This window comes from Pseudomonas sp. S2_A10 (assembly GCF_054668465.1).
Window position 1 is genome coordinate 5,362,855 of sequence record NZ_CP162773.1, and the last position, 56,857, is coordinate 5,419,711.

Below are 56,857 nucleotides of genomic sequence, written 5' to 3' on the forward strand. Positions count from 1 at the left end.
ATCCACGGGACGTGTCAGAGGTTTCCGCGGCAATCACAACGAAGCCTGCGCCCTTGCCCGCTCGCTTGAATCAAAAATCGAACTCCGCGCCAGCGCCTGCCTCTGATAAGGGAGTGAACGAACAAGCCGTACCGACACCAATTCAGGAGTAGATGATGGAACTGCCAACCGAGCATAACCTGACCACCCTTTTCGAACAGCTGGGCCTACCGGCCGATGAAGCGTCGATCAATAATTTTGTCGAAGCCCACCCTTTGAAATCTGATATCAAATTGATCGATGCCGATTTCTGGACGCCCCAACAGGCGCAACTACTAAAAGAGTGGCTGCGTGAGGACGGCGAAGAAGCGATAACTGTCGATGAGCTGAACGTCCGCCTGCATCGCGGTAAATAAGGGCGATCAGTGCAGGCTGTCGCCGGGCTCGATGTTCAGTTGTTCGAGCCAGGCAGCCTTGCACTCCTCCGCTTCATCGCGACTGGCGAAGGCTGTGCCGCGTCGCTCCCCGTTGAGCAAAACCACCCAGCACACACTGCGCCCCATCGCGCGTAAGCCGGCCGGAACACCGCTGCCGATCATCACTGCCACGTCTACCCTGCACTGCATGTGCCCTCCGAAATAATTAGCTACCTAACTAAGTCGTCAGATTAATGCTTTCCGTCGAGACGAAACAGCAACCGCCGTGCACAGATTCATTGCGTCAACGGTAATAATCTCAGCGTGGATTCTCAGGTCTATAGCCCAGACGCAACCCGCCCCAGTGTCGGTCCTTTATCATGATCGGCACCGACAAATCATGCATCAGCTCACCCGTATCGCGCGTGTAAGTCTGCAACAGCACTGGTTGCTGATGGCTGCCGCAGCGGATACCGGTGCGATCAGTGAATTTGCGTTTGGTGCGGTTGTTCACCGTGTCGACCTGCACATCACCGGTCAACGGCTGGCTGAATGCCTGGTTGTGCGTCGGTACATAACCCTGCTGCGTGCAGGCAATCGCAAAAACCAGCCCTTCATGACGCGCCAATAAAGGTTCTTGAATCGCCGGCAAGACCTGATCGGTGTATCGATCAAAGCGGGTTTGAAATTTGGCTGGTTCGGTGTCAGGAATCAGCTGGTAGCTGCGATCGAACAGGTCATCCAGGCTGATCCGCCCCTGTTCAACATCCGCTTCGAAACGCGCGGCAATCTGGCTCGCACCTTCACGGGCCAAGTCATAAATGCGCTGGTGATAGTCATCCAGGCCGACCTCGGCCAAGCGCTCGCTGATAGTTTCCGCCTGCCCTTCCATCTGCACAGCGGCCTCGGCGAGGCGGCGGGTCTGCTGATCGCTGATCGCCAGATCACTACGCATTTGCTCAATCGCGCTGAACAATGCATCAAGCTGCTCGCGATTGGTTTGCGCGCCACGGGCGATTTCGCTGACCTGGGTTTCCACTCCGGCGGCAAGTCGCGCGATGTTTTCCAGATGCTGACCGGTGTGCTCGACCTGTTCGACGCCGGTGTGCAGATCGCTCGACAACTCGCGAATCTGCGCCACCACTTGTGCGGTGCGTTGCTGAATGTCAGCGACCATCTCACCGACCTCACCCGTGGCCGCCGCCGTACGCGCGGCCAGTCCGCGCACCTCGTCGGCGACCACAGCGAAACCGCGACCATGCTCACCGGCCCGGGCTGCTTCAATCGCAGCGTTCAACGCCAACAGGTTGGTCTGGCTGGCAATCGACTGGATCACCAGCGTCACCCGCTGAATGTCGTCGCTGCGCACACTCAGGGCCTCGATCAATTCGCGGCTGGCGTTGGCGCGCTGACTGAGTTGCTGCATGCGCGAAATCGAGTCGAGCAGTTCGCTGCGCCCCGCCGCGCTGCTGTGATGCGCTTGGCTGGCGGCGTCCAGCGCGTCGCGACTGAGCTGTGAAGTCGCCTGTTCGGTGGCGATCATCACTTCGGCATTGCTGACGATCTGCGCCGCCGCGTCGAGTTGCGATTCGAGTTTGTTCGCCAGCGCCTTGACCGAGAACGCCACGCCGGCGGCTGACAGTGCGTTGTGACTGGTGGTGTAGGAGAGATCGCGAGTCAGTGCGGACAATGCGCTCGCACTATCGACCGGGACAGCAGCTGGAACGTTGCGCGAACGCAGGCGCGGCAGCCAGACAATCAGTATCGCCAGCGGCATGCCGAGGTAGAGCGACCACTCGGCCATAGCCATGCCGGCCAGCAACAGCATCAGGGCGATGCTTTGCAGGGTCGGCGCGATCCAGCGGTTTTTCGGCAAAAGCACTGGTGCAGGCAGCGCCGCAACCAGAGATCCATCTCTCGTCATCTTGATCACCCCACGTTTGTTCTCATTGTTGTGACTGCATTAAACGCCACTACAACGCCATTATCCATGGTCCGTTAGTCGTGGGGTCTGTGGCAGGTCAATGGAACGACGGGGGAAATAGCGCAGACGAGCAAAAACAAAGATCGCAGCCTCGCGCAACTCCGTGTAGAAGCTGCCGAAGGCTGCGATCTTTTCAAGGCGCCCCTGTTGAAAGGGTCACCCCACAGAATCAGGCCTGACGCTGGTGCTTGTCGATCTGCTCGTGACGCTCTTGAGCTTCGATGCAGTACTTGGTGGTCGGGCTGATCAGCAGACGCTTCAGGCCAATGGCCTCGCCGCTGTCGTCGCACCAGCCAAAGCTGTCGTCCTTGATGCGCTCAAGAGCTTGTTCCAACTGCGGCAGCATGCGCTGGTCGCGATCGATCGCGTTGACCAGCCAGGTGCGCTCTTCTTCAACCGAAGCCGCGTCCGCCGGGTCAGCCGGGGTGTCCAGGCTTTCGATGGCGATACGGTTTTGCTCAATGCGCTCGTGGGTTTCGACTTTCATGTTCTGCAACAGCTCAGTGAAGAAAGCGTGTTGCTCTGCATTCATGTAGTCATCTGCCGGCATAGCCAGCAACTTGTCCTTTGTCATTGATATCTCTATAAAAAAACGTGCATTAAGGCGAATAAGGGAGCGTTTCGGCGAACCGTGTCGGCCGTCGAAAAGGCATCGTTTTATTGCAAACGCCACCCGGCACTCAATTTACGAGGGGCGGCAGTCTAAGGCCCGATCAAGGCCTCAGCAACTGTAAATACAGGGAATTTGTCCGACAGGACCAGGAAACTGCTCTGACACAGGCTTCACACGGCCATCGGAGTGCGTTTATAGCAAGAAATTCACTCCAGCGGCTGTATATAGAAGACAAACGGCTAACCATGCCGCCATCGACAGCCGAGATTATTCTCGCAAGGTGCATCGTTTCAGCCCGGCAGAGCCCGCGCAGCCCTTCTATGATCAGGCTTACCGCGTGATCAACCCGCCCGAAGGATGTCCTATGCCCTGCCCCGATCTGCCGGCCGCCGACGAACTTTCGCTCGCCAGCCCCCCGATCACTGCCGAGCGTCTGCTGCAAACGATTAGCGACGAATATGACGCCCTTCCGCGTCAGCTTAAACGTATCGCCAGTTACATTAGCCAGCAGAGCGAGCGAATCATGGTCGACCGCATCAGCGACATCGCTCGTGAATGCGAGGTGCATCCGTCCGCCATCGTGCGTTTTTCGCAGCGCTTCGGTTTCAGCGGCTTCAGCGAAATGCAGGCGCTGTTCCGCCAGGCCTGGACGCACAAGGCCACGCCGGCGCAGAACTATCAACAACGCATCCGCAGCCTGATCGCCAACAAATCGCAGACCGCCAACAGCGGCGAGCTTGTCCGCGAGTGCATCGACGCAACGCTATCGGGCATCGAACGTTTGGGCCGCGAATTGGATGGGGCTGCGTTCGCCAAAGCTGTCGATCTCATCGTCAATGCCGACGACATCTATGTGGTCGGGGTCCGCCGTTCGTTCGCCGTCGCCGATTATCTGGTTTACAACCTGCAGCACACGCAGAAACGCATTCATCTCGTCTCCGGCATCGGCGGCAGCTATCGCGAGCAAATGCGTAGCGTGCGCGCCAACGACCTGGTCATCGCCATCAGTTTTGTGCCCTACGCCAAGGAAACCCAGCACTGCCTGCGATTCGCACAACAGCAAGACGCCAATACCCTGATCATCACCGACAGCCCTCTGTCGCCACTGGCAAAACTTGCCAATAGCGTGTTGCTGGTCAATGAAGGCAGTGCGCTGGCCTTTCGTTCGCTAAGCGCGACACTGTGTTTGTGCCAGGCGCTGTTTGTGGCGGTGGCCTATCGGCTGGAACTGAATGTCGATGAGATTCACGAACAACCCGGATTCGACGACTGACAATTGTCTCAGGCTCGGCTAGGTTATGCGTTCCCACCGGTTCGACTTGAAGGAACGCGTCATGAAACTGATCGGCATGCTCGACTCCCCCTACGTGCGCCGCGTAGCAATCTCCGCCAAATGCCTGGGGATTGACCTCGAACACGAGTCGGTCTCGGTGTTCCGCCACTTCGAGCAATTCCAGCAGATCAACCCGGTGGTTAAAGCGCCCACGCTGATCCTCGACGACGGCGTGGTCCTGATGGACTCGACCCTCATCCTCGACTACCTCGAAGCCAGTTCCGGCAAGAGCCTGCTGCCCAGCGATCTCACACAACGCGCCCACGCCCTGCGTCTGATCGGCCTCAGCCTCGCCGCTTGCGAAAAAGCCGTGCAGCTTTATTACGAACGCAACTTGCGCCCGGCCGACATTCAATATCAACCTTGGGTTGAACGCGTTGAAGGCCAACTCGCTGCCGCATTTACCGCGCTGGAAAAAGAACTTGAACACAGTGACTTGCCGGTCGACGGCTCCCTCGCCCAGACCGGCATAAGCCTGGCGGTTGCCTGGAGCTTCACCAACCTCGTCGTGCCCGATCAGGTCGACTCCGCGCGCTATGCGCGCATCGCCGAATACACCGCCTACGCAGAAGGCACCGATGCGTTCATCAGCACACCGATGACCTGACCATGAGCACCACCGACACCGCCGCCCCGGCGTTAAAGGAAATCTTCAACGCCGAGCGCTTGCAGCACATCGCTGACGAAATGAGCGCGGTGTACCCGGCATTCAAGGCCAAGGCGTTTCTCAAACACGCCCAGGACGGACTCGCTGAATTATCAGTGATGCAACGCATGGCCCGCGTCGCCGAAAGCCTGCACGCCGTGTTGCCGCTGGACTACGAAGACTCCCTCGAAGTGCTGTTCGAACTCGCGCCACGGCTGAACAGCGGCTTCGTCAGCATGTGCCTGCCGCATTACGTCGCGAGCTATGGCGGGCACGCCTTCGATACCTCCATGGACGCCCTGAAGTACTTCACCACCTTCGGCTCCTCCGAATTCGCCATCCGTTACTTTCTGCGCAGCGACCTCGAGCGCTCGCTGGAACGAATGCATGACTGGACCCGCGAAGAAAACCATCACGTCCGCCGACTAGCCAGCGAAGGCAGCCGCCCTCGCCTGCCGTGGTCCTTTCGGTTGGAAGCGGTACAAGCGGATCCGCTGCTGGCCGCCGGGATACTGAATCGGTTGAAGGCGGATGAGAGCTTGTACGTGCGCAAGTCCGTGGCGAATCATTTGAATGATGTGACGAAAGTGCATCCGGAGTGGGCGTTGGACACGATTGAAGGTTGGTCGCTGGATAACAAGCACACCGCCTGGATTGCCAAGCATGCGCTGCGCAGCTTGATCAAACAGGGCAACGTGCGCGCGCTGACGGTGATTGGCGCGGGGGCGAAGGCTGAGGTTGAGTTGTCGGATGCCCGGGTTGAGCCGGCGATGGTGAGTTTGGGGGACGCGATTACGTTGTCGTTTGTGGTGAAGTCGACGGTGGCGCATGAACAGCGGCTGGTGATCGACTATGCGATTGAGTATGTGAAGGCGAATGGCGGGGTTTCGAGGAAGGTATTCAAGTTGAAGACGGTGGAATTGCCGGGGTTTGGGGTGGCGCTTGTGCAGCGCAGACAGGTCATCAAGGATTTCACGACACGCAAGCATTTTGCCGGCCGGCATGGAGTGCAGGTGATGATTAACGGAAAGGTGGTGGGTAGTGCAGGGTTTGAGGTTTTGATTTGAGAAATGAGTCATTGATTGGTCTTGAACCGGTCGCGAATCAGTGCACTGGCAGCCGTGCATCGATAATGAGCGCGGCAGCACAATGGACGAACTCCCGCCTCAGTAGTTACCAACTTCCGTATGGGACGCCGAATTAAGCCCTGAGGGAGCACCTGTTGTCACAAGCACTTTCAACAGCGTATGGCGACTCCACGGGCCGCAGTACTCAGGCACGTGCGCGATCAATCGGTATCCGCAGCGGGTGTACCAACGGGCGACGTCGTCATCCAGTGTTTCGATCAACGCATCTACGCATGCTCTTTCAACCGCTAATGCCTCAAGCTTGTGCAACACCTGAGTACCCAGCCTGGTTCCACGCCATTGCGCGTTGATCCACAGGTAATTGACAAACAGACGCCTGAATTCGGTTCTACCGGAAGCGCCGCCGATTAGTGCCCCGTTCTCCATCAGCGAACAGGCGATGGCCTCAGCTTGTCCGCCGCGAGCCTCGGACAAGGCTCGGCCATGCTGTAAGACGCCGTCACTGATGGCCTTCATGGTGTCCGGATTGATGTCGCGAACGGTAAGCCATTCCCTCATTGCTGCTCTCCATTGCTAAAAGTCCTTGGCGCTTTCAAGCAAAAGAGGAGCCAACCTGAGATCTTCCCAGCAACAACTCCTGCTCTGCCTCACACAACCCCACCACATAATCCCAGACCACCCGCAGCCGCACCGATTTGTGCAACTCCCGCCGCGTGCTGATCCAGTAGCTGCGTTCGATGCTTTCATCCGGCAGCAGCGCCACCAGATCCGGGTCGGACGCGGCCATGTAACACGGCAGCACGGCGATGCCCAACCCCGAGCGCGCCGCTTCCTGCTGGGCGATGACGCTGGTGCTGTGAAAGACCACGCGCGGGCTGCGGCAGAAGCTGTTGAGGAACATCAGTTCCTGACTGAACAGCAGGTCGTCAACGTAACCGATCCACGCATGTCGGCCCAGGTCTTCGCGGCTATGCAGCGGTGGCGCTTTGTCGAGGTAGGTCTGGCTGGCGTAAAGCGCGAGCCGATAGTCAGTGAGCTTGCGCGTGACCAGCATGTCGGCGGATGGCCGTTCGAGGTGGATGCTGATCTCCGCTTCGCGGTTGAGGATGCTGACGAAGCGCGGCACGGCGACCAGTTCCACCTCCAATCCCGGATAACGCTCGAACAAGCCAATCATGCGACTGGCGAGAAATTTGATGCCAAGGCCTTCGGTGACGCCGACGCGGATCTTGCCCAGCGGCGCGGTGGACTGGGTGATTTCTTCCTGCGCCAGCAGCGCGACGTTTTCCATCGCTTCGGCGTGCTTGAGCAGCGCCTCCCCCGCCGGGGTCATCTCATAGCCCTGGGCGTGCTGGACGAACAGCGCAGTGCCGAGGCTTTTCTCGATCGATTCAATATGCCGCGCCACTGTCGCGTGGGTGGTGTTGAGCCGGCGCGCGGCAGTGAGCAGGCGGCCGCTGCGTTGCAGCTCGAGAAAAAAGCGCAGGTCGTTCCAGTCGAACATGGCGGGTCCTTGTCGGCTATCGTCGTTGCACGCTGTTTGAAAACGCACAGCGGCTGCGCAAAAACTAACATTCTTTTAACGAAAGCTAACAACTAGAGTGTCCGACAATAAAAACAAAAAGCGAGGTCAGGGCATGCAGACGTCCCTGGATGAATTCGACTACATCGTGGTCGGCGCCGGCCCCGCCGGTTGCTTGCTGGCCAACCGGCTCTCTGCGGATCCACAGCAGCGGGTGTTGCTGCTCGAAGCCGGCGGACGCGACAACTACGCCTGGATTCACATTCCTGTGGGTTACCTGTTCTGCATCGGTAACCCGCGCACCGACTGGTGCTTCAAAACAGAACAACAACCGGGCCTCAATGGCCGCGCGCTGAGTTATCCGCGCGGCAAGGTGCTGGGCGGCTGTTCGTCGATCAACGGCATGATCTACATGCGCGGCCAGGCCGGCGACTATGACGGCTGGGCGGCCGCAGGCAATCCGGGCTGGGCCTGGAAGGATGTGCTGCCGCTGTTCAAACAGAGCGAAAACCACTTTGCCGGCGGCGCTGAATTTCATGGCGATCAGGGTGAATGGCGGGTCGAACAGCAGCGCCTGTCGTGGCCGATTCTGGATGCCTTTCGCAGCGCCGCCGAGCAAAGCGGCATCGCCAGCATCAATGACTTCAACCAGGGCGACAACGAGGGCTGCGGTTACTTTCAGGTCAACCAGAAAGCCGGGGTGCGCTGGAACGCGGCCAAGGCCTTTTTGAAACCGCTGCGCAGCCGGGCGAACCTGACCGTGCTGACCGGCGTCGAGGTTGATCGTGTGTTGCTGGAGAACGGCCGCGCGGCGAAAGTCAGCGCGCAGCATGAAGGTCAGATCAAACAGTTCAAGGCGCGCAAGGAGATTGTTTTGTGCGCCGGTTCAGTCGGCTCGCCGAGCATTCTGCAGCGCTCCGGCATCGGTCCGCGGCCGCTGCTCGAACGCGTAGGGATAGGCGTGATTCATGAGCTGCCCGGCGTCGGCGGTAACCTGCAGGATCACCTGCAACTGCGGCTGATCTACAAGCTGGAAAACGCCCGCACTCTGAACCAGATCGCCGGCAGCGTGTGGGGCAAGATGGGCATGGGCCTGCGTTATCTGTATGACCGTAGCGGGCCGTTGTCGATGGCGCCGAGTCAGTTGGGCGCATTCGCCCGCTCCGGTCCCGAGCAAACCTCGGCGAACCTGCAATATCACGTGCAACCGCTGTCGCTGGAGCGCTTTGGTGAGCCGCTGCACAGCTTCCCGGCGTTCACCGCCTCGGTGTGCGACCTGCGCCCACAGAGCCGTGGACGCATCGAGATTCGCTCGGCCGATCCGCAAGCAGCGCCGCTGATCCAGCCCGATTACCTCAGCCATCCAGAAGATCTGCGCGTCGCCGCCGATGCCATTCGCCTGACCCGGCGCATCGTCAGCGCCCCTGCCCTGCAAGCGTTCAAACCGGTCGAATACCTGCCCGGCGACAGCTTGCAAAGCGAAGAACAATTGCATGAAGCGGCGGCGAAGATCGGCACGACGATTTTCCATCCGGTCGGCACCTGCCGCATGGGCAATGACGGTGACGCGGTGGTCGATGCGCAATTGCGCGTGCATGGTGTGCCGGGTCTGCGCGTTGCCGATGCGTCGATCATGCCGCGCATCACCTCGGGCAACACCTGTTCGCCTACGCTGATGATTGCCGAGAAGGCGGCACAACTGATTTTGTCCAGACCTGTAGATATTTCCCCTGTGGGAGCGAGCCTGCTCGCGAATGCGGTAGCTCACTCAGCCTAGGAGTTGACTGGCAAAAAGCTTTCGCGAGCAGGCTCGCTCCCACAGCAATCATCACCAGACTCAGGCATCGCGCATTACCGGACACGCAACACCAGTGGAACAACAAAAACAATCACTGTGAGGGATACCGATATGTCAGAACACGTTCAGCCGCTGGACGCTGCGGGCAGCGCCGAGACCAGCAACGCCACGCAGAAAGTCATCTTCGCTTCATCACTCGGGACGGTGTTCGAGTGGTATGACTTCTTCCTCTACGGCGCCCTCGCGGCAGTGATCAGCAAGCAGTTTTTTGCCGGGGTCAATGACACCACGGCGTTCATCTTCGCGCTCATGGCGTTCGCCGCCGGCTTCATCGTACGGCCGTTCGGTGCGTTGGTATTCGGCCGTCTGGGTGACATGATCGGGCGCAAATACACCTTTCTGGCGACGATCATTCTGATGGGCGTGGCGACGTTCTGCGTCGGCCTGCTGCCGACCTACACCAGCATCGGCATTGCCGCGCCGATCATTCTGGTGGTGCTGCGCATGCTTCAGGGCCTGGCGCTCGGTGGCGAATACGGCGGTGCGGCGACCTACGTGGCCGAACATGCGCCTATCGGCAAACGTGGCTTCCACACCAGCTGGATTCAATCCACCGCGACCCTCGGCCTGTTGCTCTCGCTGCTGGTAGTGCTCGGTTGCCGCTACTTCACCGGCGACCAGTTTGAAGTCTGGGGCTGGCGCATTCCGTTCCTGCTGTCGATCGTCCTGTTGGGCATTTCCACCTGGATTCGCCTGAGCCTGCACGAGTCGCCGGCCTACCTGAAAATGAAGGAAGAAGGCAAAGCCTCGAAGGCGCCGATCCGCGAATCCTTCGGCAAATGGGAAAACCTCAAAGTCGTGCTGATCGCCCTGTTCAGCATCAATGCCGGGCAAGCAGTGACCTTCTACGCCGCGCAGTTCTATGTGCTGTTCTTCCTCACCCAGTTCCTGAAAATGGACCCGGCGGTGGCCAACAGCCTGTTGATCATCAGCGTGGTGATCGGCGCGCCATTCTTCATCTTTTTCGGCTGGCTCTCGGACAAGGTCGGGCGCAAACCGGTGCTGATGCTCGGCCTGCTGCTGGCCACCGCGCTGTACCTTCCGATCTTCAAATCCCTGGCCCACTACGCCAACCCGGCGATCGATCAGGCCAGCCGTCAGGCACCGATCACCGTCCTCGCCGATCCCGCCACTTGCACGTTCCAGTTCGATCCGGTGGGTAAGGCCAAATTCGACAGCCCGTGCGACAAGGTCAAGACCTTCCTGGTCAAGCAAGGCCTGCCCTACTCCAGCGTCGCTGCACCTGCGGGCAGCGCTGTGCAAGTGAGTGTCGGCGACGTGAAGCTGGATGGTTTCGATGAGGCGGCACTGCGCGGCGCGATCACCCTCGCCGGCTACCCGCAACAAGCCGATATGCAGCAGATCAACAAACCGATGATCGTCGCCCTGATCGTCGCGCTGATCATCATCTCGGCCATGTGCTACGGCCCGCTGGCGGCACTGATGGTCGAACTGTTCCCGACGCGCATTCGCTACACCTCGATGTCGCTGCCCTATCACATTGGCAACGGCTGGTTTGGCGGCTTCCTGCCCACCGTGTCGTTTGCGCTGGTGGTGTACACCGGAGACATTTTCTACGGGCTGTGGTATCCGGTGCTGATCACCGGGGTGAGCCTGGTGGTGGGGATGATCTGTCTGCGCGAGACGAAGAATATCGATCTCGACAAAAACTGAAAAACCCGCTGACACAATGGCGAGGGAAGCGATTCTCTCGCCATTTTTTTGCTCAGGCGTCCGCCTTGATCACTTCGAATGTCACCTGGTCCGGATAAAAGGCCACGTAGTCGCGGATCGGTGCGACGGAGACCTTCGGGTTTTCGTACGTCCACACCGCGTTGGCACCCTCATGTCCGGGCACTTGCAGGCTGAAATAGTTGGCGTCGCCCTTGTACGGGCAATAGCTGGTGTGGTCGGTGCGGGCGAAGTATTTTTCGTCGATGTCTTCGCGCGGGATGTAGTACACCGGCGGATAGTTGGCTTCGTTGAGGATCAGCGCGTGGGAGGACGCGGCGACCTGGATGCCGTGGAATTTCACCAGCAGGCAGCCGCTGAGTTGTTCAACGCTGATCACGGGGCTGGGGCTTTTCATGGGGTTCTCCTGAAGACGGCGAAGAGACCGGTTCAGGTATAGCTGATGGGCTCGGGTCTGGTTGAGATTGCAGCCGAACGGCGAAAATGTTTGGCAATCGTTTTATCTGTATATCCATACAGATAAAAGTTGCTCGCGTCGCAGACTCCAGCCATCCTGTGCGCTCCCACAAACCAACCAGCGATGGTAGCTATGCGGCTGTACCTCTGTGAAAAACCTTCCCAGGCCAAAGACATTGCGGCCGTGCTCGGCGCCAAACGGCGCGGCGACGGCTGCTGGTTGGGAACGGACGTCACAGTGACCTGGTGCATCGGCCATTTGCTCGAAACAGCGCCGCCGGATGCCTACGATGCGCGCTACAAGCGCTGGGTGCTGGCCGATCTGCCGATCATTCCCGACAAATGGAAAATGACCGTCAAGCCGCGCACCGCCAGCCAGTACAAAGCGGTGAAGCGTCTGCTTGGCGACGCCAGCGAACTGATCATCGCCACCGACGCCGACCGTGAGGGCGAGATGATCGCCCGGGAACTGGTCGAGCACTGCCGCTATCGCGGGCCGATCCGCCGTTTGTGGCTGTCGGCACTGGACGAGGCATCGATTCGCAAGGCGCTGGCAGCGCTGAAACCGGGCGCAGAGACGTTCAGTCTGTATCACTCGGCGCTGGGCCGTTCGCGGGCGGACTGGTTGATCGGCATGAACATGAGCCGACTGTTCACCTTGCTGGGCCGTCAGTCGGGTTATCAGGGCGTGTTGCCGGTAGGACGGGTACAGACGCCGACCCTGCGATTGGTGGTCGACCGCGACCGCAGCATCGCCGATTTCGTCCCCGTACCGTTCTGGGCAATCGACGTGGATTTGCTGCACGACGGAACGGCGTTTACCGCGCAATGGCGCGCGCCGTCGGACATTTGTGATGATCAGGATCGCTGCCTTAATCAGGCGTTGGCGCAACAGGCAGCGGCGGCGATCAGCAGTGCTGACAGCGCACGGGTGATCAAGCTGAAGACCGAGCGCATGCGCGAAGTGGCGCCGCTGCCCTTCGATCTTGGCACCTTGCAGGAAGTCTGCTCGAAAAAGCTTGGCCTTGGCGCGCAGGAAACCCTCGACATCGCCCAGGCCCTTTACGAAACCTACAAAGTCATCACCTATCCGCGCAGTGATTGCGGCTTTCTGCCCTTGAGCCAACACAGTGAGGCGCCATCGATCCTCACAGCGTTGCGCCAGGCCGATCCGAGCCTTGAAGCCTTGCAGGGTTATCTCGAACCGCAAAGGCGCTCGCGGGCGTGGAATGACGCCAAGGTCAGCGCTCACCACGGCATCATTCCCACCATCGCCGCGAAGAATCTTGAACGCCTGAGCGGCAAGCATCGTGCGGTGTACACACTGATTCGCGCGCGCTACCTGGCGCAGTTCCTGCCCAATCACGAATACGATCGCACCCAGGCCGATTTCGATTGCAACGGGCAGGCCCTGCGCGCGGTGGGCAAGCAGATCATCGAAGCGGGCTGGAAGCGCGCATTGCCCGAAGCACTGGCACCGGCCAGGGGCCGCGAAGCACCAGCACCGCAAACCTTGCCGACCCTCAGCCAGGGCGTCGAATGCGCTGTGTCGAAAGTGAATCTCAAGCATCTGTGGACGCAGCCACCAAAACCCTACACCGAAGGCGATCTGATCAAGGCGATGAAAAACGTCGCCAAACTGGTCGAGGATCCGCTGCTCAAACAGAAACTCAAGGACACCACCGGCATCGGCACCGAAGCTACCCGTGCATCGATCATCCAAGGGCTGCTGGATCGCGGTTATCTGGTCAAGAACGGCAAGGCGCTGGCGGCGACACCTGCCGCGTTCAGCCTGATCGACGCAGTGCCTCGCGCGATCGCCGACCCTGGCACCACGGCGATCTGGGAACAGGCCCTGGACATGGTGCAGAGCGGCGAGATGAGTCTGGAAGAATTCGTGACCAAACAGGCCGCGTGGATGAGCAAGCAGGTCACCCGCTGCTCCGCCCTCAGCCTGACCATCAGCGGCCCGCCGCCTGCCGGCAAAGCCGCAGCGCCGTGGAAAAAAAAGCGCAAGTCGACTGCCAGCAAAACCGCCGGTACGCGCAAACGCACGGCGCGTCCGACGACTCGCTGAATCCCTCGCGGTTCCCTTCTCGACGTTGTCGAAACGGATCTTTTCTCATTCCAAAACAGCTTTGTCCGACAATATGTAGTGCTTGAAAATAATCACTACAAAACCGTTGACGGCGTCGTTTTGCTTTTGCATGATGAAGACGTTCCCCGATCGGGAGCACTGGTAACACGCTTGAGCAAACTCGTCTGACCGCCGAGTTGTTTTTTCCGGATACACGCTGCCCACAAGGCAGATTGAAGAAGCTGACCTGGCCTGAACGTCCAGTACAAGGACGAGAAGCGCTGGCGAAAATTCTCAAGACGCTTGTGGCCGACACTGGATTGTCGTCAAGGAGCCTCCCGGTTTTCGCTGCTTCTCCTCGTTGTGACGCTATTGCGTAGCAGTTATTCAACACGACTACATGCAACAGATGCACGACCCCGTACTTCACACGGGCGAACGCTGACGTCCTGGTTTCGGTGCCAGGGATCAACTAACCGATGGGCTACCTGTATTAGCGAATCAACTTTGAAAGATCACCAGACTGGTCAAGGGGCATAACAATGAATCTGAACAATCAACCCACCATCGAAGAACTGGCGCGTATGTTCGCGGCGCAGAAAGACAGCCACGACAGCCATATTCTCTGGATCAGCAAGTCGGGGCAGGTACACATTGACTGCCTGTCGCCTCACGCTGGCGAAGAAGAATTCGACCGCAACCACCAGAACCTGCTGGCCCGCCTGAAGATGTACCGCCGCGGCCACGGTTATGTCGGCAAGAAGGCTGCGGCCGACAAGGACTTCATTGGCAAAGTGCTGCAAACGCTGAAACAGGCGTGGGATTCGATGCAGAACAAAAATGAAGTTCGGGTGATTGATCGGTTTTATTGAGTTGTAGATTATTTGACTAAGGGCCTGCTTCCGATTGGGAGCAGGCCCTTTGTTGTTCTTTTGAGTTATGCGGCGTGAGTGCCCCCGTCGCCCCTCACCCCAGCCCTCTCCCGAGGGAGAGGGAGCCGACCGAGTTGCCTCAGCTCAACCGTAGACCTGAATGACCGTGGCGATTATGAGTCAACGAAGCTCGTTCAGGTCGGCGTAACTTGACCAAACACCTCGGTCAGTCCCCTCTCCCGCTGGGAGAGGGTTAGGGTGAGGGGCTTTTCATGCCGAGCACCAGTTCCACAAACGCCAACGCCGCCGCGCTGTGATAATTATTCCTGCGCCGCAACAACGCCGCTCCCCGCTGCGGCGCCTCCCCTTCAACACGCAAGCGGCGCAACGCGCGGTCTTCGCTGGCTATCGCCTCGGGCAGCATGGTCGCCAGCGGCGCATGCCGCACCACTTCCAGCAGCGTACTCACCGAATTCACCTCGATGCGCACCTGAGGCGTAATCCCCTGCTCACGGAAATACTCATCCACCGACAACCGCGTAATGAAGCCCGGCGCCAGCAAGGCGAAATCCAGTGATGCCAATTCCGCCGGCGTCAACACCGAAGGGCTGCCATAGAGCGGATGCCCAGGCCCGACCATGATCCCCAGCGTCTCGGTAAACGCCGGTAAGCATTCGATATCGGCATTGCGCACCGGGGTAAACGCGATCGCGACATCCAGCGAATCATCCGCCAGCCCGGCCTCGATGTCGTCCATCGACAATTCGAAGATTTCCAGATGAATCCCGGGAAACCGTGCCCTGTAATCACGCACCAACGGCCCGACCAGATACGCCATGAACGTCGGCGTCATCGCCAGGCGCAGGGTGCCGCGTGACAAATCCTTCACATCGTGCAAGGCGCGCTGCCCGGCTTCCAGCTCCACCAGCACGCGCCGCGCGCATTCGATATAAGCCGCGCCGGCATCGGTCGGTTTCACCGTGCGCGAGGTGCGATCGAACAGGCTGACGCCGAGGGTTTCTTCCAACTGCCGGATCTGCTGCGACAACGTCGGCTGCGATACATGCAGCGCTTCGGCGGCGCGGGTGAAGCCGCCGTGATCGGCAACGGCGAGCAGATAACGCAAGTGTCGCAACAGCATGAACACACCATCTATAGGCAGGGCTTATGCGCAGCATTGTATATCGGTCTTGGACGCTATGAATCGACCGGCGCAACATTGCTTCCACACACAGCAAGCCAACCCCTGAAAGGAGTGACATCATGCAACAGTCCCACGCCTACAACGACAACAGCCTGGCCCTGACTACCCGCGTTCTCGACGCCAAGGCGAAAAAAGATCTGTCGTGGCAGGATCTCGCTGACGGCACCGGCCTCAGCCTGGCTTATGTCACCGCCGCCCTGCTCGGCCAGCATCCGTTGCCGGAAAACGCTGCTCAAGTGGTCGGTGACAAGCTTGACCTCAGCGCAGATGACGTCACCGCTCTGCAGATCATTCCTTTGCGCGGCAGCCTCAGCGGCGTGCCGACCGATCCGACCATCTACCGTTTTTACGAAATGATCCAGATCTACGGCACCACGCTGAAAGCGCTGGTTCATGAACAGTTCGGTGACGGCATCATCAGTGCGATCAACTTCAAACTGGACATCAAGAAAGTCGAAGACCCGGAAGGCGGCTCCCGCGCCGTGGTGACCCTCGACGGCAAGTTCCTGCCGCTGCGTCCGTTCTGATACGCCCGGCCCGCACCCTGCGTGCGGGCCATCTCATTTCTGCCACGAGGACATGCCATGAAAGCCCTGATCGACGGCTTCCTGAAATTCCAGAACGAAGCCTTCCCGCAACGCAGCGAACTGTTCAAACACCTGGCCACGACTCAGCAACCCGGCACGCTGTTCATCACCTGTTCCGACAGCCGTGTGGTGCCTGAGCTGCTGACCCAGCAAGAGCCCGGCGAGCTGTTCGTGATCCGTAACGCCGGCAATATCGTGCCCTCCTACAGCCCGCATCCGGGCGGGGTGTCGGCGACGGTGGAATATGCGGTGGCAGTGCTGGGGGTGACCGATATCGTGATTTGCGGCCACTCCGATTGTGGTGCGATGACCGCAATTGCCCAGTGCAAATGCATGGATCACCTGCCCGCTGTCAGTGGCTGGCTGCAGCATGCCGAATCGGCGAAGGTAGTCAACGAAGCGCGCGTGCATGGCAGCGACGCGGCGAAATTGAGTTCGATGGTGCGCGAGAACGTGATCGCGCAACTGGCGAATATCCAGACCCACCCGAGTGTGCGCCTGGCCCAGGAGCAAGGCCGGTTGAATCTGCATGGCTGGGTTTACGACATCGAGACCGGTTCGATCGACGCACTCTCTTCCGATCGTCGCACCTTTGTGCCGCTGGCCGAGCGGCCTGAGACTTGCGCGATCAGCGCGCAAGCCAGCCACGCTGCCTGACTCCCCACCGTGATCGTTCCCACGCTCTGCGTGGGAATGCCTCTAGGGACGCTCTGCGTCCAGTGACGCGGAGCGTCACGGGCTGCATTCCCACGCGGAGCGTGGGAACGATCAACAGATCAGCGTTTTACCGTGAGATCTACCTGAGTCATTCGGCTGCGCACGGTGAACACGCCGTCACCGGAAAGAATCGCACTGCGCGCAAACAGGCGCCCGCTCTCCCAATTCGAAAGGCCCAGCTCCGGCTTGTTCAACGCGTACTGGCCATCGACCCAACGGGTGATGCCGTTGCCTACAAACGGCGCATTCACCGCGTTGTAGAAGCGTTCCTGAACCGCCGCCGCCTCGCTGATCAACGACACGGTGAATTGCGGGCTGTAACGGTTGAACAGCGCAATCGCCTGATCCAGATCGTCGACAATCATCAGGCTGACTTCCGGGGTTTCTTCCCATTCCCACTCGCGGCCCAGGTCCGACTCGGGCAAGGATTCGGCCAGCGCTTCGTTCCGGTAACCCTCGGCGCGATAAACCTCGACCGTTGCGTTCTGCCATTCACTTGGCAGGTAACGTTCACTGCCCGCGACAATGTGCAATTTGCAGCCTTGGCCGCGCGCAGTACCGGCGTCTTTCAAAGCTTCGAGGAACAGCGGCACCAGCTCATCGGCGCGTTCGCGCTGAATCAGGCAGACGTTCATGGTATTGCAGACCTTGCGGTCCAGCGAGTTGCGCACCACCGCCGCGAAGCGTGTGGCGTCGGCGTCACGGTCGGCGATCAGCCACGCGCCGCCGGTGCCGTGCAGGCTGACGGCAGTGCCGGCCTGCTGGGCGATGCTGCCCAACTGACTGACCGCACGGCCCGAGCCGCGCGCCACCGCCAGCGACAGACGCCGATCGGCGAACATCGCCCAACCGGCGGCGTGATTGACACTTTCGACCAACGACACCGCCCCCACCGGCAAACCGGCTTCGGCCAGCGCCGGGTTCAAAGCGTGAGTGACGATGGCTTGCGCAGTGCCCAACGCATCGCTGCCGATGCGCAGCACTGCGGTGTTGCCGGTGCGCAACACCCCGGCGGCGTCGGCAAATACGTTGGGCCGGCCTTCGAAGACAAAGGCGACGATGCCCAGCGGCGAGACGACTTGCTCGACCTTCCAGCCGTCGTGCTCGACACTGCTGATCACTTTGCCCCGCGTGGGCGGCGCATCACGCCAGGCGCGCAGCCCGGCGATCATGTCGCGGCGCATGCGTTCATCGGCGAGCAAGCGTGTGGTCGAGCGACCGCGCGCCTTGGCCCGTTCGATGTCGGTGCGGTTGGCGCCTTCGATCTGCGTCCAGCACTGAGGATTTTCCAGGCGCTGGGCAAACAGGTCGAAGAATTGACTGATGGCTTCATCGGACACCGCCGACAACGCTGTGAATGCCGCAGCCGCACGCTCGATTGCCACCGAGGCGGCCTGTTGATCGGCCACGGGGATCAGCAACAACTCGCCACTGACCTGCTCGACCAGCAGATGGTCACCGGGCTGAAACCGCGCGGCCAGTTCGGGGCTGACCACGGTGACGCGGTTACCAGCGAAAGGGATCGGCGTGCCAGCGACTAGACGTTCGAGCGCAAGAGACATGAAGCGGATTCACCATGCAGAGGGCGGTCGGAAAATGTATAGAACACGATCCTGCAAAGCAACACTGCACCCGGTGGGAGCGAGCCTGCTCGCGAAAGCGTCCGAGCAGACGACATCAATGCTGAATGTGCCGACCTCTTCGCGAGCAGGCTCGCTCCCACACTGGAAATCGTGGTGTGTCTTCAGAACACCGACCAGCCAATCCGCGAGCTCAGCAGTTCCAGCGCTGCCATCCCCGCCAGCGAGTTGCCGGCGGCGTTCAACTCCGGCGACCACACGCACACGCTGAACTGCCCCGGCACCACCGCAACGATGCCGCCGCCGACCCCGCTCTTGCCTGGCAAGCCGACGCGATAGGCGAAATTGCCCGCCTCGTCGTACAAACCGCTGGTGGCCATGATCGAATTGACCTGCTGGGTCTGGCGGCGCGTCAGGATCTGCTCGCCGCTGTGCTTGCAGAACCCGTCATTGGCCAGAAAGCAGAACGCCCGGGCCAGATCGATGCAGTTCATGCGCAGTGCGCAGTGGCTGAAATAGCTGCGCAACACCGCCTCGACATCGTTGTGAAAGTTGCCGAACGACTGCATCAGATAGGCCATCGCCGCATTGCGCGCGCGATGCTGGTATTCGGAGTCGGCGACCTTGCCGTCGATCATGATTTGCGGGTTGCCCGACAGACGCCGGACGAAGTCGCGCATCGACAGTGTCGGCGCGGCGAAGCGCGACTGGTTGATGTCGCAGATCACCAGCGCACCGGCATTGATGAACGGATTGCGCGGGCGGCCGCGCTCGAATTCCAGTTGCACCAGCGAGTTGAACGGCTGGCCGGACGGCTCGTGGCCAAGCCGCTCCCAGATCGCTTCGCCGGAATGATCGATGGCCTGCACCAGGCTGAATACCTTGGAAATACTCTGCACCGAGAACGGCGTTTCAGCGTCGCCGGCGCAATACATTTCGCCATCGTTACTGTACACGGCGATGCCCAGCTGGTTGGCCGGTACCGTGCCGAGGGCGGGAATATAGTCAGCAACTTTGCCCTGCCCGATCAGGGGCCGGACGGCGTCAAGGATCTCGTTCAACAGCGCTTGCATGCCGGGTTCCGAAAGTCTCGCCCCATGGGATCGCGGGGACACTGGGGCTAGACGCTGCGCCCGCCGGTCGCATCACACCGGCAAGCATCCAGCAGAATGTTCTAGGCTGAAGCAGACCATTCAGACACAGGAGAGCACCATGCACCTCGAAGGCTCCTGCCATTGCGGCGAAGTCACGTTCAGCCTCGACAGCGCCCATCCTTATCCCTATCAACGCTGCTATTGCTCGATTTGCCGCAAGACTCAGGGCGGCGGCGGTTATGCGATCAACCTTGGCGGCGACGCGACCACTCTCAAGGTTCGCGGACGCAAAAACATCAGCATTTATCACGCGAAGATGAAAGCTGACGGCGACAAGCGCGCCCATCGCAGCAGCGCCGAACGCCACTTCTGCTCGCTGTGCGGCAGCGGCCTGTGGCTGTTCAGCCCGGAGTGGCCGGAGCTGATTCACCCATTCGCCTCGGCGATCGACACGCCACTGCCGGTGCCGCCGGAACACACGCACCTGATGCTTGGCTCGAAAGCGCCGTGGGTCGAGGTGGAGGCCAAGCCGAAGGATCAGCAGTTTGATGAATATCCCGAAGAATCGATCGCCCAGTGGCATGAGCGACTCGGTGTAACTCGCTGAACACCGCGCCCTTCGCGAGCAGGCTCGCTCCCACATTTGGAATGCGATCCCCTGCTCGCGAAGGGACCGGGTCACGCAATATCAATCAGTCCAGATGCGCCCAGGTCATCCTGAACAGCGCCCCGCCCCACACCGAGTCGCCAACCTCAACCTGCCCGCCATGGGACTGCGACACCCGCCGCACCAGCGCCAGGCCCAGTCCGAAACCACCGGTGCGCCGATCACGGCTGGCATCCAGTCGGGAAAACGGTTCGAAGATTTTTTCCCGTCCCTCCAGCGGCACACCCGGCCCGTCATCGCTGACCCGCACTTCATAGTCATCGCCATTGCGCAGCAGCGACACCTCGACGCGCTGCTCGGCGTAGCGAATGGCGTTGCGCAGAAGGTTGATCACCGCGCGCGCCATGAAGCGCGGTTCGATGCTTACAGTGTCGACCTGGCAATCGGTGATCGACAGCTGCACGCCCACTGCTTCGGCCTCAAGCGCCACACTGCCGACGACGCTGTCGAGCCAATCGGCTGCGTGAATATTCTCCCGTTTGATCACTGTCGCGCCGTGCTCGAGGCTGGCGTAGGTCAGCAGCTCCGAGACCATCTCCTCCAGCTCACCGAGGTCCGCGTACATGTCGGCGATCAGCTCGCGATTCTGGCTCGCGTCGGGTTGCTGTTTAAGCTGATCGAGCTCGAACGACAGCCGCGCGATCGGTGTGCGCAATTCGTGGGACACCGCATTGGTCAGCTCGCGCTGATTGGCGATCAAGCCCTCGATGCGCGCCGCCATCAGATTGAAGTGCTCGGCCAGATCGCGGATGTTCGAGCGCCGCGACAACTGGATGCGCACCGACAGATCGTTGTCGCCGAAACGCTCGGCCGCCAGCCGCAGCTTTTCCAGATCGCGCCAGTGTGGACGCACCCAGAAAAACAGGACGATGCCGATCAGCACTGCGAGCATCATGTACGCCGCGGTGATGTAGAACGGCATCAGGCTCGGCTCCGGCGGCAGCTTGATGCTGAGCAATTGCGAGCCGCCATCGATGTTGCTGATGAACTGCGTGTAATCGTCGCGGATCACCAACAGGTTCCGCGCGAGCTCGGCTTTTTCCTGCGGTGTCAGGGCCAGTTGATCGGCCTCGACCAGACTCAGCGACAGACCATAGTGCGCGCGCAATGAATCGAGTTTCTGTTCACGCTCGGCCCCTTGGCGGCCTTGCAGATGATCGACCAGCGACCACGCCTGACCGCGCACGGCTTCACGGTTGTAATCCTGCGTCTGGCTGTCGAGCAAGGCGTTGAAGGTGTGCTCGACCGTCTGCAACGCCAGCACCAGCCCTACCGTCATCACCAGAAACAGCCCGAGGAACAAACGCAGCATCTACAGCTCCCACGCGAACGGATTGAACAGATAGCCCTTGCCCCACACGGTCTTGATGCACACCGGCTCGCGGGGATTGTCCTTGAGTTTGTTGCGCAATTTGCTGATGTACACGTCGACGCTGCGGTTGAGGCCGTCGAAAGCGATGCCGCGCATGCGATTGAGAATGTCATCGCGGGAAAGAATCTTGCCTGCCGCGCTGGCGAGCAACCAGAGCAATTCGAACTCCATGGTGGTCAGCTCGATCAGCTCACCGGCCAAGCGCACTTCCCGGCAACTGCGGTCGATGCTCAATTGCCCGAACTCAAGAAAACTCACCACGCTGGTGTCCGGCGTCTGCCGCCGTTGCAGCGCCCGTAGCCGCGCAAGCAATACCGGCGGTTTGATCGGTTTGATCACGTAATCGTCAGCGCCGGACTCCAGACCGAGGATGTGATCGAGATCGTCTTCCTTGGCGGTGAGGATCACGATCGGCGTGTCCGAGACACTGCGAATTTCCCGACAGACCTGCAAACCGCTCTGCCCCGGCAACATCAGGTCGAGCACCAGCACTTTCGGCTTGAATTCCAGGAATGCAGCCATGGCGAGATCGCCGCGATGCACCGTGCGCACCTCGTAGCCGTGTTGCTCAAGAAAGTGTGCGATCAGTGCGGCGAGACGCTCATCGTCTTCGACCAGCAGGACTTTGCCAAAACCCAGGTTATCCATAACAACCGTTGCCAAGCCAAACGTGGAAGGGCCGATATTATGCTGGCATTCATCGCACAGGCGATCACGGCAGACAGCAAAAACCGGCCACTTGGGCCGGTTTTCGGTGATGTTTCATACTTTTAAGATTTTTTTACAATCCGACAATGATGTCCGATTGAATTGCGGACCTCTGTAGGAGCTGCCGAAGGCTGCGATATTTTGATTTTCGATTTGTAAAAACAAGATCAAAAGATCGTAGCCTGCGGCAGCTCCTACCCGATCATGCAGCGACCGGCACACCGCTGTGGAAGCGGAATTCTTCGTCCGGCGACTCGATCAGTTCCTGCTCGGCCGCACGGACGCGCTCGATCACCTGCGCGACATCCTTGGCATCACCATACTGATAGGCCAGTTTCAGATAACCCTGAAAATGCCGCGCCTCGCTTTTCAGCAAACCGAAATAGAACTTGCCCAGTTCTTCGTCCAGATGCGGCACCAGTGCTTCGAAGCGTTCACAGCTGCGCGCTTCGATGAAGGCACCAACCACCAGCGTATCCACCAGTTTCACCGGTTCGTGGCTGCGCACCACTTTGCGCAGGCCCGAGGCGTAACGGCCGGCGTGCAGCTGACGCAGCTCGATCTTGCGCCGTTTCATGATGCGCATGACCTGCTCGTGGTGCACCAGTTCTTCCCGGGCCAGGCGCGACATCATGTTGATCAGGTCGACATGGGCGTGGTACTTGGCAATCAGGCTCAGCGCCGTGCTGGCGGCCTTGAACTCGCAGTTCTTGTGGTCGATCAGCAGGGTTTCCTGATCGGCCAGTGCCGCCTGGACCCAGGCGTCGGGGGTGCGGCAGCCAAGGAATTCGTGGATTTCGGGAAGGATCATGGGGCTCACGGTAAAAAGGTGTTCGAGCGAAGGGCGCCGATTATACCGGCCTGCCCGCAGACCACCAGCGACGGCTGTTGATATGCATCAAGTCGCAGACGTTCGGGTAGCAACTATAGTTGTGCAACGCCGTGCCTTTTCTTTGCTGGAGACTCCGCTCATGCAAGCCATTCGCAGCATTCTGGTGGTCATCGAACCTGAACATGCAGAAAGCCTGGCGCTCAAACGCGCCAAGCTGATCGCCGGTGTCACCCAGGCCCATCTGCATCTGCTGGTGTGTGACAAGAAGCATGACCACGCCGGCCTGCTCAGCGTGCTCAAGGCGGCGTTGCTTGCCGAAGGGTACAGCGTGACCACCGAACAGGCATGGAACGAGAGCCTGCACGAAACCATCATCGATGTGCAGCAGGCCGAGGGTTGCGGCCTGGTGATCAAACAGCATTTCCCCGACAGCTCGCTGAAAAAAGCCCTGCTGACCCCGGCCGACTGGAAGCTGCTGCGCCACTGCCCTACCCCGGTGCTGCTGGTAAAAACCGCCGGTTCGTGGAAGGACAAAGTGATCCTGGCTGCGGTCGATGTCGGCAATGCCGACGGTGAGCATCGGCATCTGCACAGCACCATCATTGATCACGGCTACGACATCGCCAGTCTGGCCAAGGCGCATCTGCATGTGATCACCGCGCATCCGTCGCCGATGCTCTCGGCGGCAGACCCGACGTTTCAGCTCAAATCGACCATAGAAGCCAAGTACCGCGAGCAGTGCCGGGCGTTTCAGGCGGAGTTCGATGTCGATGACGAGCACCTGCACATCGAGGAAGGCCCGGCAGATGTGCTGATCCCGTTCATGGCGCACAAGCTCCAGGCGGCGGTAACGGTAATTGGCACGGTAGCGCGCAGTGGTTTGTCAGGCGCGTTGATCGGCAATACGGCGGAAGCGGTGCTGGATACCCTGGAAAGCGATGTGCTGGTGCTCAAGCCGCAGGAGGTTGAGGATCATCTGGTGGAACTGGCCGTGAAACATTAAGAGCAAAAGATCGCAGCCTTCGGCAGCTCCTACAGGTAGAACGCATTCCCATGTAGGAGCTGCCGAAGGCTGCGATCTTTTGCTGTTCAGGCGCCAAAGGCGTCTTTGAGAAAGCCGGGGGCGATGTAGCGCTGATAATGCGCTTCCGACAGCAGGAAGAATTCCCGATCAATGGCATCGCGCAGTTCCGGCAGGTTCCAGTCGCGGAATTCCGGCAGCAACACCATCCCGTACGCCTCGAGATTAATGATCACCCGCGCCCCCCGGGCGATCAGCTGATAGGCCCAGCAATATTCCGACTGATGCGGTACGAAGCGGATCTTGCGCTGTTCGAGCTGCTCGCGCAGGCGCGCCGGATCGAAGATCTCGACTTTGCTCGCCATCACTTGTGACAGCAATTGCTCCAGACGCAGCCACACCGCGCGCTTTTCCTCCTCGTTGTATCCGTTCCAATGGATCACTTCGTGATGGAAACGCTTGCAGCCACGGCACACCAGGTCACCGTAAACGGTGGAGCAGAGGCCGACGCAGGGGGTCTTGATGGTCTGATTGGGCATAAATGGGCAGAACACTGAAACGCGGAACAGGCCGGCATGTTAGCCCTTTGTCGGGCATTGATCACCCCTCAAACAGCAAGGTCTCGCCGGCGTCGCAGGTTTGCTCCGGCCGCGCTGATTGCCACGAAAGTCCAATAGAGCGCGACTTACCTTTAAATTTTTTTTGCCGTAGAATCAGCCAGCCTTTTAAGGCGCCAATGTCCGTTAGAAGCTGTTTTCAAAGCGTCACGAGCACAGTCGTTCCTTCAGAGCGGTGTTGGCGAGGGGTTTTTCCAGCGGGGAAAAGCCCAACGCCAACCCTCATCAGCTCCCCGTTCTGCAGGCGTAAAACTTTGAAAGCAGCTTCTGTAAGGAATTGCCGGTAATTCTGGCCGAACGACCCACAACGTCGTGAGGCGCATGAGTACGGCAATTTCGGGATGAGCGTCCCGGACACCCATTTGGGACCACTGATGAGGGTAATAACTGTGCTTGAAGCCTACCGCAAACATATCGAAGAGCGTGCAGCCCTGGGTATCGTTCCCCAGCCGCTTAACGCCGAACAAACAGCAGGCCTGATCGAGCTGCTGAAGAACCCTCCGGCTGGCGAAGAAGCTTTCCTCGTTGACCTGATCACCAATCGCGTACCGCCTGGAGTGGACGAAGCCGCCTACGTCAAGGCCGGTTTCCTGTCTGCCCTGGCCAAGGGCGAAGCCACCTCCCCTCTGCTGGACAAGAAACGCGCTGTAGAACTGCTCGGCACCATGCAGGGCGGCTACAACATTGTCACCCTCGTCGAACTGCTGGACGACGCCGAGCTGGCGCCAGTCGCCGCCGAAGAACTCAAGCACACCCTGCTGATGTTCGACGCCTTCCACGACGTCGCCGAAAAAGCCAAGAACGGCAACGTTCACGCCAAGGCCGTGCTGCAATCCTGGGCTGACGGCGAGTGGTTCAAGAAGCGCCCGGTGCTGGCCGACAAGATCAGCCTGCGCGTATTCAAGGTTACCGGCGAAACCAACACCGACGACCTCTCCCCTGCGCCAGACGCCTGGTCGCGTCCTGACATCCCGCTGCACGCCCTGGCCATGCTGAAAATGGCCCGTGACGGCATCGTTCCGGACGAGCAAGGCAAGACCGGCCCGATGAAGCAGATCGAAGAAATGCGCGGCCAGGGCTTCCCGATCGCCTACGTCGGTGACGTGGTCGGTACCGGTTCCTCGCGTAAATCGGCCACCAACTCGGTGCTGTGGTTCTTCGGCGACGACATCCCGTACGTGCCGAACAAGCGCGCTGGCGGTTTCTGCTTCGGCAGCAAGATCGCTCCGATCTTCTACAACACCATGGAAGATGCCGGCGCCCTGCCGATCGAGTTCGACGTGTCGAACATGAACATGGGCGACGTGATCGATCTGTACCCGCACGCTGGCAAAGTCTGCAAGCACGGTACCGACGAAGTCATCACCACTTTCGAAATGAAAACCCCGGTGCTGCTGGACGAAGTCCGTGCCGGCGGTCGTATCCCGCTGATCATCGGCCGTGGCCTGACCGAGAAGGCTCGCGCCGAATTGGGTCTGCCGCCGTTCGACCTGTTCAAGAAGCCGGAAGCTCCGGCTGAAAGCACCAAGGGTTTCACCCTGGCGCAGAAAATGGTCGGCAAGGCTTGCGGTCTGGCAGAAGGCCAAGGCGTGCGTCCTGGCACCTACTGCGAACCGAAGATGACCACCGTGGGTTCTCAGGACACCACAGGTCCCATGACCCGTGACGAACTGAAAGACCTGGCGTGCCTGGGCTTCTCCGCTGATCTGGTGATGCAGTCGTTCTGCCACACCGCGGCTTATCCAAAGCCGATCGACGTGACCACCCACCACACCCTGCCTGACTTCATCATGACCCGCGGCGGCGTTTCCCTGCGTCCGGGTGACGGCATCATCCACTCGTGGCTGAACCGCATGCTGCTGCCGGACACCGTCGGTACCGGTGGTGACTCGCACACCCGTTTCCCGATGGGCATCTCGTTCCCGGCCGGTTCCGGTCTGGTCGCGTTCGCCGCTGCCACTGGCGTCATGCCGCTGGACATGCCGGAATCGATCCTGGTGCGCTTCAAAGGCAAGATGAAACCTGGCATCACCCTGCGTGACCTGGTTCATGCCATTCCGTACTTCGCTATCCAGAACGGTCTGCTGACCGTCGAGAAGAAAGGCAAGAAAAACGCCTTCTCCGGCCGCATCCTGGAAATCGAAGGTCTGGAAGGTCTGACCCTCGAGCAGGCGTTCGAACTGTCCGACGCCTCGGCCGAACGTTCGGCTGCCGGCTGCACCATCAAGCTGTCGAAAGAGTCGATCACCGAGTACCTGCAGTCCAACATCACCCTGCTGCGCTGGATGATCGGCGAAGGCTACGGCGATGCGCGTACTCTGGAACGTCGCGCCCAAGCGATGGAAGCCTGGATCGCCAACCCGGAACTGATGGAAGCCGATGCCGACGCCGAATACGCCGAAATCATCGAAATCGATCTGGCCGACATCAACGAGCCTGTGCTGTGTGCGCCGAACGATCCGGACGACGCCCGTCTGCTGTCCAGCGTTGCTGGCGAGAAGATCGACGAAGTGTTCATCGGTTCGTGCATGACCAACATCGGTCACTTCCGCGCTGCCGGTAAACTGCTGGATCAGGTCAAGGGTCAGCTGCCAACCCGTCTGTGGCTGTCGCCGCCGACCAAGATGGACGCTCACCAACTGACCGAAGAAGGCTACTACGGCATCTACGGCAAGGCTGGCGCTCGCATGGAAATGCCAGGCTGCTCGCTGTGCATGGGTAACCAGGCACGCGTTGAGCCGAACAGCACCGTGGTCTCGACGTCGACCCGTAACTTCCCGAACCGTCTGGGCGACGGCGCGAACGTCTACCTGGCCTCGGCCGAGCTGGCGTCCGTTGCTTCGATCCTGGGTCGCCTGCCGACCGTCGAGGAGTACATGGAATACGCTGGCAAGATCGACAGCATGGCGGCCGATGTCTACCGCTACCTGTCCTTCGACCAGATCGCCGAGTTCCGTGAAGCTGCTGCGAACGCCAAGATCCCGGTCGTTCAAGCCTAACGCTGCAAGGCCATAAAAAACGCCGCCCATCGTGAGATGAGCGGCGTTTTTTTATGCCTGCCGGGCAAGCATTCTGATCGTTCCCACGCTCCGCGTTGGAACGCAGCCCCGGACGCTCTGCGTCCCCAAGCGTGACGCAGAGCGTCACAAGAGGCATTCCCACGCAGAGCGTGGGAACGATCATTCATCAGTGACAGGTCAGACAGCCAGCTTGTAAACCAGCGCCGAAATCGCCACCAGTCCCACCGCGGTAACAAACACGTTCGACGCCTGACCGCGATAGCGCGCCATCGCTGGCACCTTGCGAATCGCGTACATCGGCATCAGGAACAGAATCGCCGCAATCACCGGCCCACCGACGGTTTCGATCATGCCCAGGATGCTCGGATCAAGCGTTGCGACGATCCAGCAGATCACCAGCATGAACGCCGCCACGATGCGATCCAGCGCTTTGGCGCCCGGACGCCTGCCGCTCTTGACGATCAGGCCCTTGAGGCCTTCGCTGGCCCCGATGTAATGACCGAGGAACGACTTGGAGATCGCCACAAACGCAATCAACGGCGCCGCAAACTCGATGGTCGGGTTGCTGAAGTGGTTGGCCAGGTACGACAGGATCGAAAGATTCTGCTCTTTTGCCTCAGCCAGTTGCTCTGGCGACAGGGTCAGCACGCAACTGAATACGAAGAACAGCACCAAAATGACCATCAATGCATGAGCGCGCGCGAGGATCTGTGAGCTGCGCTCGTCGGCGTGCACACCGTAACGACGCTTCTGGTCCATCGCGAACGCCGAGATGATCGGCGAATGGTTGAACGAGAACACCATCACCGTAATCGCCAGCCACAGCGTGTGCAGCAGCGCTGACGGCGCCGGCACTTGCGAGGCGGTGGCGAGGATGCCGCCGTTCCAGTGCGGAATCAGGTACACGGCAAGGAACAGCAGCGCAACGATGAACGGATAGACCATCAGGCTCATGGCCTTGACGATCGCCTGCTCACCGCAACGAACCACAGCCAGCAGGCCGAGAATCAGCACGAACGACAGCAATGCGCGCGGTGGCGGCGTGATGTGCAGTTGGTGTTCGAGGAAACTGGCGACCGTGTTGGTCAGGCCGACGCTGTAGATCAGCAGGATCGGGAAGATGGCAAAGAAGTACAGCAGCGTGATCAAGGCACCGGCCTTGATACCGAAATGCTGCTCGACCACTTCGGTGATATCGGCGCCTTCGCGACCGGACAGGACAAAACGGGTCAGGCCACGGTGCGCGTAAAACGTCATCGGGAAGGCCAGCAGCGCGAGGATCACCAGCGGCCAGAAGCCACCCAATCCTGCGTTGATCGGCAAAAACAGGGTGCCGGCGCCAATGGCCGTCCCAAACAGTCCCAGCATCCAGGTGGTGTCCTGGCGATTCCAGCTCGAAAGTTCAGCGGGTGCTGCTGCGTCGAAGCGCTTTTCGAGGCTATTGGCCTGATCATTCATCCGGTCGGATCTCCGCATTCCGGTCACTTGCCACTCGGTCAGGACGCGTCGGAAAAAACCGACAGACATGCTCCGGCCGAAACAGGGGCGCGATTCTCCGTGATAAATCAATGCAAGCAAAGACTTAGCTGAGGAATGGTTGTGCGGAGCAGATCCAAGGATGGTCGTTTATAGAAAAAACAAGGTCGTTTATGGATACGTCGGATGCCGCAAACGGATACGTTTTGCACCCACCCATGCGTCATCGAATGCGCCTAGAGCGATATGCCGAGCATGAAACCCAATAAAACGCAGTACAGCCCGAAGCCGAAAAGCAACCAGAGCTTGCCATTTTCGCGCTTGTCTCTATTGCGCACCGCTTCGTCATATTCTGCGAACTCTCGCTCAATTTGCTCCAGTCGTGCCTTACGGTCATATGTGCTCATACTGATTAACCTTTGAATAATGCGCCTGACGGTCGTGAAGCATGAAGACTCACAACTTGAAGAAAAACCCTGCCACTGCGGTGATTGCAGTCAAGACTCCACCAAACACTGCAATTGGATAGAGCTTCGTCTCCCTTGATAACTTTTTCTCTTCAGCCTGAAGCTTTTTCCATTCAGCCACGAGTTTCCTTGATTCGTTTTCCAGCCTGTCTAGCTCCAGATTTTCGCGATCGTTATGGAACATTTGCCCTCCTTGGCTGCTGGCGGATCGGTGTCAGCATTTGCATGCACATCGACGGCTATCGTCATGCCCTTATCATCAAACTGTTCCATTCACGCTGACCAGCAGACGCATCTGCCATCCCCGTAGGCAAAATCCGCGATTCACGTAAGCCTCCTCATACGAGTGGTCCGCAATATTCCAGACCAACTACCTGCCAGAACTCCGCCATTGATCTAGCGTGAGAGAAGCCATAACCCAAGGAGCCTCCCATGCCACTGGTCCGCGTCGACATCCAGCAAAACCCAGACCCCACTTTCGCCAGGCGCATCGGCGAACAGATCTACGCCGCCCTGCGCACCTGTATCGATGTGCCCGAGCACGACAACTTCCAGATTCTCAACGAGCACGACGGCCAGCACTTCGTGTACGACCCGCAATACCTCGGCATCGAGCGCAGCGACGGCGTGGTGTTCATCCAGATCACCATCAGCGAAGGGCGCAGCGTGGAAAAGAAACAATTGCTGTTCAAGACCATTGCCGAGAGCCTGCATGCGCAACTGGGTATTCGCCTGGAGGATGTGTTTATCAATCTGCTGGAGGTAAAGAAAGAGAACTGGTCGTTTGGCAACGGCATTGCGCAATACGTCAGCTGATTCGCAGCGCCCATGCCTGCGTACTTGCTTGTTCCACGAACCCGTCCAGAATCAAAGCACCACTGCGTGAATGCAACGATTGCCAAGCCGCTGCGGATTCAGCACTCTGAGTCGACTTTCGCGACCCACCCGCCGCCAATCACAGGAGCCGCGCAATGCCCGCAACCGTTCTGGTACTGGTTGAAACGATCAATGACTATCTGCCGATTCTTGAGCATCAGGGATTCCACCTGATCCTCGCACCAACGCCAGCCGAACGTGCGCAAGCCATCGCCACCCATGGCAGCCGCATTGATGCCGTGCTCACTCGCGGCCCACTGGGCCTGACTGCGCAAGAGATCAGCGCCCTGCCCGCCCTGAAAATCATCACGGTGATCGGCGCCGGTTATGAACAGGTCGATCTGCAAGCGGCCAGTGACCGTGGGATCACCGTCACCAATGGCGCCGGAGTCAACGCCTCGTCAGTGGCCGATCATGCGATGGCGTTGCTGCTGGCATTGGTCCGCGATATCCCGCGCTGCGATGCAGCCGTGCGCCGCGGTGAATGGCCGAAAATCATGCGCCCGTCGCTGGCCGGCAAGCGTCTGGGCATCCTCGGGCTGGGCGCAGTGGGCATGGCGATTGCCAAACGTGCGGAGCTCGGGTTCGACATGCAGGTCAGCTACCACAGCCGCCAGGTGCGCAGCGAAGTCGCTTATGCGTTCTGCTCGACACCCACCGATCTGGCGCGAGCCTCGGACTTTCTGGTCGTTGCCACGCCGGGTGGCATTGCTACTCAACATCTGGTGACGCGAGCCGTGCTCGATGCCCTCGGCCCCAAGGGATTTATCGTCAACATCGCCCGCGCCAGCGTTATCGCAACGGCAGACCTGATCACTGCGCTCGAACAACGTCGTATCGCCGGCGCAGCGCTGGACGTGTTCGATCACGAACCGGAAGTGCCTGATGCCCTGAAACACCTCAGCAACGTTGTGCTGACTCCCCACGTCGCCGGGTTGTCCCCTGAAGCCACGCAAGGCACCGTTGAACTGGTGGGGAAAAACCTGATGGCGTTTTTCTCCGGGCAACCGGTGCTGACTCCCGTCGCCCTGCCGCCCAAGTTGAACAACCAGCGCGTGCATTAAAGCGCGTGGCATCGTCGAACCGCGCCGATCTTTGCCCCATTCTCAAAGTTGATTATCCAGCAACACGCTAACCTATAAGACCGACCCGCGCTTGTGAGCACCCAAGCGCGCCATTAGATTAGCCAATGATGTCTGGCCTCCAAAATAAGCAGAAGGGATAAGCATGGCGCTTACTGACCAGTCCACCCGGATCCGCGCGGGCGAAGAACTCGATGCCAGCCTGATCGATCCGTACCTCAAGGCGCACATTCCCGGCCTGACCGGCACTCCGCAGATCAGCCAGTTTCCCGGCGGCGCGTCGAACCTGACCTACCTGCTGGAATACCCCGAGCAAGAGTTCGTTCTGCGCCGTCCGCCGTTTGGCCACAAAGCCAAATCCGCCCACGACATGGGCCGTGAATTCCGCATTCTCAACCAACTGCGCGACGGCTTTCCGTATTGCCCGAAGGCCTACGTGCATTGCACCGACGAAGCCGTTATCGGCGCCGAGTTCTATGTGATGGAACGGGTCAAAGGCATCATCCTGCGCGCTGAACTGCCGCCGGAGCTGGGCCTCGATTCGGCGAAAACCGAAGCGCTGTGCAAAAGCTTCATCGACCGTTTCGTCGAACTGCATCGGGTCGATTACAACGCCTGCGGCCTCGGCGATCTGGGCAAGCCTGAAGGCTACGTCGCCCGGCAGATCAAGGGCTGGAGCGAGCGTTACGAAAAAGCCCTGACCCCGGACGCGCCGCACTGGGAAGCGGTCAAAGCCTGGCTCAACGACAAAATGCCGGCCGACCACCCGACGTCGAGCATCGTCCACAACGACTACCGCTTCGACAACGTCATTCTCGACCCGGCCAATCCGATGCAAATTATCGGCGTGCTCGACTGGGAACTGACCACCCTCGGCGACCCGCTGATGGATCTGGGCAACACCCTCGCCTACTGGATCGAAGCCGGTGACCCGGCACCGGTGCAACTGATGCGCCGCCAGCCAAGCCACGCGCCGGGCATGCTGACCCGCCGCGAATTCGTCGACTACTACGCCGAGCGCTCGGGCATCCGCATCGACAATTTCGATTTCTACTACACCTACGGCCTGTTCCGCCTGGCCGGCATCGTGCAGCAGATCTACTACCGCTTCTACCATGGCCAGACACAGGACAAACGCTTCGCGCAGTTCATTCACATGAACAAACTGCTGGAGCAGATGAGCCTGCAGGTCATTCAGAAGTCCAGCCTCTGATCCGGGCCAATAACAAGACTTTCAACAAGGGAAACCCATGTCCAAGACTCAGTTGTTCGACCTCGACGGCAAAATCGCTTTCGTCTCCGGCGCCAGCCGTGGCATCGGTGAAGCCATCGCCAAACTGCTGGCCCAGCAAGGCGCCCACGTGATCGTCTCGAGCCGCAAGCTCGAAGGCTGCCAACACGTCGCCGACGCCATCATCGCCGCCGGCGGCAAGGCGACAGCCGTGGCCTGCCACATCGGTGAGATGGAGCAGATCAGCCAGGTCTTCGCCGGGATCAAGGAACAATTCGGCCGCCTCGACATCCTGGTCAACAACGCCGCGACCAACCCGCAATTCTGCAACGTGCTCGACACCGATCTGGGGGCGTTCCAGAAGACCGTCGATGTGAACATTCGTGGCTACTTCTTCATGTCGGTCGAAGCCGGCAAGCTCATGCGCGAAAACGGTGGCGGCAGCATCATCAACGTCGCGTCGATCAACGGCATCTCGCCGGGCATCTTCCAGGGCATCTATTCGGTAACCAAAGCGGCGGTCATCAACATGACCAAAGTCTTCGCCAAGGAATGCGCGCAATTCGGCATCCGCTGCAACGCCCTGCTCCCCGGCCTGACCGACACCAAATTCGCCTCGGCGCTGGTCAAGAACGATGCGATTCTGAAACAGGCACTGACGCAGATCCCGCTCAAACGCGTAGCCGATCCAAGCGAAATGGCCGGCGCGGTGCTGTACCTGGCCAGCGATGCGTCGAGCTACACCACTGGCGTGGCGCTGAATGTGGATGGCGGGTTCCTGTCCTGATATCCAAGGCAAATTGCTAACCCGTGTGGGAGCGAGCCTGCTCGCGAAGGCGTTGTGTCAGTCAGCTATGTTTTGACTGATACCACGCATTCGCGAGCAGGCTCGCTCCCACAGGGGCGGTGCCGAAATCCAGAACTCCTGCATCCGCGGGATTGGCCGGCTTATTGGGTTATGCAACGCGTAGTGGTGATGTGGCGCGTCACCTGCCCATCCACATACACATCCCCGGCAACCTCAGTATTTTCCAGCACCTCACACCGACGTTCCGGCGGTGGCGGCGGCGCGACAGGCGCAGGGGGTGGAGGACTGGCACAACCGGCCAACAGCACAGCAAGAAAAGCCAACGGCAATACGCGTTTCCCAGGATTATTCATAGGACGACCCGCGGTAAAGAGAGACAAACTCCCGCAACCCAACCGGCCGCGGAAGACCTGACCACTCATTCTTTATAGCTGAGCGCCTTGTTAGCGCCAGTGGATTGGGGTGATTGGGTGGGATTGGCTGTCGGTTTTGCGGGGATTGTCCGGCAGAGGGCTGGATTGGGATGATGGTTGTCGGCGAGGGCCTCATCGCGAGCAGGCTCACTCCCACAGGTTTGATCGAGTGAGTTCAGTAACAACCAGGTCGGCTGTCAGGCCGCCTTCGCGAGCAGGCTCGCTCCCACAGAAAATCAAAATCAAAAGATCGCAGCCTTCGGCAGCTCCTACACACGATGAGCGTTAGCTCGAGTACCGCTTTTAATCTTGATCTTGGAGCCCGTCGGCAGGCTGAGTGGAGGGATTGATCCGGGCGTGGGAGCGCAGCGACCGTACGACGCAGTCGTACACAGCGAGTGTAGGTGCAGCGAAGCAAACCGGAGCCGCTGCGCCAGGATCGATCCCGGAGCGAAGGAACCCCGAGCCTAAGCGAGCGGGCCGAACGTCAGGGCGAAGACCTTTTGGTTACTTTTGGGGCGTTTGCCAAAAGTGACCCGCCGTAAGGGCGGAACCGTAACCAGCAGCACCCGCAGAAACGGATATACACCCACCCCCCCCCCAGAGCATGGCCGGCCCAAAGGCCGCCAAGACCAAAGCGCGCTTAAGCCAAATCCGGATCCCGCGAAGAACGCAAGGAATTGCTCTCAAGCTCATACCGCAACTCCCCCACCAACGCCTCGACCGCCCCAGGCGTACGCAGCGCAGCCAGATCCAGCCCGCTGATCACCAGATCCACCTGCCCCGAATCCCGGTGATACAACTTGACCGTCAGCGAATGATCACCATCCACCGAACACTCACAAGCCAGCGGCGCAAAACTGTGCTCGAGCCGAGCGCGCAACTGCGCAAGATTCATCATTGACGTTGTTCCTATGACTGTTTCAAAAGGGGCACGATCGCAGGCCCGAAATGGCCCACACCGCACCCCACCAGCCTAAGAACACAACGTCTTGGCCAATACATGAATTTGCACCCTTGTAACTAGTGCATTTGCACCCCTCAGCGCTGGCCCTTGGTGCCCCACTCTCCCGAAAACAAACCGCGCTCTCGAGCCCAGACGATCGCCTCGCTGCGGCTATGCACATCAATTTTCGAGTACACGGTGGCCACATGATTGCGCACGGTATTGGGCGCCAGCTTCAACCGCGCAGCGATCTCCTTGTCTGCCAGACCTTCACAGATCAAGCCCAGGACATCGCGCTCACGGGCCGTCAGGTCAGTGAATGAGGCACTGGGCAGCTGCGGCGAGTTGATCTTCTTCACGTTGGCCAGCTTCTCGATCAGCGTTCGGCTGAACCACGACGCATCCTTCATCACCTCTTCAATCGCCGCGACCAGCTCAAGCTCAGTGCGCTTGCGCTCGGTCATGTCCATCAACACCAGCAGATAGCAGGACGTATCATGGATATTGACCGTGTCAGCCGAGACCGCACACTCCAGCAACTCCTCGTCCTTCTTGCGCACGGGCACGTCGACCCGATCCACACGACCGTTCTTCGCCAGCGCCGACAGCAGGCGCGTGCGCGCGCTGTCATCGTGGATGAAGCTCAGCTGCGTCACGGTTTTGCCGAGTACGTCATCGCTGTCATAGGCCAGGGTATCGAGGAACGCCTGATTGACATCGATGACCTCCTGCTTGTCAGCGGTGCAGATCAAAATCGGTACCGGCGTCAGACGAAAAGCCTTGGCAAAGCGCTCCTCGCTCTGACGCAAGGCCACTTCGACCCGGCGCCGAGGCTCCATGTCGACGAAGGAGAACAGCATGCAATTCTCGTCATTGAGCAGCAGCGGCTGACCGGCAACGATCACCTGTTTACTGCCACCGTCCGGGAGGCGCAGTTCTGCCTGCATCTGCGGAATGGTCGCGACATCGCGCAAGCGCTGGACAGCCAGATCGCGCTGATCCGCCTGCTCGAAGATATCGATTTCGTAAGCCGAAGTGCCGATCACCTGATCGCGGGTATAGCCGGTCATTTCCAGAAAGCCCGGGTTGACCTTGATGTAGCGCAAATCGCTGAGTCGGCAGATCACCGCCGGTGCAGGGTTGGCATTGAAGGTTTTTTCGAAACGCAGCTCAGCGTTGGCCCAATCGGTGACGTCGCTCATGATCAGCACCAGCGACTCGGGCTGGCCGACGCGGTCGGTCAGCACCATGCTGCGCACACTGTGCACCCAGACCCGCTCCGGGTCGTCCACGGACGAAACTTCAATCAGCACATCATTGAACGCCTCGCAGCGGGCGACGCGGCTGATCGGGTAGTTGTCCGGCGGCAAGACATGATTATTGCGATAGCGCAGCGTGAAGCGTCTGGCGTACTCGTCGGCGTTGCTGCCCAGATCACCGATGGTGCTGACACCGTGCATGGTCAGCGCCGCTTCGTTGGCCCAGAGAATGCTTTTGTCGAGTTCCAGCAGAATCACCCCGTCCGACAGCCCGGCAATGATCTGCTGCAACTGGCGACGGTTGGTTTCGGTGGTCAGGACTTCCTGGCTCATTGGATCTCCACACTGTGATGCGGCTAGGTGAAGAGTACGACCGCAGCGGCTCGGGATCGTGCCACAACCCCAAAATCGCCAAAAAACCCCTGTGGGAGCGAGCCTGCTCGCGAAAGCGCTGGGTCAGACAGACCATTCGGTGACTGACCCGGCGCATTCGCGAGCAGGCTCGCTCCCACAGGTTTACTGGGTGTGTTTACCTTAGGCGGCACGCTCGCTGGCCGCCACCATCGCCGACGCCGCGAGCATCGCCCGCAACAACACCGCGCACCCCGCTGCCAGATCATCCGGCGCGGCATTCTCGATTTCGTTGTGGCTGATCCCGCCCTCGCATGGCACGAAAATCATTCCCGCCGGGCCGAGCTCGGCGAGGAAAATCGCGTCATGCCCGGCGCCACTGACGATGTCCATGTGCGACAGACCCAGCCCTTTCGCAGCACCGCGCACCGCTTCCACGCAGCCTTTTTCGAAGTACAGCGGCGGGAAGTCGGCGGTCGGGGTCAATTCGTAAGAAAGGCCGTGCTCTTCGCAGGTCGCCTCGATCACTTGTTTCACTTCGGCAATCATCGAATCCAGCCGCGCCGGCTCCAGATGCCGGAAGTCGAGGGTCATGCGCACTTCGCCGGGGATCACGTTGCGCGAGCCGGGATAGGCTTGCAGGCAGCCGACCGTGCCACAGGCGTGGGGCTGATGGCCGAGGGCGGCGCGGTTGACGGCGCCGACGATCACCGAGGCACCGACCAGGGCGTCCTTGCGCAGGTGCATCGGCGTCGGGCCGGCGTGGGCTTCGACGCCGCGCAATTTCAGGTCGAACCACTTCTGCCCGAGCGCGCCGAGTACCACGCCGATGGTTTTCTCTTCGTCCTCGAGAATCGGGCCTTGTTCGATGTGCGCTTCGAAATACGCGCCAACCGCGTGCCCGCTGACCTGGCGCGGACCGGCATAGCCGATCGCATTCAGTGCTTCGCCGACGGTGACGCCGTCGGCATCGACCTTGGCGAGGGTTTCTTCGAGGGTGAATTTCTCGGCGAAGACCCCTGAGCCCATCATGCACGGGGCGAAGCGTGAGCCTTCTTCGTTGGTCCAGACCACCACTTCCAGCGGCGCTTCGGTTTCCACTCCGAGGTCGTTGAGGGTGCGCAGCACTTCGACGCCGGCGAGCACGCCGAAGCAGCCGTCGAACTTGCCGCCGGTGGGCTGGGTGTCGATGTGGCTGCCGGTCATGACTGGCGGCAGGCTCGGGTTGCGCCCGGCGCGGCGGGCGAAAATGTTGCCGACGGCATCGACCGTGACGCTGCAACCGGCGTCCTTGCACCACTGCACGAACAGGTCGCGCGCCTGGCGGTCGAGGTCGGTCAGGGCCAGGCGACAGACGCCGCCCTTGACCGTGGCGCCGAGTTTCGCCAGTTCCATGAGCGAGGCCCAGAGGCGATCGCGGTTGATGTGCTGATGGGTGGATTGCAGAACGTCTACGGCTGCGTTCATGGGGATCTCCTCAATGCTGATGCCGATAGTGCCCATGCTCTGCGTGGGCATTCATCCATGGACGCTCTGCGTCCGCTGTTGGGACGCGGAGCGTCCCGGGCTGCGTTCCCACGCAGAGCGTGGGAACGATCAGTTTCGGCGGTGTATGGAGCATCGCCTTCGCGAGCAGGCTCGCTCCCACAGTGAGAATGCATTTCCAATGTGGGAGCGAGCCTGCTCGCGAAAAGGCCCTTGCTCACACCGCTGTTTTCACGGCAGAAGGCTGCGCCCGCATCACGCACAACCCGTAATAAATCACCCCGCCCAACGCCGAGCCGGTGAACCAGCCATAGCTGTAGAACCAGCTGAACGCGTCGCTGCCCAGCGACAGCAGAGTCAGCGCCACCGGCACGCCAAAGGCGAGAAAACCGGCCCAGTTCCACGCCGGATACACGTCATCGCGGTACAGCCCGGCGAGGTCCAGTCGCTGTTTCTTGATCAGGAAATAATCCACCACCATGATCCCGGCGATCGGCCCGAGCAGGCTCGAGTAGCCCAGCAGCCAGTTTGAGTACACGGTTTCCAGGCTGATGTCGGAAACGATCAGGCCAAGCTTTTTCAGCAGTTCATGGCCCATCAGCACCAGCCCGACCAGACCGGTGAGCAACACCGCTTTGGTGCGGTTGATCACCTTCGGCGCGATGTTCTGGAAGTCATTGGTTGGCGAGACGATATTGGCGGCGGTGTTGGTCGACAGTGTGGCAACGATGATCAGCGCCATGGCCACCGCCACCCACACCGGGCTCTGGATATGGCCGATCAGCGTGACCGGGTCGGACACGGTGACGCCGACCAGTTTCACCGATGCGGCGGTCATCACCACGCCCAGCGCAGCGAAGAGAAACATGGTCAGCGGCAGACCGAAAATCTGCCCGAGGATCTGATCCTTCTGGCTCTTGGCGTAGCGACTGAAGTCGGGAATATTCAGCGACAGCGTGGCCCAGAAGCCGACCATTGCCGTCAGCCCTGCCGCGAAATAACTGACCACGCTGGCGCCTTCCGGACGCTTGGGCGGGATCGCCAGCAATTCAGTCATCGACACATTGGGCATCGCCCACACCAGCAGGCCGATGCCCACTGCAACCAGCAGCGGCGCGGACAGGGTCTCCAGCCATTTGATCGACTCGGCGCCGCGAATCACCACCCACAGATTCAGCGCCCAGAACACCATGAAACCGATCACCTCGCCGGTTCCGCCGAGGGATTTCCAGCCCTCGAACACCGAGCCGAGGAACAGGTGAATCGCCAGTCCGCCGAACATCGTCTGGATGCCGAACCAGCCACACGCCACCAACGCGCGGATCAGGCACGGCACGTTGGAGCCGAGAATGCCGAACGACGAACGCAGCAGCACCGGAAACGGAATGCCGTACTTGGTGCCGGGGAAAGCATTGAGGGTCAGTGGAATCAACACGATGACGTTGGCAAACAGAATCGCCAGCAGCGCTTCGCCGACGCTCAAGCCGAAATACGCGGTGAGCACGCCGCCGAGGGTGTAGGTCGGCACGCAAATCGACATCCCGACCCACAGCGCGGTGATGTGCCATTTGTTCCAGGTGCGTTCACGCACCTTGGTCGGTGCCATGTCGTGGTTGTAACGGGGACTGTCGAGGACGTCACTGCCGGCTTCGAGCTCGAACAAGCCGTCGCGCTCGGTCACTTGTGATCTGATCTGTTGCATGGCCGCTCCACTGTTCTTCTGATTATTTTTTGCTCATCAGGCGGTTGGCGCGCACGACGCCAGCCGGACGATGGCCGGAGGAACTGACAACTTTCACGCACCGGCCATGGTGTCAGCGGCGGCATCAATAAACGTGCCGGGTCTGGCGCTGAACGCTTGGGCGGTGCACTGCACGCTTTGCAACTTTCTGATATTCATCAGTTTTAATTGAATATTCGCTGAGTCCGGGAAAACTTGTCTGAACGCTCAGGCTAAACGTCGGGCAAGTTGTCCGAAGTGTCAGGACTCAAACTGGTGCACTGCATTTATTTTTGTCGGTGAACCCGCAACCGCAGCACAACTTCAAGCGGCTGATTTCACATAGGAAATCTTGCTCATATTTCCATCCTGTCAAGTGCGTCAAAATGGTGAGCGCCCTACCCATTTTGGTGATTTCTCATTTTTATCTTTATTTATCAATAACTTGAAACGGCTATAAGCTTATAAAAAATATTCTTGATCATTCTTGAAATCGCGACTAGTTTCTATTCCTGACAGCGATGACAGGAATACGAACTGCGTCGCTGTACTTCAATAAAACATTTAGAGCCGGCACAAGTCGGTCATGCCTGCGAGGAATCCGGAATGTCTCTGTTGATCCGTGGCGCCACCGTTGTTACCCATGATGAAAGTTACCGCGCCGACGTCTATTGCGCTGACGGCGTGATCAAAGCCATTGGTGAAAACCTCGACATTCCCGCCGGCGCCGAAGTGCTCGACGGCAGTGGCCAATACCTGATGCCCGGCGGCATCGATCCGCATACGCACATGCAGTTGCCGTTCATGGGCACCGTTGCCAGCGAAGATTTCTACAGCGGCACCGCTGCCGGTCTGGCCGGCGGCACTACCTCGATCATTGACTTCGTCATTCCCAATCCGCAGCAATCGCTGATGGAAGCGTTTCATCAGTGGCGGGGCTGGGCACAAAAGTCCGCGTCGGACTATGGCTTCCACGTCGCAATCACCTGGTGGAGCGAGCAGGTGCGCGAGGAAATGGCCGAGCTGGTCAGCCACCACGGCATCAACAGCTTCAAGCACTTCATGGCCTACAAGAACGCGATCATGGCCGCCGACGATACCTTGGTGGCGAGTTTCGAGCGCTGCCTGGAACTCGGTGCGGTGCCGACCGTGCACGCGGAAAATGGCGAGCTGGTCTATCACCTGCAACGCAAGCTGATGGCTCAGGGCATTACCGGGCCGGAAGCGCATCCGCTGTCGCGACCTTCGCAGGTCGAAGGTGAAGCCGCGAGCCGGGCGATCCGTATCGCCGAAACCATCGGCACGCCGTTGTACCTGGTGCACGTTTCCACCAAGGAAGCCCTCGACGAAATCACCTACGCACGCAGCAAGGGCCAGCCGGTTTACGGCGAGGTGCTGGCCGGGCACTTGCTGCTCGACGACAGCGTCTATCAACACCCGGACTGGCAGACCGCTGCCGGCTACGTGATGAGCCCGCCGTTTCGTCCGCGCGGCCATCAGGAGGCGCTGTGGCACGGGCTGCAGAACGGCAATCTGCACACCACCGCCACCGACCACTGCTGTTTCTGCGCCGAGCAGAAAGCTGCCGGACGCGACGACTTCAGCAAGATTCCCAACGGCACCGCCGGCATCGAAGACCGCATGGCAGTGTTGTGGGATGAAGCCGTCAACTCCGGGCGATTGTCGATGCAGGATTTCGTCGCGCTGACCTCCACCAACACCGCGAAGATATTCAATATCTATCCACGCAAAGGCGCGATCCGCGTTGGCGCCGATGCCGATCTGGTGCTGTGGGATCCGCAAGGCACACGGACCATTTCCGCCAAGACCCACCATCAGCAGGTGGACTTCAACATCTTCGAAGGCAAGACCGTGCGCGGCGTGCCGAGCCACACCGTCAGCCAGGGCCGCGTGGTCTGGGCCGACGGCGACCTGCGCGCCGAACGCGGCGCCGGACGCTACATCGAACGGCCGGCCTATCCGGCGGTGTTTGATTTGTTGAGCAAGCGGGCGGAGTTGCACAGGCCGACGGCGGTGAAACGCTGACAGCCAGGCCTTCGGCCTTCGCGAGCAGGCTCGCTCCCACAGGTGAGCGCATAGCAAATGTGGGAGCGAGCCTGCTCGCGAAGAGGCCCTCCCTGACGCCATAAAACCACTGCCCACCAGAGGCAGCACCTCAATTAGCCATGAGGCCATGAACCGTGATCGAGACCCTGAACCACCTTCCCCACCCGCACGAAAGCGCGGCCGCCCTCGCCGGCCATTTCACTGATCTGGCGCCGCCGCTCAATACCCGGCAGGCGCATCTGGAAGCCTCACGCTGCCTGTATTGCTACGACGCGCCTTGCGTCAATGCATGCCCCAGCGAAATCGATATCCCGTCGTTCATCCGCAACATCCATCAGGACAACGTCCAAGGCGCGGCGCAGAAAATCCTGTCGGCAAACATTCTTGGCGGCAGTTGCGCGCGGGTCTGTCCGACGGAAATCCTCTGCCAGCAGGCCTGCGTGCGCAACAACGCGCAGGAATGCGCGCCGGTGCTGATTGGTTTGCTGCAACGCTATGCAGTGGACAACGCGCATTTCGCTGAACACCCGTTCCAGCGGGCCCCGGCCACGGGCAAACGTATCGCCGTGGTCGGCGCCGGGCCGGCCGGGTTGTCCTGCGCCCATCGCAGCGCGATGCACGGGCATGATGTGGTGATTTTCGAAGCACGGGAAAAGGCCGGCGGGCTCAACGAGTACGGCATCGCCAAGTACAAACTGGTCGACGATTACGCGCAGAAGGAGCTGGACTTTCTCCTGCAGATTGGCGGCATTGAAATCCGCCACGGCCAGAAACTCGGTGCAAACCTGACCCTGAGCGAACTGCATCAGCAGTTTGACGCGGTATTTCTCGGCCTCGGCCTGAATGCCAGCAAGCAACTCGGTCTGGCCCACGAAGACGCGCCGGGCCTGCTCGCCGCCACCGATTACATCCGCGAACTGCGCCAGGCCGATGACCTCACGCAGTTGCCCTTGGCCGAACGCTGCATCGTTCTCGGCGCCGGCAACACCGCGATCGACATGGCCGTACAGATGGCCCGCCTCGGCGCGCGCGACGTCAATCTGGTGTATCGCCGTGGTGCGGCAGACATGGGCGCCACCCACCATGAGCAGGACATCGCCAAAGCCAACCAGGTGCGGTTGCTGACCTGGGCGCAGCCGGAGCAAGTGTTGCTCGATGATCAGGGCCGCGTGCGCGGCATGCGTTTCGCCCGCACCGATCTGGTTGACGGGCGTCTGCAAACCACCGGAGAAACCTTTGAGCTGGCTGCCGATGCGATCTTCAAAGCGATCGGCCAGAGCTTCGATGACAGCGCCCTCAGTGATCCGTTGGCGCGCGAACTCAAGCGTCAGGGCGAACGCATCGCGGTCGATGAACACCTGCGCACCAGCGTCCCCGGCGTGTATGCCGGCGGCGACTGCACCAGCCTCGATCAGGACCTCACCGTGCAAGCAGTGCAGCACGGCAAACGCGCCGCCGAGGCGATCAACGCTCAACTGATGCTCAACGTGGAGGCTGCGTAAATGGCCGATCTCTCGATAGTCTTCGCCGGTATCAAAGCGCCCAACCCGTTCTGGCTGGCTTCCGCGCCGCCCACCGACAAGGCCTACAACGTGGTCCGCGCGTTCGAAGCGGGCTGGGGTGGCGTGGTCTGGAAAACCCTGGGTGAGGATCCGGCGGCGGTCAACGTTTCCTCGCGTTATTCGGCGCATTACGGTGCCAATCGCGAAGTGCTGGGCATCAACAACATCGAACTGATCACCGACCGCTCGCTGGAAATCAACCTGCGCGAAATCACCCAGGTGAAGAAGGACTGGCCGGATCGCGCGCTGATCGTGTCGCTGATGGTGCCGTGTGTCGAGGAGTCGTGGAAACACATTCTGCCGCTGGTCGAAGCCACCGGCGCCGACGGCATCGAACTCAACTTCGGCTGCCCCCACGGCATGCCCGAACGCGGCATGGGCGCGGCGGTCGGCCAGGTGCCGGAGTATGTCGAACAGGTGACGCGCTGGTGCAAGACGTACTGCTCGCTGCCGGTGATCGTCAAACTCACCCCGAACATCACCGACATCCGCGTCGCTGCCCGGGCGGCGCATCGTGGTGGCGCCGATGCGGTGTCGCTGATCAACACGATCAACTCGATCACCAGCGTCGACCTGGACCACATGGTCGCCCTGCCCACCGTCGGCAGCAAAAGCACCCACGGCGGTTATTGCGGTTCGGCGGTCAAGCCAATTGCGCTGAACATGGTCGCGGAAATCGCCCGTGATCCGCAGACCCAGGGCTTGCCGATCTGCGGCATCGGCGGCATCGGCAGCTGGCGCGACGCGGCGGAGTTCATGGCGCTGGGCAGCGGCGCGGTGCAGGTGTGCACGGCGGCGATGCTGCATGGTTTTCGCATTGTCGACGAGATGAAGGACGGCTTGTCGCGGTGGATGGACAGCCAGGGTTACGCCAATATCGCCGAGTTTTCCGGGCGCGCCGTGGGCAACACCACGGATTGGAAGTACCTCGATATCAACTACCAGGTGATCGCGAAGATCGACCAAGAGGCGTGCATCGGTTGCGGGCGTTGCCACATTGCTTGCGAAGACACGTCACACCAGGCGATCGGCAGTTTGAAACAGGCCGACGGTACGCATAAATATGAAGTGATCGATGAGGAATGTGTGGGCTGCAATCTGTGCCAGATCACCTGCCCCGTGGCCGACTGCATCGAGATGGTACCGATGGAAACGGGCAAGCCGTTTCTGGACTGGAATCATGATCCGCGCAATCCCTACCACGTTGCAGTCTGAAAAAACCCCTCACCCTAGCCCTCTACCAAAGGGAGAGGGGACTGATTGGGGGATGCTGACAAACTTCGCCGACCTGAAAGAGTTGTTGTGAATCCATAATCGACACGGTCTTTCAGGTCGATGTACCTCTCAATACACCTCGGTCGGCCCCCTCTCCCTCTGGGAGAGGGCTGGGGTGAGGGTAAGCCCTTGATGGTGCTCTTCAAGGCTCCAGCCCGATCCCGCGCAAAATCACACCTGTCACGGTCTGCACCGCCCGCTCGAACTGCATATCCGACAACGGCTGGTGATCATTGAGAATGTTCACCTGATGATCAAAGTCGGCGTAGTGCTGGGTCGACGCCCAGATCATGTACAGCAAACCCGAAGGCTCCACCGGCAGGATCCGCTTGTCCTCGACCCACTGGCGAATCTTCGCTTCCTTCATCTTCGCCCAGTCATACAGGCTCGCATCCAGCGCTTCGCCCAGGGTCGGCGCGCCGTGGATGATCTCGTTGGCCCAGACTTTCGAGCCATAGGGCCGGCTGCGCGAATGATTCATCTTGGCGCGGATGTAACTGCTCAGCACCACGCGCGGGTCGTCGAACATCTCGAAGCACAGCGCGTCCTGCTTCCACACTTCCAGCAGATCGAACAGCACTGCGCTGTACAGCTCGCTCTTGGTGCTGAAGTAGTAATGCAGATTGGAACGCGGCAACTGCACTTCGGCAGCGATGTCCGCCATGGCGGTGCTGCCGAAGCCTTTTTCGGCGAAAACCTTTTCCGCCGCCAGCAGGATTTTCTCGACGTTACTGCGGCGAATCTCGATCTTGTGATTGCCCATGTGGGCTCCCTGACAACAGCGTTGCGCAAGACTAGCATCCGCTCTGATCCGGGCGCGACCGCCACCAACAAAACTTCACAGGTGCAGGCGCTATGGCACAGCGCTCACACCGATAGGCGTTTGCTCACTCACGCCCAAATTACCTTCAACCTGCCCGGCCATGTGCAACGTGCCGGCCATCACCCCAGTGGTCGGGTTCTGCAGCAGCTTCTGCCAGGCCTTGTCGAAGGTGTTGCCCAGGCTGCTGCGGATCAGCGCTTCGCTGTCGGGGCGGTCGTTGGCCTGGATGATTGCGCGTATGCCGGCCACGCCGACCGAAATCATCGCCCCGGCGAGTTTACCCGCCGCTGCCGCCACCGCACTGGCGGCGCCGCGCGGGGCCATTTCGGCTTCGATGCGCTGGCTGGCGCGCTTGGCCACCGGGGCCATGGCTGCTTCGGTGGAGGAAATGCCCTTGGCGCCGCCGTCGGTGTGGATCTTGTCGATCAGTGCGGCGTACGCCGGGAGGGTGTTCAGCGGCTCGGTGCTGATGACTTTGAACAGCGAAGCATCCCGCGCCGGCGGCGGGCCGAGGGCGATGGCCGGGATCTTCTGCAAGCGTCCGTTGAGCTGCGCAATCGGCACACCGTGACGCTGGGCGATGAGCGGCATCTGCTGCGCCATCAACTGCGCATAGAACGCCGTGGCCTGCGCCAGAATCGCATCCGGATCGATCTCCACTGCTACCGGCGCGAGGACTTTTTCCTGATATTGCTCAAGCAGATACGCCGCCAGCCGTTTCGCCGAAGCATCCTGCTCACCGCCGGCGCTGATCGTGTACCAACTGACCTTCATCGACAGCCATTCCTGGGTCCAGTAGCTGCTGAACCAAGGGATGAAATTTTCTTCAGTTTGCTGATAGACCCGAGTGCGCCAATGTTCCATCGAGCCACGGGCGAACAGCTTGACCTGCTCGGTGGCCTGTTGCGATGCGCTGAGGATCTCGCGGTCGATCTGCTGCCAGGTTTGCGCCGACACCACCACCGCCTGCGGCGCGCTCACCGGCGCCCGAGCCGAGGAGGCGCAGCCGGCCAGCAGAAACAGTGCGGCGACGACCAGCGCGCGTGGGTTCACGGTGGTGGTGTCCTTTGGCTTGGGGAGGTGCAGGTTTGAGTATAGGCAGGTCAGTCGATTCCGATGCTGAAGGTTCCGGCCTCTTCGCGAGCAGGCTCGCTCCCACATTTGAAATGTGTTGCACCTGTGGGAGCGAGCCTGCTCGCGAAGGCGCCATCAGCAGCACCGCAAACCTCAACCATCACCACCATCGATATCCACCATCGCCACGATTGCCTTCCGCCCTCCCATGATGAAAGGCACGATTGACTCATCCGAAACACAACGAGGCGTTCACATCATGATCCACACCCAAGTCACCCTCTCCGTGAGTTTCCCGGTGTTCGGCAGCAACTACTACCAACAGCACGTGGTGCCGCGCAAGGCGCAGACACTGGTGTTCAACGAAGATTTCGACGATCTGCTGATGCCCGCCGCCAGCAATCATTTCAGCAATGAAGTGGTCGGCCTCAACGATCAGTTCCGTTTTCTGAGCGACATACTCGCCACCCATCTGCTCGATCACGAGGCCTCGGTGCCTGCGCGATCCCGCGTCCAGGCGAACGCTCGTTTTTTCAACTGAAGGCTGATGCACAGAGGGCGTTCCTTTAACGGGAACGCCCTCTTCATTCAATCAGTCATCATCGCGATCACGGTGATAACGACGGCCATCGCGGCGGTCGTCATCGCGGTCGTCCCAACGCCGGTCATGGTCGTAATAGCGGCCGTGGTCGCGGTCGTAGTGCCGGCCATGGCGGTGGTCATCATCAAAATCCGCAATACAGCCGCTCAGCAATACGGCGGCGGTCACAGTGAGCAGCATCGTTGTCGCTTGCTTCATTCAACACTTCCCTAAAACCCAAGGTCTTGACGACGGAAATCGCCACGCTGCCCGCGTCTTCGGGACGCAGTGCGCGCAGCCGCAGATACGACCGGGCAAAAGCACGTTGATTCAGTGGCCACTATCGACCGTTGGTCGGCCCGTTCGCCATGCCCGAACGGCGGCGGAATGCCACCTATACTGCTTGCAACCAACCCCCATGCAATGGATCTGCGCCCTCAATAACAATAAGCAGAGGTGGACCATGGTCTGGCAGCAAATCTACGACCCGTTCGGCAACCCGGTGCTCTCCACGCTGATGGCCGCGGTGCCGGTGGTGGTGATGCTCGCGGCGCTGGCGTTCTTTCACGTCAAGGCACATCTGGCAGCCTTGCTGGCGCTCGCGTCCGCCCTGCTGATCTCGATCTTCGCCTTCGACATGCCAGCGGGCATGGCCGGCTCGGCCGCGCTGTTCGGCGCGGCGAATGGCTTGCTGCCGATCGGCTGGATCGTCCTCAACATCATCTTTCTGCATCGCCTGACCACCGAAAACGGTTCGTTCAAAGTGTTGCAGGATTCCCTCGCGCGCATCACCGATGATCGACGTCTGCAATTGCTGCTGATCGCCTTCTGTTTCGGTGCGTTCTTCGAAGGCGCGGCAGGCTTTGGCACGCCGGTGGCGGTGACCGGTGCGATTCTGATCGGCCTGGGTTTTTCGCCATTGGCCGCATCGGGCCTGGCGCTGATCGCCAACACTGCGCCAGTGGCTTTCGGTGCGCTGGGCACGCCGATCATCACCCTGGCCAAAGTCACCGGGCTGGACGAGATGGAGCTGTCGATGATGGTCGGGCGGCAGTTGCCGTTCTTCTCGGTGCTGGTGCCGTTCTGGTTGATCTGGGCCTTTGCCGGGTGGCGCAAGATGCTCGAGGTGTGGCCGGCGATTCTGGTGGCCGGGGTGAGTTTCGCCATCCCGCAATTTCTCGTGTCCAACTACCACGGGCCGATGCTGGTGGACGTCATCGCTGCGCTGATTTCCATGGCCTGTCTGACGCTGTTCCTCAAGGTGTGGAAACCAGCGACCATCCACACCTCGGCAGCGCTGTCCGGGCGCGTCGACAACTCCAAGGTCGACGAAGAAACAGTCACCGCCAGCGCCGCGTTCAGCGATCAGGCGCGCCCGGCAGTGATGCGCGCGTGGATGCCGTGGATCATTCTCACGGTGTTCGTGTTTGCCTGGGGCACGCAGGGCTTCAAGAACATGTTCGATACGCGCCCGGTGATCGACCCGGTCACGCAATCGGCCAAGCTCGACCCGCAAGGCAAACCGGTACGCGAGGCCAATCCGATCTTCGCCCCGGCGGTGACCTTCACCGGTCTGCATCTGCAAATAGAAAAAGTACCGCCGGTTGTCGCAGCGCCGAAAGCCGAGGAAGCGATTTACAAGTTCACCTGGCTGACCGCGACCGGCAGCGGGATCTTGCTGGCGGCGATCGTTGGCGGCTTGCTGATGGGTTATTCGATCCCGCAATTGATCAAGCAGTACCTGCGCACATTGTGGGTGGTGCGGTTTTCGCTGATCACGATTGCGGCGATGCTCGCGCTGGGCTTCCTCACCCGCTATTCGGGACTGGATGCGACCATGGGCCTGGCGTTTGCGGCGACGGGGATTTTCTACCCGATGTTCGGCACGCTGCTCGGCTGGCTGGGGGTGGCGCTGACTGGTTCCGATACCGCGTCAAACGTGCTGTTTGGCGGATTGCAGCGGGTAACGTCGGAACAGCTGGGTATCAGTCCGGTGCTGATGGCGGCAGCGAACAGTTCCGGTGGGGTGATGGGCAAAATGGTCGACGCGCAGTCGATCGTCGTCGCCTCCACCGCGACCCGTTGGTACGGGCATGAGGGCGAGATCCTGCGTTACGTGTTCTTCCACTCGATCGTGCTGGCGATTCTGGTCGGCGGACTGGTGACATTGCAGGCGTACGTCGCACCGTTTACCTCGATGGTGGTGGGTGGGCATTAGATTCAGAGTGAACGCGTCGGCCTCATCGCTGGCAAGCCAGCTCCCACAGGTTTGATGTTGTGAATGCAATTGGATTAACAACTCGGAACCCTGTGGGAGCTGGCTTGCCAGCGATAGCGGTGTGTCAGTCGAATCAGCATTAACTGACACACCGCTATCGCGAGCAGGCTCACTCCTACAGGTTTTTTGTGTGATCTGCAGATTGATGAGCTGCGCACATAACTCTTTAGCGCAAATCCGACAAAACCTTTTCCCTCCCGCTGCGGTCACTCCTTTTACGAGACTGGCATGCATGCCGGCGCGCCCGTTTGGGCCTTTTGCAATCCTGCCGCCCGATGAGAGAAAAGGAATCGAACCATGCCGATTTCCCGACGCAACTTCATGATCCTCGGCGCCGTAACCGCGACGGCGTTCGCTATGCCCCCCTTTATCAGCCTCAAGGCCTACGCGGCCAGTCTGGAGCAACCGGCCATGAGTCAAGTTACCCTGCAAGTCAACGGTAAACCGCAAACCCTCGAAGTAGACACCCGCACCACTCTGCTCGACGCCTTGCGCGAACACCTGCACCTGACCGGCACCAAGAAAGGCTGCGACCACGGCCAGTGCGGCGCCTGCACGGTGATCGCCGACGGTCGGCGGATCAACTCCTGCCTGACCCTGGCGGTGATGCACGACGGCAGTGAGGTGACCACCATCGAAGGCCTCGGCATGCCGGACAAGCTGCACCCGATGCAGGCCGCGTTCATCAAGCACGACGGTTATCAGTGTGGCTACTGCACGCCGGGGCAGATCTGCTCGGCGGTCGCTGTGCTCAAAGAGATCCGCGACGGCATTCCCAGCCACGTCAGCCCGAGCCTGACCGAGCCGCCGAAACTGATCGCCGCCGAACTGCAGGAGCGCATGAGCGGCAATATCTGCCGCTGTGGCGCTTACTCGAACATCATCGAAGCCATCACTGAAGTCGCGGAGGTGCCGGCATGAGAGCCTTCAATTACAGCCGCGCCGACTCACCTGCCGCAGCCGCTTCCCAGGCTGCGCACGTCGAAGGCGCCAAGTTCATCGCCGGCGGCACCAACCTGCTTGACCTGATGAAACTCGACATCGAAACCCCAGTCCACCTGATCGATATCAACCACCTCGGCCTGGACCAGATCGAAGCAACACCCGAAGGCGGACTGCGCATCGGCGCGCTGGTGCGCAACACCGATCTGGCCGCCGACGCGCGCGTGCGCAAGGACTACGCTCTGCTCTCCCGCGCCCTGCTCGCCGGGGCTTCCGGGCAGCTGCGCAATATGGCGACCACCGCCGGCAACCTGCTGCAACGCACCCGCTGCCCGTACTTCTACGACACCCACCAGGCGTGCAACAAACGCAATCCAGGCAGCGGTTGCGCGGCGATCGGCGGGGTCACCCGGCAGTTGGGGATCATCGGCGTCAGCGACGCTTGCATCGCCACCCACCCGAGCGACATGGCCATCGCCATGCGCGCGCTGGATGCGCAGATCGAAACGGTCAAGCCTGACGGCAGCACGCGCAGCATTGCCATGGCCGATTTCCATCAATTGCCGGGCAACACGCCGCACGTCGAAACCAGCCTCACGCCCGGCGAATTCATTACCGCCGTGACCCTGCCGGCGCCGGTTGGCGGCACGCACATTTATCACAAGGTGCGGGATCGCTCGTCTTACGCGTTTGCCTTGGTCTCGGTCGGTCTGATCCTGCAAAAGGACGGCACCGGCCGCGTCGCCGTCGGCGGCATTGCACCGAAACCGTGGCGGGTCGAAGCCGCTGAAGCGTTGCTGCCCAAGGGTGCCAAAGCAGTCAGCGAACGCCTGCTTGAAGGCGCGACGCCCACCGATGACAACCAATTCAAACTGACACTGGTCGAGCGCACGCTGGCCTCGGTGTTGGCGCAAGCGAGGGAAACCGCATGAAATTCGACACGCCCGCCACCACCAATCCCATCGACCGCCTGAAGGTCGTCGGCCAGCCCACCGAGCGCGTTGAAGGCCCGCTGAAAACCAGCGGCCAGGCCACTTACGCCTATGAACAACATGAAGCGGCAGCCAATCAGGCCTACGGTTTCATGGTCGATTCGGCGATCGCCAAAGGCCGGATCAAAGCCATACATCTGGGCGAGGCCAAAGCGGCGCCCGGCGTGCTGGCGATCGTTACTGCCGAGAACGCCGGCAAGCTCGACAAGGGTGATTACAACGCTGCGCATCTGCTCGCTGGTCCCGAAGTGCAGCATTACCAGCAAGCCGTTGCATTGGTGGTTGCCGAGACCTTCGAACAGGCCCGCGCCGCCGCGCAATTGGTCAGGGTCGATTACGAGACCAGCGAAGGCAAGTTCGATCTGGCCAGCGTCAAAGACCTCGGCGTCGAGCCGAAAGACGAGTTGCCCGACGTCAATCACGGCGACTTCGACAAGGCCTTCACCGCCGCGCCGGTGCAGTTCGATCAGACCTACACCACGCCAGACCAGTCCCACGCGATGATGGAACCGCACGCCACACTGGCCGCGTGGAAAGGCGATCAACTGACCGTGTGGACGTCGAACCAGATGGTCGCCTGGAGTGTCGGCGACATTGCGAAAACCCTCGGCCTGCCGAAGGAAAAAGTGCGTTTGGTCTCGCCGTACATCGGCGGTGGTTTCGGCGGCAAGCTGTTTATTCGCGCCGACGTAATCCTCGCCGCTCTCGGCGCGCGCATGGCGGGGCGGCCGGTGAAAGTCGCCCTCGCCCGCCCGCAAATGGCCAACAACACCACCCATCGCCCGGCTACGATTCAGCGCATCCGCATGGGCGCAACGGCGGACGGCAAGCTGACCGCCATCGCCCATGAAGGCTGGTCAGGCAACCTTGCTGACGGCAAGGTCGAACTGGCCGCGCAACCGAGCCAGTTGCTCTATGCCGCAGAAAACCGCCGCGTCAGCATGCGCCTCGCCCCGCTCGACCTGCCTGAAGGCAACGCCATGCGCGCGCCGGGTGAAGCGCCGGGGCTGATGGTGCTGGAAATTGCCATGGACGAAATGGCCGAACAGCTGAAGATGGACCCGGTGCTGTTCCGCATCGCTAACGACACTCAAGTCGACCCGGTGAAAACCGAGCGGCCGTTCTCCCAGCGTCAACTGGTCAAATGCCTGCAGATCGGCGCGGAGAAATTCGGCTGGGATCAGCGCAAGGCGCAACCGGGCAGCCGTCGTGAAGGCCGTTGGCTGATCGGCATGGGCGTGGCGGCGGCGTTTCGCAACAACCTGCTGGTCAAGTCCGGAGCCCGTGTGCGCCTGGAGCGTGACGGCAAAGTCGTCGTCGAAACCGACATGACCGATATCGGCACCGGCAGCTACACGATTATCGCGCAGACCGCTGCCGAGATGATGGGCGTTGGTCTCGATGATGTAGTCGTGCGTCTGGGCGACTCGGACTTTCCGGTTTCGGCTGGTTCTGGCGGTCAGTTTGGTGGGAACTGCTCGACCTCGGGCGTCTATGCCGCCTGTGTGAAACTGCGTGAAGCGGTGGCGCAGAAGCTGGGACTCGCGGCGGATCAGGCGGAGTTCGCCGATGGTCAGGTGCGCGTCGGCAGCAAGAGCCTGCCGCTGCGCAACGCGGCTGAAGGCGGCGCACTGGTCGGCGAGGACAGCATCGAGTTCGGTGATCTGGCCGAGAAGTATCAGCAATCGACCTTCGGCGCGCATTTCGTCGAAGTCGCGGTCGATGCTGCCACTGGCGAAGTCCGCGTGCGGCGCATGCTCGCGGTGTGCGCGGCGGGGCGAATTCTCAACCCGACGTCGGCGCGCAGTCAGGTCATCGGCGCGATGACCATGGGCGTCGGCGCCGCATTGATGGAAGAACTGGCGGTGGACAAGCGTCTGGGCTTTTTCGTCAACCATGACCTCGCCGGGTATGAGGTGCCGGTGCACGCCGACATACCGCATCAGGAAGTGATCTTCCTCGAAGAGACCGACCCGATTTCATCGCCGATGAAAGCCAAGGGCGTGGGTGAATTGGGGATTTGCGGCGTGAGTGCGGCGGTGGCGAATGCAATCTACAACGCCACCGGCGCGAGGGTGCGGGAGTATCCGATTACGCTGGACAAGATTCTTGATTCGTTGCCGGAGATGATCTGAAGCGAAAAGCCCCTCACCCTAGCCCTCTCCCAAAGGGAGAGGGGACCGATCCGGGTATATTCAGGATGTGCAGCGACGTGAAAGTCTTTCTGTGTATCCATAATCGCAACGGCAAGTTCAGGTCGATGCACATCGCAAGACACCTCGGTCGGCTCTCACTCCCCCGGGAGACGCCTGGGGTGAGTCGCATGCTGTTAGCGCACCTGCATGGGGTGCTAGGGGTCGAGTGGATTCACCACCACGTTTGCAGAATGCCGAACGTCTCGAGCATCCCCCAATCGGCTCCCTCTCCCTCGGGAGAGGGCTGGGGTGAGGGGAACGGTTTCACTCGGTCTTCGGATATTGCTCATCACCGACCTGCTCCATCCAGTCCACCACCTTGCCATCCAGCACTTCGGCAATCGCGATATGACTCATCGCCGTCGTCTGCGTTGCCCCGTGCCAATGCTTGGCGCCCGGAGCAATCCACACGGTATCGCCCGGCCGGATTTCCCGCACTGGCTGCCCCCACTCCTGCACGAACCCTGCCCCCGAGGTGACGATCAATGTCTGCCCCAGCGGATGGGTATGCCACGCCGTTCGCGCGCCAGGCTCAAACGTTACGGTCGCGCCACTGACCCGCGCCTCGTCGGTACCTTTGAACGGCGCATCCACCCGCACCGTGCCGGTAAACCAGTCAGCCGGGCCTTTGGCCGACGGTTGCGAGCCATTCGGTGTGACCGTGACACGCGGATTTTCAGCGGCATACACCTCGCCAGCCAGCAGCGAGAGCGTCAGTGCAGAAGCAGCAATCGGGTTCATGGCATTTCCTCCAATAAATGATGCAACCACTGTAGCGATCCGCACTCTTTGGATAATCGACTAGAATCCGAAAAAACTTATGCAGGACGATCATCAATGCTCCGGGAAAACGCCACCGACCTGCTCGCCTTTCTCGCCGTCGCCCGTGAACGCAGTTTCACCAAGGCCGCAGCCAAACTCGGCGTGTCGCAATCGGCGCTCAGCCACACAATTCGCAGTCTCGAGGCGCGACTCGGCCTGCGCCTGCTGACCCGCACCACGCGCAGCGTGTCGCCGACCGAGGCCGGCGAACACTTGCTGCAAACCATCGGCCCGCGCTTCGACGAAATCGAAGTGGAACTGGCCGCCCTGAGCAACCTGCGCGAAACCCCGGCGGGCAAGATCCGCATCAGCGCCACCGACCATTCGCTGAACTGGATCCTGCGTCCGGTGTTGCAGGATTTCCTGCCGCAGTACCCGGATGTGTCCGTCGAGGTTTGCTGTGACTATGGCTTCGTCGACATCGCCGGCCAAGGCTTCGATGCCGGTGTGCGCCTGGGCGAAGACGTCGCCCAAGGCATGATCGCCACTCGCATTGGCCCGGACATGCGCATGGCGGTGGTAGGCTCCCCCGCCTACTTCGCCCGGCGCCCTGCACCGCAAACCCCGCGCGACCTGACCGACCACGCCTGTAACAACCTGCGCCTGCCAACCAATGGCGGACTGTATTCGTGGGAGTTCGAAAAGGATGGTGAAAGCCTGAAAGTGCGCGTCTCCGGCCAGGTCACCCTGAATGGCGTGTACCCATTGCTCGACGCCGCGCTGGACGGTTTCGGTTTGAGCTACATCCCGGAAAACGTCGTTGCGCCGTTTCTGGCGGACGGTCGCCTGGTCCAGGTGCTGGGAGACTGGTGCCCGGCATTTTCCGGTTATCACCTGTACTACCCGAGCCGACGCCAGGCGGCGCCGGCGTTTGCGTTGTTGCTGGAGGCGTTGCGCTATCGCGGTTGACCCGGCTCAGCCCAGCAACGCAATCAACTGATGCCGTTGCGCATCGGTCAACATCGGCCCAAAACCGGCTCCGGCGTTGTCAGCCATGTAGCGCGGATTGCTGGTCCCGGGAATCACACAGGTCACCGCCGGGTGCGCCAGGAGAAATTTCAGTGCCAGTTGCGGCCAACTGTTGACCTGTACATCCGAGACCCACGCCGGCAGCGGCTTGCCCTTGAGCCGGGCGAGCAAATCGCCGCCGCCAAACGGCCGATTACAAATCACCGCCACCCCACGCTCACGGCACAGCGGCAGGATGCGTTTCTCGACCGCGCGATCATCGAGGGCGTAGTTGATCTGCAGAAAATCCAGCTTTTCGGCTTTCAGCACGGCCTCGACCTCGTCGTAGGCCGACGAGGTGTAATGGGTGATGCCGATGTAGCGAATCCGCCCCTGCTCCTGCCATTCGCGCAGGGTCGGCAAGTGGGTTTGCCAGTCGAGCAGATTGTGAATCTGCATCAGGTCGATGCGTTCGGTTTGCAGCAGACTGAAGGACTGCTCCATCTGCGCGATACCCTCCTTGCGCCCGCGCGTCCACACCTTCGTGGCGAGAAACGCCGGCGAGCGCGGTTCGTGGATCGACAGCAGTTCACCGGTGGTCTGCTCGGCGCGTCCGTACATGGGCGAGCTGTCGATCAGCGTGCCGCCCTTTCTGAACAGCGCTTCGAGGACGGCGGGCAACTGCCGGTAAACCGGATCGCCCGGCGCGACGTCGAAACCGCGATAGGTGCCCAACCCGACCATGGGCAGTGCCTCGGAGCTCGAAGGGATGGCGCGGGTCTGCATGGTCTGGTCTCCTGCCGTGGGCGGCGCAGTGACGGTCGGCGGTACGCTGCTGGCCAACGCCCGATCAATGGTGAACAGCGCCGCAGCCTGGGCAGCCAGGGTGAGCAAGCGGCGGCGGGAATAACCCTCAGTGTGGCGCATGCGAGTCCTCCTGCTGCGCGGATCTGTTGCATGGTGTGTGCGCCGGCTGTCAGGCACAGTCGCTGAACTACACTGCCACAGCCAACCTCTCTCCCCGTTAAAAGTAGCCGAATGTCCCGAACCCTGATGTCACTCGTCGTTTTCATTGTTGCCGTTTACCTGGTGCTGTCCGCCGCGCTGTTCGTGTTTCAGCGCTCGCTGATCTGGTTTCCCCAGCCTGCCGCCATGGTTGCAGCGGATTCTCGCTTGAAACTGTCGATGCCGGATGCCGAGGTCTGGGTGACTGACCGAGAGCGCAGCGGA

The 56,857-nt window shown here is 60.5% G+C and carries 53 protein-coding genes (2 of these 53 running past the window's edge); 28 read left to right on the plus strand and 25 right to left on the minus strand.

What is annotated here, in order from left to right; genetic code table 11:
* Window positions 1-106: the final stretch of a hypothetical protein gene (locus AB4N41_RS23945; protein WP_236168680.1), read on the plus strand. It extends 107 nt beyond the left edge of the window; 106 of the gene's 213 nt are visible here — the last part of the coding sequence; the start codon falls outside the window, past its left edge; its stop codon occupies window positions 104-106.
* A 49-nt stretch (window positions 107-155) separates the two neighbouring features.
* A complete protein-coding gene (locus tag AB4N41_RS23950; RefSeq protein WP_150741040.1) occupies window positions 156-395 on the plus strand; it encodes a DUF2789 family protein in 240 nt (79 codons plus the stop codon).
* 6 nt (window positions 396-401) lie between these two features.
* Here AB4N41_RS23950 and AB4N41_RS23955 read toward each other — a convergent pair whose 3' ends face one another.
* From AB4N41_RS23955 to AB4N41_RS23965, 3 genes are all read right to left on the minus strand, one after another.
* Window positions 402-605, minus strand: a complete 204-nt coding sequence (locus tag AB4N41_RS23955; RefSeq protein WP_016775093.1) for a hypothetical protein — start codon at window positions 603-605, stop codon at window positions 402-404.
* Window positions 606-714: 109 nt separating this feature from the next.
* Window positions 715-2,319 (minus strand): methyl-accepting chemotaxis protein, encoded by a 1,605-nt coding sequence (locus AB4N41_RS23960; RefSeq protein WP_460138115.1) that lies wholly within the window; start codon window positions 2,317-2,319, stop codon window positions 715-717.
* 229 nt (window positions 2,320-2,548) lie between these two features.
* Complete coding sequence (locus AB4N41_RS23965) at window positions 2,549-2,953, minus strand: TraR/DksA family transcriptional regulator (RefSeq protein WP_016775095.1); 405 nt, start codon at window positions 2,951-2,953, stop codon at window positions 2,549-2,551.
* 403 nt (window positions 2,954-3,356) lie between these two features.
* Here AB4N41_RS23965 and AB4N41_RS23970 point away from each other — a divergent pair, with 403 nt between their 5' ends.
* The 3 genes from AB4N41_RS23970 to AB4N41_RS23980 all read left to right on the plus strand — a co-directional run bounded on the left by AB4N41_RS23970 (window position 3,357) and on the right by AB4N41_RS23980 (window position 6,038).
* Entirely contained in the window at window positions 3,357-4,265 is a 909-nt protein-coding gene (locus tag AB4N41_RS23970) for a MurR/RpiR family transcriptional regulator (RefSeq protein WP_460138116.1), read from the plus strand.
* Window positions 4,266-4,326: 61 nt separating this feature from the next.
* Window positions 4,327-4,932: a glutathione S-transferase gene (locus AB4N41_RS23975; protein ID WP_150635039.1), complete on the plus strand. Its 606-nt coding sequence runs from the start codon at window positions 4,327-4,329 to the stop codon at window positions 4,930-4,932.
* Window positions 4,933-4,934: 2 nt separating this feature from the next.
* Window positions 4,935-6,038, plus strand: coding sequence for a DNA alkylation repair protein (locus AB4N41_RS23980; RefSeq protein WP_252876481.1), 1,104 nt, complete (start codon window positions 4,935-4,937; stop codon window positions 6,036-6,038).
* Window positions 6,039-6,137: 99 nt separating this feature from the next.
* Here AB4N41_RS23980 and AB4N41_RS23985 read toward each other — a convergent pair whose 3' ends face one another.
* Window positions 6,138-6,617 carry a GNAT family N-acetyltransferase gene (locus AB4N41_RS23985; protein WP_056789243.1) on the minus strand — a complete coding sequence of 160 codons (480 nt, stop codon included), beginning with the start codon at window positions 6,615-6,617 and terminating at the stop codon, window positions 6,138-6,140.
* A gap of 34 nt (window positions 6,618-6,651) precedes the next feature.
* Entirely contained in the window at window positions 6,652-7,563 is a 912-nt protein-coding gene (locus AB4N41_RS23990; protein WP_150635036.1) for a LysR family transcriptional regulator, read from the minus strand.
* Between the two features lie 133 nt (window positions 7,564-7,696).
* Between AB4N41_RS23990 and AB4N41_RS23995 the strand changes: the two genes are divergently transcribed.
* Both AB4N41_RS23995 and AB4N41_RS24000 read left to right on the plus strand, forming a co-directional pair.
* Window positions 7,697-9,358 carry a GMC family oxidoreductase gene (locus AB4N41_RS23995; RefSeq protein WP_252876482.1) on the plus strand — a complete coding sequence of 554 codons (1,662 nt, stop codon included), beginning with the start codon at window positions 7,697-7,699 and terminating at the stop codon, window positions 9,356-9,358.
* Window positions 9,359-9,490: 132 nt separating this feature from the next.
* The gene (locus AB4N41_RS24000; RefSeq protein WP_252876483.1) at window positions 9,491-11,113 is read left to right on the plus strand and encodes an MFS transporter; all 1,623 of its coding nucleotides are present in this window, start codon (window positions 9,491-9,493) and stop codon (window positions 11,111-11,113) included.
* A 52-nt stretch (window positions 11,114-11,165) separates the two neighbouring features.
* On the opposite strand, the gene AB4N41_RS24005 is transcribed toward AB4N41_RS24000, so the two are convergent.
* On the minus strand, window positions 11,166-11,528 hold the full coding sequence (locus tag AB4N41_RS24005; RefSeq protein WP_024013262.1) for a DUF427 domain-containing protein: 363 nt from the start codon (window positions 11,526-11,528) through the stop codon (window positions 11,166-11,168).
* Between the two features lie 192 nt (window positions 11,529-11,720).
* Between AB4N41_RS24005 and AB4N41_RS24010 the strand changes: the two genes are divergently transcribed.
* Window positions 11,721-13,664, plus strand: a complete 1,944-nt coding sequence (locus AB4N41_RS24010; protein WP_460138117.1) for a DNA topoisomerase III — start codon at window positions 11,721-11,723, stop codon at window positions 13,662-13,664.
* Between the two features lie 542 nt (window positions 13,665-14,206).
* The gene (locus AB4N41_RS24015) at window positions 14,207-14,536 is read left to right on the plus strand and encodes a hypothetical protein (protein WP_252876485.1); all 330 of its coding nucleotides are present in this window, start codon (window positions 14,207-14,209) and stop codon (window positions 14,534-14,536) included.
* Window positions 14,537-14,789: 253 nt separating this feature from the next.
* Here the strand turns inward: AB4N41_RS24015 and cynR are convergent, their stop codons facing one another.
* Window positions 14,790-15,677, minus strand: coding sequence for a transcriptional regulator CynR (gene cynR, locus AB4N41_RS24020; protein WP_252876486.1), 888 nt, complete (start codon window positions 15,675-15,677; stop codon window positions 14,790-14,792).
* Between the two features lie 122 nt (window positions 15,678-15,799).
* On the opposite strand from cynR, the gene cynS reads away from it, so the two are divergent.
* Together cynS and AB4N41_RS24030 are read left to right on the plus strand one after the other, a co-directional pair.
* Window positions 15,800-16,267 (plus strand): cyanase, encoded by a 468-nt coding sequence (cynS, locus tag AB4N41_RS24025; protein ID WP_252876487.1) that lies wholly within the window; start codon window positions 15,800-15,802, stop codon window positions 16,265-16,267.
* Between the two features lie 57 nt (window positions 16,268-16,324).
* On the plus strand, window positions 16,325-16,984 hold the full coding sequence (locus AB4N41_RS24030) for a carbonic anhydrase (RefSeq protein WP_095180245.1): 660 nt from the start codon (window positions 16,325-16,327) through the stop codon (window positions 16,982-16,984).
* 119 nt (window positions 16,985-17,103) lie between these two features.
* On the opposite strand, the gene AB4N41_RS24035 is transcribed toward AB4N41_RS24030, so the two are convergent.
* Together AB4N41_RS24035 and glsB are read right to left on the minus strand one after the other, a co-directional pair.
* On the minus strand, window positions 17,104-18,606 hold the full coding sequence (locus tag AB4N41_RS24035) for an aldehyde dehydrogenase family protein (RefSeq protein WP_460138119.1): 1,503 nt from the start codon (window positions 18,604-18,606) through the stop codon (window positions 17,104-17,106).
* A 182-nt stretch (window positions 18,607-18,788) separates the two neighbouring features.
* Window positions 18,789-19,697, minus strand: a complete 909-nt coding sequence (glsB, locus tag AB4N41_RS24040) for a glutaminase B (protein WP_024013269.1) — start codon at window positions 19,695-19,697, stop codon at window positions 18,789-18,791.
* Between the two features lie 139 nt (window positions 19,698-19,836).
* Between glsB and AB4N41_RS24045 the strand changes: the two genes are divergently transcribed.
* A complete protein-coding gene (locus AB4N41_RS24045) occupies window positions 19,837-20,325 on the plus strand; it encodes a GFA family protein (RefSeq protein WP_137214906.1) in 489 nt (162 codons plus the stop codon).
* 85 nt (window positions 20,326-20,410) lie between these two features.
* Here AB4N41_RS24045 and AB4N41_RS24050 read toward each other — a convergent pair whose 3' ends face one another.
* The 3 genes from AB4N41_RS24050 to AB4N41_RS24060 all read right to left on the minus strand — a co-directional run bounded on the left by AB4N41_RS24050 (window position 20,411) and on the right by AB4N41_RS24060 (window position 23,276).
* Window positions 20,411-21,697, minus strand: a complete 1,287-nt coding sequence (locus AB4N41_RS24050; RefSeq protein WP_252876489.1) for an ATP-binding protein — start codon at window positions 21,695-21,697, stop codon at window positions 20,411-20,413.
* A complete protein-coding gene (locus AB4N41_RS24055) occupies window positions 21,698-22,405 on the minus strand; it encodes a winged helix-turn-helix domain-containing protein (protein ID WP_137214904.1) in 708 nt (235 codons plus the stop codon). It abuts the gene before it with no gap.
* 262 nt (window positions 22,406-22,667) lie between these two features.
* Window positions 22,668-23,276, minus strand: a complete 609-nt coding sequence (locus AB4N41_RS24060) for a MiaE family protein (RefSeq protein ID WP_041480839.1) — start codon at window positions 23,274-23,276, stop codon at window positions 22,668-22,670.
* A 160-nt stretch (window positions 23,277-23,436) separates the two neighbouring features.
* On the opposite strand from AB4N41_RS24060, the gene AB4N41_RS24065 reads away from it, so the two are divergent.
* Window positions 23,437-24,300: a universal stress protein gene (locus AB4N41_RS24065; RefSeq protein ID WP_041480840.1), complete on the plus strand. Its 864-nt coding sequence runs from the start codon at window positions 23,437-23,439 to the stop codon at window positions 24,298-24,300.
* Between the two features lie 86 nt (window positions 24,301-24,386).
* Here the strand turns inward: AB4N41_RS24065 and AB4N41_RS24070 are convergent, their stop codons facing one another.
* Window positions 24,387-24,857, minus strand: a complete 471-nt coding sequence (locus tag AB4N41_RS24070) for a DUF1289 domain-containing protein (RefSeq protein ID WP_024013275.1) — start codon at window positions 24,855-24,857, stop codon at window positions 24,387-24,389.
* A 467-nt stretch (window positions 24,858-25,324) separates the two neighbouring features.
* Between AB4N41_RS24070 and acnB the strand changes: the two genes are divergently transcribed.
* Window positions 25,325-27,934 (plus strand): bifunctional aconitate hydratase 2/2-methylisocitrate dehydratase, encoded by a 2,610-nt coding sequence (gene acnB / locus AB4N41_RS24075; protein WP_252878185.1) that lies wholly within the window; start codon window positions 25,325-25,327, stop codon window positions 27,932-27,934.
* A 198-nt stretch (window positions 27,935-28,132) separates the two neighbouring features.
* Here acnB and AB4N41_RS24080 read toward each other — a convergent pair whose 3' ends face one another.
* The 3 genes from AB4N41_RS24080 to AB4N41_RS24090 all read right to left on the minus strand — a co-directional run bounded on the left by AB4N41_RS24080 (window position 28,133) and on the right by AB4N41_RS24090 (window position 30,082).
* A complete protein-coding gene (locus AB4N41_RS24080) occupies window positions 28,133-29,413 on the minus strand; it encodes an HAAAP family serine/threonine permease (RefSeq protein WP_024013278.1) in 1,281 nt (426 codons plus the stop codon).
* A 254-nt stretch (window positions 29,414-29,667) separates the two neighbouring features.
* Window positions 29,668-29,838 (minus strand): hypothetical protein, encoded by a 171-nt coding sequence (locus AB4N41_RS24085; RefSeq protein WP_163032915.1) that lies wholly within the window; start codon window positions 29,836-29,838, stop codon window positions 29,668-29,670.
* Between the two features lie 49 nt (window positions 29,839-29,887).
* Entirely contained in the window at window positions 29,888-30,082 is a 195-nt protein-coding gene (locus AB4N41_RS24090; protein WP_056789207.1) for an FtsB/FtsL family cell division protein, read from the minus strand.
* A 248-nt stretch (window positions 30,083-30,330) separates the two neighbouring features.
* Between AB4N41_RS24090 and AB4N41_RS24095 the strand changes: the two genes are divergently transcribed.
* The 4 genes from AB4N41_RS24095 to AB4N41_RS24110 all read left to right on the plus strand — a co-directional run bounded on the left by AB4N41_RS24095 (window position 30,331) and on the right by AB4N41_RS24110 (window position 33,874).
* Window positions 30,331-30,714: a tautomerase family protein gene (locus tag AB4N41_RS24095; RefSeq protein WP_252876491.1), complete on the plus strand. Its 384-nt coding sequence runs from the start codon at window positions 30,331-30,333 to the stop codon at window positions 30,712-30,714.
* 155 nt (window positions 30,715-30,869) lie between these two features.
* Window positions 30,870-31,838, plus strand: a complete 969-nt coding sequence (locus tag AB4N41_RS24100; RefSeq protein WP_252876492.1) for a 2-hydroxyacid dehydrogenase — start codon at window positions 30,870-30,872, stop codon at window positions 31,836-31,838.
* A gap of 163 nt (window positions 31,839-32,001) precedes the next feature.
* Complete coding sequence (locus tag AB4N41_RS24105) at window positions 32,002-33,069, plus strand: phosphotransferase family protein (RefSeq protein WP_095180255.1); 1,068 nt, start codon at window positions 32,002-32,004, stop codon at window positions 33,067-33,069.
* Between the two features lie 37 nt (window positions 33,070-33,106).
* A complete protein-coding gene (locus tag AB4N41_RS24110) occupies window positions 33,107-33,874 on the plus strand; it encodes an SDR family oxidoreductase (RefSeq protein ID WP_041480848.1) in 768 nt (255 codons plus the stop codon).
* 1,077 nt (window positions 33,875-34,951) lie between these two features.
* On the opposite strand, the gene AB4N41_RS24115 is transcribed toward AB4N41_RS24110, so the two are convergent.
* The 4 genes from AB4N41_RS24115 to AB4N41_RS24130 all read right to left on the minus strand — a co-directional run bounded on the left by AB4N41_RS24115 (window position 34,952) and on the right by AB4N41_RS24130 (window position 40,051).
* Window positions 34,952-35,209 (minus strand): DUF1652 domain-containing protein, encoded by a 258-nt coding sequence (locus AB4N41_RS24115; RefSeq protein ID WP_150635024.1) that lies wholly within the window; start codon window positions 35,207-35,209, stop codon window positions 34,952-34,954.
* Window positions 35,210-35,349: 140 nt separating this feature from the next.
* On the minus strand, window positions 35,350-36,846 hold the full coding sequence (locus tag AB4N41_RS24120) for a helix-turn-helix transcriptional regulator (protein ID WP_095180256.1): 1,497 nt from the start codon (window positions 36,844-36,846) through the stop codon (window positions 35,350-35,352).
* Between the two features lie 201 nt (window positions 36,847-37,047).
* Complete coding sequence (locus AB4N41_RS24125) at window positions 37,048-38,331, minus strand: Zn-dependent hydrolase (RefSeq protein ID WP_252876493.1); 1,284 nt, start codon at window positions 38,329-38,331, stop codon at window positions 37,048-37,050.
* A 235-nt stretch (window positions 38,332-38,566) separates the two neighbouring features.
* A complete protein-coding gene (locus AB4N41_RS24130; RefSeq protein WP_236168645.1) occupies window positions 38,567-40,051 on the minus strand; it encodes an NCS1 family nucleobase:cation symporter-1 in 1,485 nt (494 codons plus the stop codon).
* Between the two features lie 624 nt (window positions 40,052-40,675).
* Here AB4N41_RS24130 and hydA point away from each other — a divergent pair.
* The 3 genes from hydA to preA all read left to right on the plus strand — a co-directional run bounded on the left by hydA (window position 40,676) and on the right by preA (window position 44,913).
* Window positions 40,676-42,115 carry a dihydropyrimidinase gene (gene hydA, locus AB4N41_RS24135; protein WP_252876494.1) on the plus strand — a complete coding sequence of 480 codons (1,440 nt, stop codon included), beginning with the start codon at window positions 40,676-40,678 and terminating at the stop codon, window positions 42,113-42,115.
* 155 nt (window positions 42,116-42,270) lie between these two features.
* Window positions 42,271-43,638 (plus strand): NAD(P)-dependent oxidoreductase, encoded by a 1,368-nt coding sequence (locus tag AB4N41_RS24140; protein WP_252876495.1) that lies wholly within the window; start codon window positions 42,271-42,273, stop codon window positions 43,636-43,638.
* Complete coding sequence (gene preA, locus AB4N41_RS24145; protein ID WP_252876496.1) at window positions 43,639-44,913, plus strand: NAD-dependent dihydropyrimidine dehydrogenase subunit PreA; 1,275 nt, start codon at window positions 43,639-43,641, stop codon at window positions 44,911-44,913.
* Window positions 44,914-45,115: 202 nt separating this feature from the next.
* On the opposite strand, the gene AB4N41_RS24150 is transcribed toward preA, so the two are convergent.
* Together AB4N41_RS24150 and AB4N41_RS24155 are read right to left on the minus strand one after the other, a co-directional pair.
* Window positions 45,116-45,736: a TetR/AcrR family transcriptional regulator gene (locus AB4N41_RS24150; RefSeq protein ID WP_024013291.1), complete on the minus strand. Its 621-nt coding sequence runs from the start codon at window positions 45,734-45,736 to the stop codon at window positions 45,116-45,118.
* A gap of 90 nt (window positions 45,737-45,826) precedes the next feature.
* Window positions 45,827-46,849, minus strand: a complete 1,023-nt coding sequence (locus tag AB4N41_RS24155; RefSeq protein ID WP_252876497.1) for a hypothetical protein — start codon at window positions 46,847-46,849, stop codon at window positions 45,827-45,829.
* Window positions 46,850-47,129: 280 nt separating this feature from the next.
* Here AB4N41_RS24155 and AB4N41_RS24160 point away from each other — a divergent pair, with 280 nt between their 5' ends.
* A complete protein-coding gene (locus AB4N41_RS24160; protein ID WP_041480860.1) occupies window positions 47,130-47,411 on the plus strand; it encodes a hypothetical protein in 282 nt (93 codons plus the stop codon).
* 51 nt (window positions 47,412-47,462) lie between these two features.
* Here AB4N41_RS24160 and AB4N41_RS24165 read toward each other — a convergent pair whose 3' ends face one another.
* Window positions 47,463-47,669, minus strand: a complete 207-nt coding sequence (locus tag AB4N41_RS24165; RefSeq protein WP_016775135.1) for a hypothetical protein — start codon at window positions 47,667-47,669, stop codon at window positions 47,463-47,465.
* Window positions 47,670-47,913: 244 nt separating this feature from the next.
* Here AB4N41_RS24165 and AB4N41_RS24170 point away from each other — a divergent pair, with 244 nt between their 5' ends.
* The 4 genes from AB4N41_RS24170 (at window position 47,914) to paoC (ending at window position 53,797) form a co-directional block, all read left to right on the plus strand.
* Window positions 47,914-49,668, plus strand: a complete 1,755-nt coding sequence (locus AB4N41_RS24170) for an L-lactate permease (protein ID WP_016775136.1) — start codon at window positions 47,914-47,916, stop codon at window positions 49,666-49,668.
* A gap of 357 nt (window positions 49,669-50,025) precedes the next feature.
* On the plus strand, window positions 50,026-50,649 hold the full coding sequence (paoA, locus tag AB4N41_RS24175) for an aldehyde dehydrogenase iron-sulfur subunit PaoA (RefSeq protein ID WP_041480864.1): 624 nt from the start codon (window positions 50,026-50,028) through the stop codon (window positions 50,647-50,649).
* A complete protein-coding gene (locus AB4N41_RS24180; protein WP_252876498.1) occupies window positions 50,646-51,602 on the plus strand; it encodes an FAD binding domain-containing protein in 957 nt (318 codons plus the stop codon). The genes paoA and AB4N41_RS24180 overlap by 4 nt, the downstream gene beginning before the upstream one ends.
* The gene (paoC, locus tag AB4N41_RS24185; RefSeq protein WP_252876499.1) at window positions 51,599-53,797 is read left to right on the plus strand and encodes an aldehyde oxidoreductase molybdenum-binding subunit PaoC; all 2,199 of its coding nucleotides are present in this window, start codon (window positions 51,599-51,601) and stop codon (window positions 53,795-53,797) included. Before AB4N41_RS24180 ends, paoC begins: the two co-directional genes overlap by 4 nt.
* A gap of 324 nt (window positions 53,798-54,121) precedes the next feature.
* Here paoC and AB4N41_RS24190 read toward each other — a convergent pair whose 3' ends face one another.
* Window positions 54,122-54,598 carry a (R)-mandelonitrile lyase gene (locus tag AB4N41_RS24190; RefSeq protein WP_252876500.1) on the minus strand — a complete coding sequence of 159 codons (477 nt, stop codon included), beginning with the start codon at window positions 54,596-54,598 and terminating at the stop codon, window positions 54,122-54,124.
* Between the two features lie 96 nt (window positions 54,599-54,694).
* Here AB4N41_RS24190 and AB4N41_RS24195 point away from each other — a divergent pair, with 96 nt between their 5' ends.
* Window positions 54,695-55,588 carry a LysR family transcriptional regulator gene (locus AB4N41_RS24195; protein ID WP_056789167.1) on the plus strand — a complete coding sequence of 298 codons (894 nt, stop codon included), beginning with the start codon at window positions 54,695-54,697 and terminating at the stop codon, window positions 55,586-55,588.
* 6 nt (window positions 55,589-55,594) lie between these two features.
* On the opposite strand, the gene AB4N41_RS24200 is transcribed toward AB4N41_RS24195, so the two are convergent.
* On the minus strand, window positions 55,595-56,554 hold the full coding sequence (locus AB4N41_RS24200) for an aldo/keto reductase (protein WP_252876501.1): 960 nt from the start codon (window positions 56,552-56,554) through the stop codon (window positions 55,595-55,597).
* A 111-nt stretch (window positions 56,555-56,665) separates the two neighbouring features.
* Between AB4N41_RS24200 and AB4N41_RS24205 the strand changes: the two genes are divergently transcribed.
* On the plus strand, window positions 56,666-56,857 hold the start of the coding sequence (locus AB4N41_RS24205) for an alpha/beta hydrolase (RefSeq protein ID WP_252876502.1). It continues 579 nt past the right edge of the window; 192 of the gene's 771 nt are visible here — the first part of the coding sequence; its start codon is at window positions 56,666-56,668; its stop codon lies off the right edge, out of view.

Coding starts and splice junctions, on each gene's coding strand:
- AB4N41_RS24125 (WP_252876493.1), bottom strand. CDS start 38,331: ATGAACGCAGCCGTAGACGTTCTGCAATCCACCCATCAGCACATCAAC.
- AB4N41_RS23995 (WP_252876482.1), top strand. CDS start 7,697: ATGCAGACGTCCCTGGATGAATTCGACTACATCGTGGTCGGCGCCGGC.
- hydA (WP_252876494.1), top strand. CDS start 40,676: ATGTCTCTGTTGATCCGTGGCGCCACCGTTGTTACCCATGATGAAAGT.
- AB4N41_RS23965 (WP_016775095.1), bottom strand. CDS start 2,953: ATGACAAAGGACAAGTTGCTGGCTATGCCGGCAGATGACTACATGAAT.
- AB4N41_RS24150 (WP_024013291.1), bottom strand. CDS start 45,736: ATGGGCAATCACAAGATCGAGATTCGCCGCAGTAACGTCGAGAAAATC.
- AB4N41_RS24195 (WP_056789167.1), top strand. CDS start 54,695: ATGCTCCGGGAAAACGCCACCGACCTGCTCGCCTTTCTCGCCGTCGCC.
- AB4N41_RS24120 (WP_095180256.1), bottom strand. CDS start 36,846: ATGAGCCAGGAAGTCCTGACCACCGAAACCAACCGTCGCCAGTTGCAG.
- AB4N41_RS23985 (WP_056789243.1), bottom strand. CDS start 6,617: ATGAGGGAATGGCTTACCGTTCGCGACATCAATCCGGACACCATGAAG.
- AB4N41_RS23980 (WP_252876481.1), top strand. CDS start 4,935: ATGAGCACCACCGACACCGCCGCCCCGGCGTTAAAGGAAATCTTCAAC.
- AB4N41_RS23950 (WP_150741040.1), top strand. CDS start 156: ATGGAACTGCCAACCGAGCATAACCTGACCACCCTTTTCGAACAGCTG.
- AB4N41_RS24130 (WP_236168645.1), bottom strand. CDS start 40,051: ATGCAACAGATCAGATCACAAGTGACCGAGCGCGACGGCTTGTTCGAG.
- AB4N41_RS24050 (WP_252876489.1), bottom strand. CDS start 21,697: ATGCTGCGTTTGTTCCTCGGGCTGTTTCTGGTGATGACGGTAGGGCTG.
- AB4N41_RS24005 (WP_024013262.1), bottom strand. CDS start 11,528: ATGAAAAGCCCCAGCCCCGTGATCAGCGTTGAACAACTCAGCGGCTGC.
- AB4N41_RS24070 (WP_024013275.1), bottom strand. CDS start 24,857: ATGCCCAATCAGACCATCAAGACCCCCTGCGTCGGCCTCTGCTCCACC.
- AB4N41_RS24110 (WP_041480848.1), top strand. CDS start 33,107: ATGTCCAAGACTCAGTTGTTCGACCTCGACGGCAAAATCGCTTTCGTC.
- AB4N41_RS24035 (WP_460138119.1), bottom strand. CDS start 18,606: ATGTCTCTTGCGCTCGAACGTCTAGTCGCTGGCACGCCGATCCCTTTC.
- AB4N41_RS24165 (WP_016775135.1), bottom strand. CDS start 47,669: ATGAAGCAAGCGACAACGATGCTGCTCACTGTGACCGCCGCCGTATTG.
- AB4N41_RS24015 (WP_252876485.1), top strand. CDS start 14,207: ATGAATCTGAACAATCAACCCACCATCGAAGAACTGGCGCGTATGTTC.
- AB4N41_RS24160 (WP_041480860.1), top strand. CDS start 47,130: ATGATCCACACCCAAGTCACCCTCTCCGTGAGTTTCCCGGTGTTCGGC.
- AB4N41_RS24090 (WP_056789207.1), bottom strand. CDS start 30,082: ATGTTCCATAACGATCGCGAAAATCTGGAGCTAGACAGGCTGGAAAAC.
- AB4N41_RS24060 (WP_041480839.1), bottom strand. CDS start 23,276: ATGATCCTTCCCGAAATCCACGAATTCCTTGGCTGCCGCACCCCCGAC.
- AB4N41_RS24045 (WP_137214906.1), top strand. CDS start 19,837: ATGCACCTCGAAGGCTCCTGCCATTGCGGCGAAGTCACGTTCAGCCTC.
- AB4N41_RS24000 (WP_252876483.1), top strand. CDS start 9,491: ATGTCAGAACACGTTCAGCCGCTGGACGCTGCGGGCAGCGCCGAGACC.
- AB4N41_RS24055 (WP_137214904.1), bottom strand. CDS start 22,405: ATGGATAACCTGGGTTTTGGCAAAGTCCTGCTGGTCGAAGACGATGAG.
- cynR (WP_252876486.1), bottom strand. CDS start 15,677: ATGCTGTTGCGACACTTGCGTTATCTGCTCGCCGTTGCCGATCACGGC.
- AB4N41_RS24085 (WP_163032915.1), bottom strand. CDS start 29,838: ATGAGCACATATGACCGTAAGGCACGACTGGAGCAAATTGAGCGAGAG.
- preA (WP_252876496.1), top strand. CDS start 43,639: ATGGCCGATCTCTCGATAGTCTTCGCCGGTATCAAAGCGCCCAACCCG.
- AB4N41_RS24100 (WP_252876492.1), top strand. CDS start 30,870: ATGCCCGCAACCGTTCTGGTACTGGTTGAAACGATCAATGACTATCTG.
- AB4N41_RS24010 (WP_460138117.1), top strand. CDS start 11,721: ATGCGGCTGTACCTCTGTGAAAAACCTTCCCAGGCCAAAGACATTGCG.
- AB4N41_RS24180 (WP_252876498.1), top strand. CDS start 50,646: ATGAGAGCCTTCAATTACAGCCGCGCCGACTCACCTGCCGCAGCCGCT.
- AB4N41_RS23975 (WP_150635039.1), top strand. CDS start 4,327: ATGAAACTGATCGGCATGCTCGACTCCCCCTACGTGCGCCGCGTAGCA.
- AB4N41_RS24170 (WP_016775136.1), top strand. CDS start 47,914: ATGGTCTGGCAGCAAATCTACGACCCGTTCGGCAACCCGGTGCTCTCC.
- AB4N41_RS24200 (WP_252876501.1), bottom strand. CDS start 56,554: ATGCGCCACACTGAGGGTTATTCCCGCCGCCGCTTGCTCACCCTGGCT.
- AB4N41_RS24080 (WP_024013278.1), bottom strand. CDS start 29,413: ATGAATGATCAGGCCAATAGCCTCGAAAAGCGCTTCGACGCAGCAGCA.
- AB4N41_RS24095 (WP_252876491.1), top strand. CDS start 30,331: ATGCCACTGGTCCGCGTCGACATCCAGCAAAACCCAGACCCCACTTTC.
- AB4N41_RS23970 (WP_460138116.1), top strand. CDS start 3,357: ATGCCCTGCCCCGATCTGCCGGCCGCCGACGAACTTTCGCTCGCCAGC.
- AB4N41_RS23955 (WP_016775093.1), bottom strand. CDS start 605: ATGCAGTGCAGGGTAGACGTGGCAGTGATGATCGGCAGCGGTGTTCCG.
- paoC (WP_252876499.1), top strand. CDS start 51,599: ATGAAATTCGACACGCCCGCCACCACCAATCCCATCGACCGCCTGAAG.
- cynS (WP_252876487.1), top strand. CDS start 15,800: ATGCAACAGTCCCACGCCTACAACGACAACAGCCTGGCCCTGACTACC.
- AB4N41_RS24190 (WP_252876500.1), bottom strand. CDS start 54,598: ATGAACCCGATTGCTGCTTCTGCACTGACGCTCTCGCTGCTGGCTGGC.
- AB4N41_RS24065 (WP_041480840.1), top strand. CDS start 23,437: ATGCAAGCCATTCGCAGCATTCTGGTGGTCATCGAACCTGAACATGCA.
- AB4N41_RS24105 (WP_095180255.1), top strand. CDS start 32,002: ATGGCGCTTACTGACCAGTCCACCCGGATCCGCGCGGGCGAAGAACTC.
- paoA (WP_041480864.1), top strand. CDS start 50,026: ATGCCGATTTCCCGACGCAACTTCATGATCCTCGGCGCCGTAACCGCG.
- AB4N41_RS23960 (WP_460138115.1), bottom strand. CDS start 2,319: ATGACGAGAGATGGATCTCTGGTTGCGGCGCTGCCTGCACCAGTGCTT.
- AB4N41_RS23990 (WP_150635036.1), bottom strand. CDS start 7,563: ATGTTCGACTGGAACGACCTGCGCTTTTTTCTCGAGCTGCAACGCAGC.
- AB4N41_RS24030 (WP_095180245.1), top strand. CDS start 16,325: ATGAAAGCCCTGATCGACGGCTTCCTGAAATTCCAGAACGAAGCCTTC.
- AB4N41_RS24115 (WP_150635024.1), bottom strand. CDS start 35,209: ATGATGAATCTTGCGCAGTTGCGCGCTCGGCTCGAGCACAGTTTTGCG.
- glsB (WP_024013269.1), bottom strand. CDS start 19,697: ATGCAAGCGCTGTTGAACGAGATCCTTGACGCCGTCCGGCCCCTGATC.